Here is a 57,671-nt window from a genome sequence, read left to right on the forward strand (position 1 = left end):
CACCACCTACGAGAACATCCGGATCACCTGGACCGAGGCCACACCCGCCCCGAACACGATCACGTTCGAACGGCCGGGTCTGCCGGATCGGCAACTGCGGATCATCCCGGCCGACGCCCCGAACGAAGTCCTTATCGACCGCTGGAGCCTGGTCCCGAACGGCGATCCGGCGGCGGTGGGCCGCATCGTGGTGTCCGAGCCGATGGGTGACGAGGCCCGCTCGGCCGACTTCGATCGCTACATCCGATCGACTCCGAGTCCCAGCCTCGCCTTCACGGCGGACGGCGGACTCCGTTGGACGGTGCCGCCCGAGCCGGGGACGGACACCACCCCGAACGACCCGCTCGACGTCGACCAGCCACTGCGCTACGTGCCGGAGTTACTCCTCGACGAACTTCCACACACGGTGATGGACTGCGGCCAGATCAGGTTGCCGGCGACAACGATCCCGAGCGGGGTGATCGCCAACCGGAACAAGCCATACAGCATGATCCTGCGCACGGTCAACGAGTGGAATCCGGGCGGCCAGTACAACCCGGGAGCTGAGGTCGCCACCACGTCGATCACCTTGACCGCACCCGCCTCCACGCCGTATGGCGCGACGACCACATTGACCGGCACGGTGTCCAGCCGGTGGATCTACCAGTCGGGTCGGCCGCCGGCGTGTCAGGAGGTCGATGGGTGGCAGGGCGGTGGCGATCAGGTCATCCTGCAGGCGCGTAACTCCAGCGCCGGACCGTGGTACGTCGTCGGCCTCACGAAGACGATCGAAGGCGGCAAGTACACCTTCGCCGTCCGCAATCCAGGTGCGCGGGAGTACCGGACGGTCGTGCCTGCCTCTATTGGCGGCAACAGCGCCCGATACGGCAGCACCTCGACCGTGAAGCTGGTGAAGTCCACGACCCGCGTCGTGTCGGCCAAGTTCATCCAGCCGGTGATCCCGTATGGGACCAAGCCGCAGGCGTACCTCTGGGTCGACCCGGCCGGATCGCAGCGGGCCGCGTTGCAGTTCAAGAACGCGAGCGGCGCGTGGCAGGGGTTGACGTGGAAGTCCCTGTACGCCGGTCGCGGGCTGATCGCGTTCAACTGGTATCGCCGCGGCGCGACCCAGTTCCGCTGGTGGGTGCCAGGCAGTACGACGAGTACTGGGCTGAAGGTGGACCCGGTCTACAGCGGCACCTTCTCGGTCACGATCAGGTGATCTCGGAGTCCGGCTCCACCTTTTGAGTCTGCTCGGTCGTCCAACGGGTGCCTCGACTTCCGGGGTGATCGAGCAGACTGGGGGAACAGATGCTGAAGAAGTCATTGGCGGCGTTGGCCGTGGTGGGTGGGCTGACGGTGCCGGGGGTGGCGCACGCCGTACCGACGGGCTCGACCGCGTCGAACGTCCAACTGGCCTGGGTGGACGGGAAGATCCGGATCACCTGGACCGAGCCGGCCGGTATCCCGAACGGGATCGCCATGGAGGCGACCGGCCAGGAGATCAAAGGGCTCGGGACCACCACCGCGGCCGGTCCGAACGAGCTGGTGGTGCCGGCGTCCGCGCTGGACGGTCGGCGCCTCCACCGGCAGCACTGGGCGGCCGGTGGACGCGGCTTACACCTATCCGTTCACGCTGATCGTTCTCTAGTGCTCTGAGGACGACTGGCCGTCGTGGCGTAGCCAGACAGCGCCGAGAGGTGGGACCGAGATCTCGGCGCTGCTGGTGAGGCCGTGCCAGCCGAGGCCGTTCGCGTGGAAACCGCCGAAGTTGCCGACACCCGATCCGCCGTACAGGGTGGCGTCGGTGTTGATGACCTCCTGCCAGAAACCGCCGAACGGCAGGCCGACCCGGTACCCGTGGTGCGGGAGGGCGGAGAAGTTCACCACGCAGGCGAGGGTGGGTTCACCCTCCTCGCCGTACCGGATGAAACTGAAGACGTTGTTGCCGGCGTCGTTGGCGTCGATCCAGGAGAACCGCTCGGGGATGTGGTCCGCGCCCCACAGCGCCTTGGTCTCGCGGTACGTGTGGTTCAGGTCCTTGACCAGTTGCAGCAGGCCCTGGTGGTCGGCGTGGTCCAGCAGCCACCAGTCGAGCTCGCCCTTCTCGGACCACTCCGACTCCTGGCCGAACTCGCCGCCCATGAAGAGCAACTGCTTGCCCGGGTGCGCCCACATCGTCGCCAGGTACGCGCGCAGGTTGGCCAGCTGCTGCCAGCGGTCGCCCGGCATCTTGCGCAGCAGCGAACCCTTGCCGTGCACGACTTCATCGTGGGACAGCGGCAGGACGAAGTTCTCCGAGTACGCGTACATCATCGAGAACGTCATCTCGTGATGGTGGTACTGCCGGTGGATCGGCTCGTGCTCCAGATAGCGTAGCGAGTCGTTCATCCAGCCCATGTTCCACTTGAAGCCGAAGCCGAGACCGCCCAGATGCGTGGCCCGGGTGACGCCCGGCCAGGAGGTGGACTCCTCGGCCACGGTGATCACGCCCGGGACCCGCTTGTAGAGGGTCGCGTTCATCTCCTGCAGGAACGAGACGGCCTCCAGGTTCTCCCGGCCGCCGTACTGGTTCGGCACCCACTCGCCCTCGTTGCGGGAGTAGTCCAGGTAGAGCATCGAGGCGACCGCGTCCACCCGCAGGCCGTCGATGTGGAACTCCTCGGCCCAGTAGATCGCGTTCGCGACCAGGAAGTTGCGGACCTGGGGGCGGCCGAAGTCGAACACCAGCGTGCCCCAGTCCGGCTGCTCGCCGCGGCGCGGGTCCGGGTGCTCGTAGAGCGGGGTGCCGTCGAACCGGGCCAGCGCCCAGGCGTCCTTGGGGAAGTGGGCCGGCACCCAGTCGACGAGCACGCCGATGCCCGCCTGGTGCAGCCGATCGACCAGGTGGCGGAAGTCGTCGGGGTCGCCGAACCGGGACGTCGGGGCGAAGTACGAGGTGACCTGGTACCCCCACGATCCGCCGAACGGGTGCTCCATCACCGGCATCAGCTCGACATGGGTGAACCCGAGATCGGTGACGTAGGCAACCAACTCGTCGGCCAGCTCGCGATAGGTCCTGCCCTTCCGCCAGGAGCCGAGGTGGACCTCGTAGACGCTCATCGGTTCGCGGTACGCCTGGGCCGCGGCGCGCTGCTCGAGCCAGGCCGCGTCGTTCCACTCGTACTTCGACTCGTGCACGACCGACGCGTTCGCCGGCGGAGTCTCGGCCAGGTTCGCCATCGGGTCGGCCTTCTGCCGCCAGACCCCGTCGCGGCCGCAGATGTCGAACTTGTACCGCGTGCCCGGGCCGACACCGGGGACGAACAGCTCCCAGACGCCGCTGGAACCCATCGTCCGCATCGGGTGCGCGCGGCCGTCCCAGAAGTTGAAGTCCGCGGTCAGCCGGATCCCTTGCGCGTTCGGCGCCCAGACCGCGAACGAGGTGCCGGTGACGGTGCCGGTCGGGCCGTCGTACCGGCGTACGTGGGCGCCGAGGACGGTCCAGAGCTGCTCGTGCCGGCCCTCGCCGATCAGGTGCAGGTCCATCTCGCCGAGCGACGGGAGATAGCGGTACGGGTCGTCGACCTCGACCGCGGGCCCGTCGGTGTAGGTGACCTCGAGCCGGTAGTCGGGCACCTTGTCGACCTCGAGTACGCCGATCCAGATCCCGTCGAACTCGTGCTCCAGCCCGACCCGCTCACCGTCGTACACGGCCGTCACCGAACTCGCGAACGGCCGTAACACCCGCAACGTGACCGCGCCTTCCCCCAAATGCGGCCCAAGCACCTGATGCGGATCGTGGTACGTCCCCCCGACCAGGCGCTCCAGCACCCCCCGCTCCACCACCACAGCCTTCCCCACCAGCTGCTCGGCCGGATCCGCTTGCGCCACGGGATCCGCCTGCTCCACCGGGCTCTCCGCCGGCTGGTGTTCAGGCTCCGTCATCTCAGCGGAGATCGGCGTCTCCACCCGGTCACGCTCCGTCGAATCCATAAACCCCATCCTGCCCGATCCAGACGTCCACTTCTGCACCCCGTACCCGACGCTCTGCGAAGTACACAAGGACTTCATCAACGGCCGCTCCGGGGGATCGCATGCCGTCCGGGGACTGTGAACAACAACCCGGGACCTTGAACAGGAAAATTGCCTGTGCAAGGTCCCGGGTTATTGTTCAAGGTCCCGGTTTCTCGCGTCAGTCGCCGCTGAGCTGCGCGGCCGCGGCCAGTGGGATCGGCAACCAGCTCGGCCGGTTCCGGGCCTCGTAGAGCGTCTCGTAGATCACCTTGTCGGCCAGGAACGCGCTCAGCAGCACCTTCTGGTCGCGCGGATCCGCCCCGGCCACCTCGGCGTACCCGTCGCAGAAGGCATCCCGGTTCCGGTCCGCCCACTCGGTCGCCCGGTAGGCGATCTGCTGGTCGCCCTGGTGGTCGGCGAGCAGCGATCGCGCCGCGTAGTCGAAGGACCGCAGCATCCCCGCGACGTCCTTGATCGTGGTGTCCAGCGCCCGCCGCTCGACCAGCGACTTGGCCGGCTCGCCCTCGAAGTCGATCAGCTTCCAGCCGTCGATCGTCCGCAGCACCTGACCGAGGTGGAAGTCGCCGTGGATCCGCTGCACCGGCACGGCCTGGCCGTACTCCGCGAGCGCGGTGAAGGCCCGGCGAAGGCCGTCGGCGTACGGCGCCAGCTCCGGTATGGCAGCCGACGCCTTGTCCAGCCGGCGCTGCATGGCGGCGGCATGTTCGACCATCTGCTCCGGCTCCCAGACGTCGGTGCCGAGCGTCTTGGCCAGCTCGTTGTGCACCTGCGCGGTGCTCGCGCCGAGCCGGTGCGACTCGCCTGCGAAGTCGCCGCCGACCTCCTCGGCGTGCAGGTCCGCCTCGGCGTACAGGTCCCGGACCGAGGTGGTCGCGTACGCCCAGCCGTCGGTCGCGTTCTTCTGGAACGCCGTCATCATCGCCAGTTCGCCGGTATCGGTGCCGCCGCCGGCCCGCGGCCACGAACCGCGGGCCCAGCCGAGCACCTCCGGAACCAGCTCGGAGCCCGCCTCGGTGAGCGCCGACTCGATCTCGACGCCCGGATTGCTCCCGGGCTCGAGCCGGCGGAACACCTTCAGCAGGGCGATGTCGCCGAACACCAGCGACGTGTTGCTCTGCTCCACGGTGAGGACGAGCGACTGCGCGTCGTCCGGCACCACCACGGTGTGGTCCGGCGAGTGGACGGGGTGGAACTCCAGCCCGTCCAGCCGCCTGCCGTGCGTGAGCGCATCCAGCCAGTACGGCGTCGCGGCCTTGTCGTGCAGCGCGTCGTACACCCAGACCTGGGTATCACCGAGATCCGGATCCACCCAGTCACCCACCAGAGCGTGACCGAGGTTGTCGACCGGCTCGCGGTGATAGCTGAGCGGAAGCTGGTACACCCGGATTGCGTTCTCCGCGCCGGGCGGGCCGGCGCAGTAGACGAACCCGATCCGGACCGCGGGCCAGACGCCCCCGTCGGACAGCCACACCGAGGTGGCCATCGCATCGACGTGGACGTCATGTCCCTTCTCACCGAACCACCTCTGGTTCGCGCAGAAGGACTGGACCTGGTCCAGATGGGAAGTCACGAAGAGCTCTCCTCACGATCAGCCAGTTTGTTCACCGGCAGCCGGAACCAGTAGAAGCCGTGCGCGCCGAGGGTCAGCAGGTACGGCAGCTCGCCGATGGTCGGGAAATGCACCCCGCCGAGCAGCTCGATCGGCTCCACACCTTGCCACTGCCGCAGGTCCAGCTCGATCGGCTGCGGGAACCGGGACAGATTGTTCACGCACAGCACCACGTCGTCGCCGAACTCCCGGACGTACGACAGCACGCTCGGGTTGGAACCGCCGAGGTCAGTGAAAGTACCCATGCCGAAACATGGGTGCTGTTTACGGGTCTGGATCATCCGCCGGGTCCAGTGCAGCAGCGACGAGGCGTTCTCCATCTCCGCCTCGACGTTGACCGCCTGGTAACCGTAGACCGGATCCATGATCACCGGCAGGCTGAGCTTGCCCGGGGTGGCCGTGGAGAAGGACGCGTTCCGGTCGGGGGACCACTGCATCGGCGTACGGACCCCGTCGCGGTCACCGAGCCAGATGTTGTCGCCCATGCCGATCTCGTCGCCGTAGTACAGGATCGGCGAGCCGGGCAGCGACAGCAGCATCGCGGTGAACAGTTCCATCCGGTTCACGTCGTTGTCGAGCAACGGCGCGAGCCTTCTGCGGATGCCGATGTTGGCCTTCATCCGCGGGTCCTGGGCGTACTCGCCCCACATGTAGTCGCGCTCTTCGTCCGACACCATCTCGAGGGTCAGCTCGTCGTGGTTGCGCAGGAAGATGCCCCACTGGCAGGTGTCCGGGATCTGCGGGGTCTGGGCCAGGATCTCCGAGATCGGGAACCGCGACTCGCGCCGCACCCCCATGAATATCCGCGGCATCACCGGGAAGTGGAACGCCATCTGGCACTCGTCGCCGCCGGACTCGCGGTCGCCGAAGTACTCCACCACGTCGGCCGGCCACTGGTTCGCCTCGCAGAGCAGGACGCGGTCGGTGTAGTTCGCGTCGACCTCCTTGCGGACCCGGGTGAGGAACTCGTGCGTCCGCGGCAGGTTCTCGCAGTTGGTGCCCTCTTCCTCGAACAGGTACGGCACCGCGTCCAGCCGGAAGCCGTCCACGCCGAGGTCGAGCCAGAACTTCAGCGCCTCGATCATCGCGTCGCCCACGGCCGGGTTCTCGAAGTTCAGGTCCGGCTGGTTGGAGTAGAACCGGTGCCAGAAGTACTGGCCACGGACCGGGTCCCAGGTCCAGTTCGACGTCTCGGTGTCGACGAAGATGATCCGGGCGTCGGAGTACTGGTCGTCGGTGTCGGACCAGACGTAGAAGTCGCCGTACGGGCCGTCGGGGTCGCTGCGGGACGCCTGGAACCAGGGGTGCTGGTCCGAGGTGTGGTTCATCACGAAGTCGACGATGATCCGGATGCCGCGGGCGTGCGCGGCCTCCATGAACGCGGCGAAGTCGGCGATCGTGCCGACCTCGGGCATCACGTTGGTGTAGTCGGAGATGTCGTAGCCGCCGTCACGCAGAGGTGAGGGGTAGAACGGCGGTAACCAGAGACAGTCCACGCCGAGCCACTCGAGATAGTCGAGTTTCTCGGTCAGGCCTTGCAGATCGCCGATGCCGTCGGCGTTCGAATCCTTGAACGACCGCACGAGGACTTCATAGAAGACGGCCCGCTTGAACCACAGCGGGTCACTCTTCGTCAGTCCGTGGTGCTGCTCCGGCAGCATATCGGTCACGCTCACCTCCATCAGGTGCATCCCTCGATCCAAACCTAGCGGTACTGCGTGTTGCGTCCACCGGACCTACCGGCGACGCGCGGGTGGACTTCTCCGGAGGCCTGCTCAGGTGGTCCCTTACCCGTTCGGCGGGTGTTCAAAATGGGCACAGCGGAACAGCCGGAGGTATCCGGTGATAGGTGCTGAAAACGCCGGCGGGATGGGTGGTCCGGAGCGGCGTTCAGCACAGTGTGACGCCGGTTTGCCAGTACAAGCAAATAGGGGCCCGATCCCCGTATCCACCACCCGATTCGTTACCTGAACCCCGTTGCCCGGAGGGGCTCCCGACCGTTGAATACGCTCCGTTTACGTCACCGATTGCCGGACGCCATCAGGGCGTCTCGACGGTGATCGTGATCTGCCGGGGCACGCCGAAGGCCTCGACGAGGCCGGTCAGAGATTCGCGGAGATCCTCCACGGCTTCATCGGGCGTGTCACCGGACCCGTTCGCCCCGACACCCGGTCGCAGTTGCGCGTGCGCGTTCCAGATTCCGTCTTCGTCCTGCTCGACGGTGTAGGGGACGGTGACCTCCTGCTGCACAGTCACCCCTCCATCTACCGACCGTCGCGTCCCTGGCCGCGGCGACGGCCTGATTGGCGGCGGTTCCCGGACTGCTGTTCCGACGATTGCTGTGGCTTCCCGCCGGCCTTCGTGACACCTCGGTTGACCTCCTCTGGGGTCAACTCCCGGGCGCGGCCCTTCTGCTCGGTGCCGTAGAGGTCCTCAGGTGTCTTGCCGGCCTGCTTCGCGATGTTGCGCATGGTTCCGGCAGCGACTTCCTTGCTCCCGTGGTCCGGGACAACAATCGTCTTGCCGTTGCCCTTGAAGATCCGGTGGCTGCCCTTGCCCCTGCCCTTGGCTTCCTTGAACCCGGCGCGCTCGAGGTCCTTTACCACCTCGCTGGCCTTCTTCGGTTTCCAGCCGAACGGCATCAGCTCACCTCGACAGTCACGGTCAGCTCGTCCGGCACACCAACTTCCTCGGCCAGTACGACGATGGCCTCGCGCAGGTCCTCGATCGCGGCTTCTCGTGTATCGCCCTGGCCGTTGGCGAAGGCGTCCGGCAGCAGAGCGGCCTGGGCGGCCCAGACACCGTCTTCGTCCTGCTCGACGGTGTAGGGAACGTGGATCTCGCGCTTCATACCGCTGCCTCCTTCTCCGGGGGAGCGCCAGCGTAGTCGGCGGCGGGGCCAGCCAGGCTGGACCTGGATCGGAGTGTCAGTTGCGGGTGGCGGGGGAGCGGCGGGGTTTGCGGGCGTACTTGGTGAAGCCGGCGTTCTCGGCGTCGGCCTCGGTGCGGAACCAGACTTCGGGCTTGGTCCGGCCGTAGTACGGCGAGTCGGGGGTGTGGAAGAGCATCGACTGCGCGTTGCCCTTGATCGTGAACCCGTCCGGCGGCCCCTGATGCGCCACCGCATCCGCCGACCCCGGCCCAAACCGCCCAGCAGGCACCTCCCGTACGTCGACCGCGGCCACCGCCTGTACCTCGTCCGCGGGCTCGCCGTCGCCTTCGATCGCCGCCAGCTCAACCGTCTCGTCAAACAAAACCGGCGCCTCCATCCGCTGCGAGAACGCGGGTGTGGCCGGCGGCATGGGCGGCGTCGGCGGGTCCGGCTCGATGGGCGGCACTGGCTCGCCGGGCTCGATCGGGGGAACTGGGTCGCCGGGCTCGACTGGGGGTACTGGTTCGCCGGGTTCAACCGGCGGCATGGGCTCGGCTGGTGGTTCGGACCCGGCGGGTCGTTCGGGACGGGCGACCGGACTCGGCCGGGGCGCCGGCGCAGGTCGCGTGCGTGCTCGTGGGCTGAACTCTGTCGTCTGGTCTTCTGCCGGTGCCGAGGTGGCGCCGACGGTGACCAGGATTTTCTGCTCCGCCGGTTGCTCTTCGTGAGGAGCGGTTGCGGGTTGGGAGCGGCGGTTGAGGAGGAGCCAGGTGATGAGGGCGCCGAGGAGGAAGGCGAGGAGTTCCCAGGGCCAGTTGTTGCGGATCAGGCTGCTCATCAGCGGGTGCCCCTCGACGCGATGTTGCGATGCACCAGCCAGGCGGCGACGCTGCCGAGGGCGAACGCGACCAGTAACAGGAACCACATCTGGACGAACAGCCAACTCATCAGATCCCCTACGGCACTCGAATCTCGACCCGGCGGTTCGCGATCCGACCGGCGGTGGTCTTGTTGGACGCCAGCGGCTGCAGTTCGCCGTAGCCGCGGCTGATCATTCGTTCGGCGGGCAGCCCGAGTCGTACCAGCGCAGCCCTGATCGCATCGGCGCGCCGCTGTGACAGCGGCATGCTGGTGGCCGGGTCGCCGAGGTTGTCGGTGTGACCGGCGATCTCGACGCGCGCCTCCGGGCAGGTCCGCAGCAGTGCCGCCACCTTACCGACCGAGCCCCGGGTCGCCTCGTTCACGATGGCTGTCCCGGACAGGAAGATGATCTTCTGCCGGCTCATCAGCTCGGCCAGCCGCGCCTCGAACGTCTGGCACGCCTCGCTCACCGGCGGCTTCTCGGCGCCCGGCACCTTCAACTGGTTGGCGATCACCGCACCCGGCACGGCCTTCGCGGCCGCGCGGGCCGCTGTCGCCTTGGTCGCCTGATCCGCGACCTGACCGCTGAGCGTGATCGTCGTCCCGTCGTACTGGATCGCGGTGTCCTCGGTCCCGGCCGAGAGCGCGCGCAACAGAGCGGTGAACGCGGCCGGATCCAGCCGGCCGGTCGCACCGTCGACACTCACCTGGTCGTTGAACGTGCCGCCCTCGGGCAGCAGCTCGTGGATCCCGGCGGTGATCGCTTCCTTGCTGGCCTGATCCGGTACGGCGATCGTCACGGAGTACGCGTCGCCCGACCGCTCCACCGAGAACGGCCCGATCGCCGGCCCTTCAGCCGGCTGCTGGGTCGTCGGTTCACCACTCGGGGTCGGACTGGTCGCCGGCGACTGAGCGGCATCGCCGTCACGATCATCGGCAGTCGCGGACCGGAGTCCGTCACCCTTCACCCCGACCAGCAACGCGGTCAGCACCAACGGAACGATCAGCAACGCAAGCAGCCAGACGAGACCGGTCCGCCGCGCGAAACCACTGCTCGCGGCGGCCGGAGTGGAGTCGGACGGGCGGCCGTCCGGGGTTCCAGGCACTTGTTCCTCCGTCAAGTACGGCCAAAGGGGCCGTGCGCGAGGACCTTACTCTGTTCACCGCCCACTCCGCACGCACAACGCGCCCCTCTGGTCAGAACCCCTTAAAAGTCAGGCGTTGGGAGTCGACTCGGTGAGGCCGATTCGGGTGTGCAGAGCACGCAGTGGCGGCGGTGACCACCAAGCCCTGCTGCCGAGGAGACGAAGCGCGGTCGGTACCAGGACGCCGCGAATCAGAGTCGCGTCGATCAGGACGGCAAGCCCAGAACCGATCCCGAAGAGCTGAATGAAGCTGACCGAACTCGTACCGAAAGCGAAGAAACTCACCGACAAGATGACCGCCGCCATCGACACGATCCGCCCACTCCGCGCCAGACCCGTCGTCACCGAGTCCCGCAGCGCAACCCCCTCGTCGTGCTGCTCCTTGATCCGGCTCAGCACGAACACCTCGTAGTCCATCGACAGCCCGAAGGTGATGCAGAACAGCAGCACCAGCATGCTCGTGTCCAGCGGCAGCGGAGTGAACCCGAGCCAGCCCGACAACCATCCGTCCTGGAACACCAGCACCATCGCCCCGAGCGTCGCCGACAACCCGACCACGTTCAGCAACAACGCCCGCAACGGCTGCAACAGACTCCCGGTGAACAGGAACAGCAATACGAACGTGGTCAGCGCGATCAGCCCACCCGCCAGCGGCAGCCGCGACCCGATCGCCTCCTGGCTGTCCATGAATCGCGCCGTCGTCCCGCCGACCAGGAACTCACCCGGCCCCGGCAGCGCCCGCGCCGAGTCGACCAGCGCCCGCGCCTCGGCCGATCGCGTGTCCGCCTCCGTCACCACGGACAGTTGCTGGATCCCGTCGGCCGTCAGCCGCGGATTCGCCGGCCCCGCCTGCGCACCGGACACGAACGCCCCGGCGGCGGACTCGACCCGTACGACGTGCGGCAGCCGCGACAGGTTTTCCGCATAGGACCGGACGGCGCTGGTCTCCACCGCTCCGGTGCTGACGAGCTCGACCGCGTTCGTGTCGTCACTGCCGAAGTCGTCGCGCAGCGCGTCACCGACGACGCGACTGGTCGCCGTGGTCGGCAGTACCCGGTCGTCCGGCGTACCGAACTCGACATGCAGCAGGGGAGTTGCCAGCAGCAACAATCCGGCGACCACCGGCAGCGCGACCAGGGCCGGCCGCCGCATCGCGAGTCCGGCGAGCCGGCCCCAGAACGGTGCGACCGTCTTCGGCGCACCCTTGAGCCACGGCAGGCGGCCCGCGTTGACGCGCGGACCGAGCACGGTCAGCAGGGACGGCAGGACGACGAGGGCCCCGACCATCGCGATCACGATCACCCCGATCCCGGCGTACGCGAAGGACCGGAGGAAGAACAGCGGGAACACCAGCAGCGCGGCCAGTGCGACCGCGACGGTCAGGGCGCTGAAGACTATCGTGCGCCCGGCCGTCTCGACCGTCCGGATGACCGCGGCGTGGGATGCGGCGCGGGGGTCGGCCGCGGAGTCCGGGATCTTGGCCAGTTCCTCGCGATAGCGGCTGACCATCAACAGGGCGTAGTCGATCGCCAGCCCGAGTCCGAGGGCGGTGGTCAGGTTGATCGCGTAGATCGAGACGTCGGTGACCGAGCCGAGCACGGACAATTCTGCGAAGGTCCCGAAGATAGCGATCACGCCGACCGCGAGCGGCAGCAGCGCGGCGACCAGGCTGCCGAACGCGAGCACGAGCAGCGCCAGGATGATCGGTACGGCGATCGCCTCGGCCACCGCGAGGTCGCGGCCGACCTGCCCGCTGACGTCATGGTTCACCCCGGCCTCGCCACCGATGTCGACCTTGAGCCCGGCCTGCTCACCGCCGTAGGTGTTGATCAGCCGGTCGGTGATATCGGCGCGGGCGTCGTCGTCGCTGCTGCTGGTCGACGCCACGACCAGCGCCTTGGTCCCGTCCGCTGACTTCATCGCCGGCGCTTTGGTGGTCCAGTACGACGCGACGCCGGTGAGATCTGGTTCGGCGGCGATTCGGCGGGTCAGGTCCGTACCGGCTTGGGCGGCACCGGGATCGTCGACGGCCCGGCCGGCGTCGACCACGAAGACCAGGTCGGCCTGACCGTCGAAGCTGTCGGCGAGCTGGGTCGCGGCCCGGCTGGACTCGGAGCCGGGATCGTCGAATCCGCCGCCGGCGAGTTTGCCGAAGGCGCTGACGCCGAGCACGGCCGCGCCGGCCAGCAGCAGCACGGTGACCAGCAGAACGGCTCGGGCGTGACGGGTGGTGAAAATGCCGAGGCGATGCAACATGGCGGAGCTCCACAAGGGCAGGGGAAATGGGGGAGAACGGAAGTCCGGCCCGACTCGGCGCCGAGATGTTGGCGGGCGTAAACTTTACAGGTGTTAACTTGCCAGAGATGTTTGCGAGGGTCAACATCAAGGCCGTGACTGTCCGGACTGCGTACCACCACGGCGACCTGCGGAATGCGCTGGTCGCCGCGGCGGCCGAGCTCGCCGATCAGGGCGGGCCGGCGGCTGTCACGATCCGCGCGGCCGCCCGGGCGGTTGGGGTCACGCCGACCGCGGCGTACCGGCACTTCAAGAACCACCTGGAGTTGCTCGGGGCGGCCCGGGCCTATGCGCTCACCCAGATGGGCGATGCGATGCGAGCCCGGTTGGCGGCCGTGGAGCCGAGGGACGATCCGGCCGAGGCGGCGATTGCGCGGATGGATGCGATGGGGCGTGGGTACGTCGACTTCGCGTTGTCGCGGCCGGGGTTGTTCCGGTCCGTGTTCATCGACGTGGCGAAACCGGCCAACGCGGAAGAGATCGAGGGTCCGCACATGATGCTGGTGCGCGGTGTCGACGAGCTCATCGCGCTCGGCTTCGTCGGCGAGGAGTCCCGGGTCGGCGTCGAGGTCGCGTCGTGGTCGCTGGTCCACGGGCTCGCGCTGCTGATGCTGGACGGACCACTCTCGCGACTGCCCGAGGCCGAACGTCAGGCTGTCGTCGAGCAGACCCTCGACACCTTCGTGCGCACCTTCTGGGCGGCGCGCGCGAACTTCCGCCAGGGCACGTGAACGCTCCGGCATCCCGCTTCATACCCCCACCATTGCCCGGCCGCAGGCCAACAGTTGATCGCGCCGCAGACCATCGGCTGATCTGGCAGCCGATTCCCCGCGTCTGGTCCTCTGGTTCCGTCCGGCCGGAGGACCAGACGTCTGTCCGGTCTCGGACAGGTCGCATATGTGCCACCTGGCGGCGCGGGGTATCCCTTGACTTCGCCCTCGCGGTTGAGCGTACTTGTGGCTGCGCTCGGGTGAAACGTTGAACGGAGGGGGCTCCCATGGAGAAACTGCCGGATTCGTCGTTGATCGTCGGGGTCGCGACATCCACCGCGGAACGGGTCCAACTGGCCCGTCTGCTCAGCGAGGCGGACGCGCTGTTGCTCGTCTCCAGCGCCGACCAGGCCCGAGCATTCCTGGACCTGACCGCCACACCCGACACGGCACCCGTAGTACTAACCCCCGGCGTCCTGGCCCCCGGCGAACTGTCGCCCGTCGACCAGCCGGACCCGGATCTTCCGGGCCCTGCCCAGATCGAGGCAACCCCGCCCAGATCCGGCCCCAACCTAGTCACAACCCGAGCCATCCCCGCCACATCCACCACCCACCCCCACGCCGCCGCGCGTACGGCGCCCGTCGCCACCCGTACTCCGGCGGCCGGAACCCCTACTGCGCAAGGCGGCGCCGATGTGGTCGCGCTACCGACTGGTCTCCGGTTGGACCAGGATCGCCGTGTCGTCCGCTGGCAGGACCGCGAGGTCCCACTGACCCGGCTGGAACACGACTTCCTCCACTGCCTGGTCCAGAAACCCGGCCAGGTCTGGACCTACCAACGCCTCCACCACGCCGTCTGGGGCAACGAACACCTAGGCCATGGCTCCCACATCCACTCAGTAGTCAAACGTCTCCGCCAAAAACTCGCCGACCTGGGCGCCGCCGTCACCATCCACGCAGTCCGAGGCGTCGGCTTCCACCTACTCCCCGCCGCCTGAAACAACCCGTCAGCAGCACAGCCGGCCCCGCCCAAAGGTTCTGGGCGGGGCCGGCGTGGTGCTAGGTGACTACTACTTGATGGACTTCAGGGCGAAGTCCTCTACTACTGGTTCGCCCGCGACCAGGCGCGTGGTGCGCGTCTGGGGCTTGTAGCCGTCCTTGGCGGCGATCAGGGTGAGCGGGTTGTTGCGACGGTCCAGCCAGTGCGCGTACTTGCCGGCGTTGTCGGTGATGAAGGTGTACGACTGCGCCCAGGAGTCGACCTGGACGATGGCGCCCGGGAGTGGGGCCGTCGCGCCGGAGGTGGGTACTCCGGTGACGGTGCCCATCAGCTTGCTCCAGGTGGTCGGCGGGGTGACGGTCATGGTCACAGCCACCGGGGTGACGGAGTACGGGGTGTTCTCCCGGATCGTCACCTGGCCGGAGTACTTGCCCGGCTGGTCGACGGTCGCGCTGAGAGTCACCTTGACGATGGTGCTGGCGCCCGGGGCCAGGGTGGCCTCGGTCTTGTCGATGCCCAGCCAGCTGACATCCGCCGACGACTCGGCACAGTCCTCGAGACCCGGCAGGGCCTCACTGTCCGCGGTCGCGTTGAAGCCGCCGGACGAACCACCGACCTTGTAGAAACCGCACGCCGCCCCGCCGCGGTACTTCGGCATGTTGGCGTTCGGCAGCGCCGCCCAGGTCCCGGCAGCCGGGTCGTAGGCGAAGCCCGCGTTGGTGACGGCACCCGCCTGGACACCGCCGACGACGAGCAGCTTGCCACCGGCGACGGCGTACGACGCCGCCCAGTGGTCGGCCGGGGCGTTGGCGATCGGCGACCACGCGTTGGCGGACGGGTCGTACACGTACCCGTTCGTCAGTGACGCCGATCCGGTGTTACCACCGGCGCAGTACAGCGAGCCGTCGATCGCGCCGCAGGATGCGAACGCCACGTTCTGCGGGTAGTTGGCCAGCGTCTCCCAGGCGTTCGCCGCCGGGTCGTAGCGAACCACCGTGTTGGACATCGGCAAGCAGCTGGAGGTGGTGCACCCACCAACGGCGTACAGCCTGCCGTCCAGTACGGCCTGACCCGCCGCCGCGCGCGGAGCCGGGTTGTTCGCCAGTGCGGTCCAGGCGTTGGCCGCCGGATCGTAGGACCAGGTCGCCGCATCCGGACCGGACGCACCCCAGCCGGAGCTGGCGATGATCTTGCCGTCGACCACGCCGACCGTGATCGCGTTGCGCGCCGCCGGCAGCGGTGCGATCGCGGTCCATGCCAGCGAGGCCGGGTCGTACACGTAGCTGTTCGCGGTCGACGCACTACCGTTGCCACCGGCAATCGAGTAGATCTTGCCGTCCACGTTGACCACCCGGTTGTCCATCACGTTGGCCGGGTAGTCGGCGATGTCGGCCCACGGCGCCGCCTGCGGAAGCGCTGCGGCCGGCGTACCGGACGACTTGCCCGCGAGCAGGTTGGCGAACGAGGTCGGCACCTGCAGCCGCTGCAGCGGAGCACCTTCACCGAAGAGCACCTCGGCCTTGGTGGTGGTGCTGCCGTCCGCGTTCTGGATCTCGAAGCCGCCGTCCTTCTCGCCGAACTTCACGTCCACCGGTGCGCCACCGGTGTTCTTGACGGTGAAGGACTTGGTCACCTTGCCGGTCGGCAGCTTCGCCGTACCTGAGACCACACCCGGTGTGACCACCAGACGGCCGGCCGCGAGGGAGTGGTTCGACGCGGTGACCCAGTCGGCCTCGACGTCGACGGTCTGGGTCGAGCTGACGTAGTTGCCGGCCTTGGCGGTGAAGCCGTGCGAGCCGGACTCCGACGAGTACATCCAGTAGAAGCCGTCGCTCAGGCCCGTGTCGTCGGGCGTCGCGACGGTGGTCGCGGTCTCGGCCGGTGCGTCGTCACGGGTGACGACGGCGCCGTTCACGAAACCGCTGGTGTTGGCGTCCTTCACGTTGCCGACGACGAGACCGCCACCGACCGGGTCACAGCTGATCGCACTGCCGATCAGGACGGAGTCGACCTCCCACCACCACTCGTACGAGGCGTCGTAGTAGTGGAACCGGACCTGTACCGCTGACTGCCCGGCCGCCTGCGGGATGGCGATCTCCTTCACACCGCGGGCGTCGGCGACCTGGCTGACCAGAGTGGTCCAGGTGGTACCACCGTCGATCGACAGGTCGACATTGGCCTTCTCGCCGCCGAGCCAGTTGAGGTCCTGGTTGAACTTGACCACCGGAGCGGCCACGTTCGTCAGGTCAACCACCGGGCTGACGAGCGAGGTGTCCTGCGACTGCCCCGCGCCGTACCGGTCGCTGTCGACGATCGCGAAGCCGCCCGAGCCGCCGGACAGGTTGCCCCGGTTGCCGACGTCCTCGAACTTCCAGACCTGGCCGTTGCCCTTGTTGTCCACCACGGTCCAGCCGCTCGGCGCGACCTTCGCGTCGAACGTCTCGTAGACACCGTCGGAGCCGTACTTGTACCCCGGTGCGGTGGTGCAGGAATCGGCCCGGACCGGCACCGCGACGTTCTTGATCAGGTTGCCCGCACCGACCGTGATCGGCACGCTGACCGACTCGTACCCCGGGTACTGCGCCTCGACCTTCAGCGTGTACGTCGTGCTGGACGGCACCTGGAAGCTGTACCGGCCGTTGGTCGGGGTGGTGTAGTCGAACACGCCGCCAGGACCCTCGACGCTCACCTTCGCGTACAGCGGCCAGCCGTGGCCGGAGCCGTCCGAGATGGTGCCGCCCACGTTGACCGTCGGCGCGGCCTCGAGGCTGAAGTCCTTGGTGGTGGTCGTGTTCGCGGTGATCGTCGCCGTGGCGGTCTGGCTCTTGTAGCCGAACGCCGTGACGCTCAGGGAGTAGTCACCGGCGGGCAGCACGGCCGAGTAGCCGCCGTCCGAGGCGGTGGTCAGCGCGCGGTCCGGCTGGCCTGCGGCGGTGACGGTGACCGTCGCTCCCGGCAGAGCGGCGCCGGCAGTGGTGGTGACCTTTCCGGACAGCGTGCCGGTGTCGCCGATCGGAGCCGCGTTCAGCAGTGCGAGCGCGTCCAGCCGGCCTTCACCGAAGACGTTGTTGTCGTCCGTGGTGCCACCGCACTGGCTGTTCGCCACGTCGATCGCGGTGTTGTCGAACAGCGCACGGGTCGCCGCGACGTCGCCCTTCAGCGCCGGCGAGGCGGCCCACAGCAGCGCGACGGCGCCCGCGAAGTGCGGGGTGGCCATCGACGTGCCGTTGAAGCTCGCGTACGAGCTGCCCGGGATGCTCGACCGGACGTTGACGCCGGGTGCCGAGATGTTCGGCTTGATCACGCCGTTCTGGCCGACCCCGCGGCCGGAGAACGAGGCGATCGCGTTGTTGATGTCGTAGGCGCCGACGGAGTAGTTGCTCTCCAGGCTGCCCGGCGACCCGCTGGTGTTACAGCCGCCCGCCCCGCTGTTGCCGTTGGCGAACGCGCCGAAGATCCCGGACGCGGTCCAGGCCAGCGTGATGTCCTCCATGAACGGGTCGTTGGACGGCTGCTGGCTGCCCCACGAGTTGTTGATGATGTTCGGCCGCTTGCTCGCGTCCGGGTTCTGGCCCGCGAGATTGGTCGGCTCGAGCATCCACTCGCCGGAGGCGATCAGCGCGGCGTCGCTCGGGCAGCAGCCGTTCGCGGCGATCCACTTCACGCCCGGCGCGACCCCGATCTGGTTACCCGCACCGTCGTCACCGGCCATCGTGCCCATCGTGTGGGTGCCGTGGCCGTTGCCGTCGGCCGGCGCGCTCGGCGAGGTGCCGGCCGCGTCGTACCAGTTGTAGTTGTGGTCGAACTGGCCGTTGCCCAGGTTGCCGCGGTACGAGTTCACCAGCGCCGGGTGGTCGTACTGGACGCCGGTGTCGATGTTGGCGATGACGATGCCCTCGCCCTTGTCGCCGTACTGCGACCAGACGTCGTCGGCGTTGATGTTCGCGATGCCCCACTCGAGCGCGTTGATCTGGTGCTCGTCCGTGCCTGGAGTCACCTTCGGCACCTCGAGCACGGTCGGGTTGTAGATCCCCTCGACCTCGGTGTGCCCGGCCAGCTTCTGGGCCAGTGCCAGCGAACCGCTGGAGACGCGGATCGCGTTGGTGCCCCAGAACGCCTGGTACTTCACGTTCTGCGCGTCCAGTTCGGCGCGCACCTTGGCCTGGCTCTCAGCGGCGGTCTTGCGCAGCGCCGCGGCGACCGCGGTACCCCGCTGGTCCCAGTCCGTGATGGTGCTCGCCTTGGCCAGGTCCGCCTTGGCGCTGAACCGGACCCAGTAGTCGGTCGCCTCCTTGGCGTCCTTGCCCTCCAGCTTGGCCAGCAGTTCCGGCTTGATCTTGGACGCCGGTGCGGGCGTCGCTACAGGTTTGGTGGGCGGTGCGGCCTGGGCGGCCAGACCGCTCGCGGCCAGGCCGGTCGTCACGACCGCCAGCGCCGCCAGGGCACCCACCAGTGATCTGGTGAGTCCCCTTCTCCGTTGATGTGACATTGCAGCCCCTCACTTGACATCCCCGAGTCGGCCCCCGAGCCAACGTGCGAGGGTGCCGGGGTCCGCGGCTTTGAACCGGTTCCGCGAACACACCGTGCCCCCCAGGTCGCGGCGTGTGACGCCTGCGACCCGAATTGGACCCTATGTGTCAGATGTGAGGGCTCACAAGCACACTTCGTGAGCAAGTTGTCACTAGCGGTTCGGGCATTCTGGGCAAGTTTTGCCAGAATTTGTCAGTTCGTTGACGATTCGAGGCAGGGGTTGACATCGTGATCAGATGGTCACCGCCCGTGTCCCCGCCCCCGATCCGGCCTCGACCCAGCCGCCGTTCCCACTCCTCATCGCCGTCGCCGCATCCCTGGAGGAACGCGTCCGGCTGGCCGAACTCGTCGACGACGTCGCGCCGCTGCTGCTGGTCTCGTCGCTGGAGGAGTTGCGGAAGTTGATCACGCCTGTGCCTCTTCCGCCTGGTGGGTCTGAGGTCGATCACGAGCCGGTACGTCGTCCTGGGCCGGCCGCCGCGGATGGGGGAGAGGTGCTCACGATCGACTCGGTCCGTGGGGTCGCGCAGTGGCGTGGGGATGAGGTGCCGCTGACGGAACTGGAGCAGAACCTGCTGACCCGGTTGATGACGGAGCCGCTCCGGGTCTGGACGTACGAGGCACTGCATCAGGCCGTGTGGCGGAATGGGCATCTGCGGGGGACTGCGGATGTGCACTCGGTGGTGAAGCGACTGCGCCGAAAGCTCGACGAACTCGGCACAACCATCACAATCGACGCGGTCCGCGGCACAGGCTTCCGCCTCGCAGACCACCAACGCCCAGGCCTCCGCGCCGGTTAGCCCGCCTCCGGGTGACGACGGCCCGGCGTGACGACGGCCCGGCATGACGACGGCCCGGGGTGGCGACGGCCCGGCGTGACGACGGCCCGGCGTGACGACGGCCCGGGGCGGCCGCCGCGAGCGGTGACGGCGGCCCGGGGCGGACGGCCCTCCGCCCACCAGATACCCGGCGGCCCCACCCACCCGCGCCGTCGACTCCGCACCGCCCCGACCCGCCCACCCACCACATACTCGCCCCGCGCTGACCATCCGCCCGGACCGCCGTCATCCGCGCCGTCGTCACCCTCCCGCCCCAACCGCCCATATCTAGTGCGCGGGGTGACGGCGAGGGGCCTGACTTGACAGTAGGCTGTCAAGGTGACGCGGGCGGAGAGTTATCGGTTGCTGGTGGCTGATGTTTATGAGTTGGCTGGGTTGTCCCGGCGGACCAGCGAGGCCACGGCTTCGGCGTACGGGCAGTCGGTGGCGCGGTGGCATGTGATGAGCGTGGTGTCGGAGCAGCCGCTGACGGTGCCGGCGGTGGCGCGGCGGTTGGGGTTGGTGCGGCAGAGCGTCCAGCGGGTGGTCGACGAACTGGTTGCCGAGGGCATCCTCGAGCGGACCGACAACCCGGACCATCAACGGTCGCCGTTGCATCAGTTGTCCACCGCTGGTCGTCAGACGCTGAAACAGCTGGTCGCGGCGTCCGATGCCGACCGCACCCAACGCCTCACCCGTGCCGGTGTCACGGTCGCGGAGTTGGACGCCGCACGCGAGACCCTCCGCAAACTGCTGTCCGTGTTGTAGGCGGGATCGGCAGGGGCGAGTGCGGTCGGGGGGCGCGTGGCTTGTGGTCGCGTGGTTTCCGGGTCGCGTGGTTCGGGGCGTGGCTTGGTGTCGCGTGGTTCCGGGCCGCGTGGTCGGGGCGCGTGGTTTGAGGTCGCGTGGTTCGGGTCGGATGGTCGTGGTCGCGCTGTATGGCGAGCTTCGTTGTGCGCCGGCTCGCATCGGGGGCGCCTGGTCGGGGGCGAACAGTCGGCGGTGAACGGGATCGGGGCCGGGGCCCGGGGCGAACAGTCGGTGGTAACCGGGGATCTGGCCGGGTCGGGGCCGTCGTTGGGACCTCGGTCAGGACGTGGGGGGCTTGAACATGTAATAGCCAGTTCACGGTCCCGGGTTGTTGTTCAAGGTCCCAGGTTCTCGGGCGCGGGCGGACGGGATCCGGGCGCCGGGGTCGTCGACTTCGCTCGGTCTGAGCCACCCGCGGCCGCGACGGCAACCTGTCTCCGCTGTTGCTCGGTTCGGAGAGGTTGGGTCGGAGGACGGTGACAAATTGCCGCAGAGGGATGGCGACCAAAAGTTTCCGCGCTGTGGCAGGTGTCGCACTTTGGGCACCCGGTGGTCGCGATCGGCGTGACTTTGTGGCTGGCGGGTGCTCAAGGTCGGGGATTGGGGTGGGTGTGCGGGGTTGGGGAAGGGGGCGGCGGGTAGCGTCGGGGGCGTGCGATATTCGGGGTTGGGGTGGCTGGAGTGTCCTCGGTGTGGGCGGGCGCATGAGGCTGATCAGGTGATTGGGGTGTGTTCGTGCGGGTCGCCCTTGTTGGCTCGGTATGAGCTGGATGAGGTGCGGGCGGGGTTGAGCAAGGGGGAAGTGGCGGGGCGGGCGCCGGATTTGTGGCGGTATCACGAACTGTTGCCGGTGCGGGATGTGGCGAACGTGGTGAGTCTGGGGGAGGGGATGACGCCGTTGGTCGGCCTGCCGCGGTACGGGCGGGAGCTGGGGGTGGATCGGCTGCTGATGAAGGATGAAGGGCTGATCCCGACTGGGACGTTCAAGGCGCGTGGGGCTGCGGTGGGGGTGTCGCGGGCTCGGGAGGTCGGGGTACAGAAGATCGCGATGCCGACCAATGGGAATGCGGGGTCGGCGTGGGCGACGTACGCGGCTCGAGCTGGGATGGAGGCGTTGATCGCGATGCCGATCGCGGCGCCGGAGATCTGTCGGCGTGAGGTGTCGGTGGTCGGGGCGGAACTGCATCTGATCGACGGGCTGATCGGGGATGCGGGGGCGTTCGTGCGCGAGCAGTTGGCGACTCGGGGCGGGTATCAGGATGTGTCGACGTTGAAGGAGCCGTACCGGATCGAGGGCAAGAAGACGATGGGGCTGGAGATCGCGGAGCAGTTGGGGTGGAAGCTGCCGGATGTGATCCTGTACCCGACCGGTGGTGGGGTGGGGATCATCGGTATCTGGAAGGCGCTCAACGAACTGGCTGAGCTCGTCTGGGTCGACGGTCCGCTGCCGCGCCTGGTCGCTGTCCAGTCAACCGGGTGTGCGCCGATCGTGAAGGCATGGGAGAAGGGTGCGCCCGAGAGTGAGCCCTGGCCCGATGCGCAGACGGTTGCCTTCGGCATCACTGTGCCCAAGGCGCTCGGCGATTTCCTTGTCCTGCAAGCGATCGCGGAAACCGGCGGCTGCGCCGTCGCCGTCGATGACGCGGATATCCTCGCCGCCCAACGCCGTTGCGCCGAGCTCGAAGGCGCGTTCATCTGCCCCGAAGGCGCCGCCAACTTCGCCGCCATCGCCCAACTCCGCGAGTTCGGCTGGATCAAACAGTCGGACCAGGTAGTCGCCCTCAACACCGGCACCGGCCTGAAGTACCCCGAAACCGTCCCGCTCTAGTCAGGTCTGGTTGTGGAGCCAGGTGGTGGCGGCTTGTTGCATGACCTGGTCGAACTTGTGGGGACCGTCGTAGAACAAGCCGGTGTAGGAGCTGGGGGAGGTGGCGTAGTGGGCGGTGATTCGGGCGTGGGCTGCTTGGGCGCCGGCATGGGGGAAGAGTTCGTCGTGGCGGTTGTACTGGACGAGTAGTGGTGCGGGGGTGCGGCAGGCTGCCAGGTCGGGCCAGTCGGCGTGGCGGGCGAAGCCGGCGGGCATGAGCATCCAGGTGTGGTCGACGACGCTGTGGTCCAGCAGGGAGTCGTAGGTGCCCATCATGCCGACGATGACGGCGGCGGAGAGGTGGTCGCTGGAGGCTTGGAGCAGGGCTGAGCGGCAGCCGCCGCCGGATAGGCCGACGCTGCCGACGAAATCGGTGGTGTCGGGGCGGGAGCGCAAGTAGTTCAGGGCGATCCGGTCTTCGCGCGCGACGACAGCGGCGAACGTCGTACCTAGTAGGGAGCAGTATTTCTCGAGTAGGTGCTCGTGATGTGACGCGGCGGCGTTGTAGAGCTCGGCCTCGCCGGGATTGGGGCCGGCCGAGAGGTTGCCGAGGGCTTGGATTCGCGGCGGCATCTCGGGTAGTGGGAAGCGGCGGCTTCCCCAGGCGAAGGCGTCGGTGACGAGTACGGCGAATCCGTCGCGGGCGAGGTCGTTGGCGAAGGCCCGTCCCTCGTAGTAAGTGGAACGCCCAGCGGCGACAAAATCTGGGACGGGATCAGGACCGTCGGCAATCTTCTCCTTGCCGTAGTACTTGTTGCCGTCGTGACCGTGCAACGCAAGCACCCCGGGCAGGGGACGAGTCGCGCCAGCGGGTCGGAGCAACCAGGCGACGGTCCGGGGGCCGAAGCCGACCGAGTAGGACAGCTCCTCGCCGACAATGCCGTCCCTGGTCCACCGGCGTTCCACCCGCAGATCGGCCGGCAACTCAACTGCAACAGGCACAGCGAGGAGGTCCCGGACCAGGTCACGAACCGCAGAAGGCTGAGGCTTGCCGGCCCGGGCGCGCGGGCCGGCAGCAGCCTCTACCCAATCGCTGTAGACACCAAGATGTGCATATTCCGACAAAGCGCGTCAGGCCTGGCCGCGGCGTACGGCGAGGATGTGGGCCGGGTCGCCATTGGGATCCAGGCGGACGTAGTTCTGCTGGCCCCAACGCCAGGTGGCGCCGGTGATCTCGTCGTACACGGTGAAGGTGTCGTCCGGGCGCATGCCGAGCGCGGCCATGTCGAGGTGGACGAGCGACTCGCGGACCGAATGCGGGTCGGTGTTGACGACCACGATGACCGTGTCCGTGTGGCCGTCGGGACCGGTCGTGCGCTTGGAGTAGCACATGATCGCCTCGTCCTCGACCGAGTGCAGGCTGAGGTTGCGCAGTTGCTGCAGGGCCGGGTGCCGCCGCCGGATGTTGTTCAGCAGCGTCAGGTACGGCGCAAGGCTGCGGCCCTCACGTTCGGCGGCCTCCCAGTCGCGTGGGCGGAGCTGGAACTTCTCCGTGTCCAGGTACTCCTCGGACCCGGGCCGCAGCGCGACGTGTTCGAACAGTTCGTAGCCCGCGTAGACACCCCAGGCCGGCGACGAGGTGGACGCGATCGCCGCGCGGATCTTGAACGCCCCCGGACCGCCGTACTGCAGGTACGCGGTCAGGATGTCCGGGGTGTTGACGAAGAAGTTCGGCCGGAGGAAGTGCCCGGTCTGTTTGGTCAGCTCCTGCAGGTACTCCTCCAGCTCCCACTTCTCGTTGCGCCAGGTGAAGTACGTGTACGACTGGTGGAAGCCGACCTTGGCCAGCTCCTGCATCATCGGCCGCCGGGTGAACGCCTCGGACAGGAACACCACGTCCGGGTCGGTCTTGCGGATCTCCCCGAGCAGCCACTCCCAGAAGTTGACCGGCTTGGTGTGCGGGTTGTCCACCCGGAACACGGTGACGCCGTGCGCGATCCACAGCTTCACGATCCGCAGTACCTCGGCGTAGATGCCTTCGGGATCGTTGTCGAAGTTGATCGGGTAGATGTCCTGGTACTTCTTCGGCGGGTTCTCCGCGTACGCGATCGAGCCGTCGGCGCGGACCGAGAACCACTTCGGGTGCTCCTTCACCCACGGGTGGTCTGGCGACGCCTGCAGGGCCAGGTCGATCGCGACCTCCAGGCCGGCCTCACGAGCCCGGCCGACGAAGTAGTCGAAGTCCTCGAAGGTGCCGAGCTCGGGGTGGATCGCGTCGTGCCCGCCGTCCTCGGAACCGATCGCCCACGGCGACCCCGGATCGCCCGGCTTGGGGTCGAGGGTGTTGTTCGGGCCCTTGCGGAACGAGTGCCCGATCGGGTGCACCGGCGGTACGTAAAGGATGTCGAACCCCATCGCGGCGACCGCGTCCAGCCGCTTCGCCGCGGTACGGAGCGTGCCCGATGTCCACTGGCCGGTCGATTCGTCGTACTGCGCGCCTTCGGACCGCGGGAAGAACTCGTACCAGCTGCCGTACAACGCACGGGTCCGATCCACCCACACCGGATAGGTCTCGGACGACGTGATCAGCTCGCGCACCGGGTAGCGCCCGAGCGCGGCGCGGACCTGCGGCGAGATCCCCGCGGCGAGCCGGGCCTCGGGCGGCAACGCGCCGTTGGCCAGCGCCTGCGCGGCATCGGTCAGGGTGGCCCGGTCCAGCCGCACCGCGGGCGGTACGCCGGCCGCTGCGCGGTCGAAGAAGGCGGCCCCTTCGGCGAACATCAGGTCGACGTCCATCCCGGCCGGGATCTTGATCTCGGCGTTGTGCCGCCACGTCCCGTACGGGTCGCTCCAGCCTTCGACGGCGAACGTCCACGCGCCCCGCTCCTGCAGGGTGACCTCGACGGTCCAGCGGTCCGAGCCCTGGCCGACCGGGGTCATCAGCATCCGTCTGGTCTGCCCCGAAGGCGAGGTCAGGACGACGTTGGCGTTCACCGCGTCGTGGCCCTCACGGAAAACCGTGGCCGCGATGGTGAACGTCTCGCCGACTGACGCCTTCGCCGGATACGCTCCGGCGTCGACGGTCGGGGTGACGTCGGTGATCGGGATGCGCCCAGTCATGGTGGTCGATGAACTCGCTTTCCGGCTTATGGATCGGACAAGTCGGGTGACAGGTCTGACGTTATCGGTTCGGAGTGGCCAGACACGCCACGCAGCACTGATTCGATACCCACCCACCGCGAGGTCAGGCATCACGGTCCGGGTTCCGCTGCTGCAAAATCTTGCTCGTCCTGCAAGATTGACGCATCCCGAACGTGTTCCGTGCACCTGTGGCCGGTACGGTGTCCCGGTGCGAGCGATACGACGATTCTCCGTCCGCCCTGTCCTGCCCGAGCCGCTGACCGGTCTCGGCACCCTGGTGAACAACCTGCGCTGGGCCTGGCACCCCGAGACCCAAGATGTCTTCGAGGCTGTCGACCCCCAGCTGTGGCGCACCACCGGCGGTGACCCGGTCAAGCTTCTCGGTGAGGTCCCGGCGGCCCGGCTCGACGAGCTGGCGAACGACCAGGCCTTCCTGCGAAGGCTGGAACTGGCTGTGTCCGACCTGAACGCCTACGTCACCGGCGAGCGGTGGTTCCAGGCCGACGCGGGGACGCCGGTCAGCTCGGTGGCCTACTTCTCCCCGGAGTTCGGCATCACCCACGTGCTGCCGCAGTACTCCGGTGGTCTCGGCATCCTGGCCGGTGACCACCTGAAGGCGGCCAGTGACCTCGGTGTGCCGCTGATCGGCGTCGGCCTGCTGTACCGGCACGGCTATTTCGGTCAGTCGCTGAACCGTGAGGGCTGGCAGCAGGAGCGGTACCCGCTGGTCGATCCGGACGGGCTGCCGATCAGCCTGCTCCGCGACGGTGACGCACCGGCCACCGTCACCGTGACGCTGCCGGGCGGCCGGGAGTTGCACGCCCAGATCTTCATCGCCCAGGTCGGCCGCGTGCCGCTGCTGATGCTCGACTCCGACATGGAGGAGAACGAGCCGGCCGAGCGCGAGGTGACCGACCGGCTGTACGGCGGTACCACGGAGCACCGGTTGCTCCAGGAGTTGTTGCTCGGTGTCGGCGGTGTCCGCGCGGTCCGCACGTATTGCCGGATCACCAGTCACCCGGCGCCGGAGGCGTTCCACACCAACGAGGGCCACGCCGGCTTCCTCGGGGTCGAGCGGATCCGCGAGCTGGCCGAGAGCGGGCACGACTTCGACACCGCGCTCGAGGTCGCCCGCGGCGGCACCGTATTCACCACCCACACGCCGGTCCCGGCCGGTATCGACCGGTTCCCGGTGGAGCTGATCCAGCAGCACTTCTCGCCGGACGTGTTCGGCGACGGTGTCCCGATCGACCGGATCCTCGAGCTCGGCGCCGAGGACTTCGAGGGCGGCGACCCGGCCGTGTTCAACATGGCGATCATGGGCCTGCGACTGGCCCAGCGCGCCAACGGTGTGTCCAAGCTGCACGGTGTGGTCAGCCGGGGGATGTTCTCCGGACTGTGGCCGAGCTTCGACTCGTCCGACGTGCCGATCACCTCGATCACCAACGGCGTGCACGCGCCGACCTGGGTGGCCCGGGAGATCTCCCAGCTCACCTACGCGAACGCCGACCAGGGCGACTCCGAGGGCATGTTCGAGGGTCTGGACAAGACCACCGACGCGCAGCTCTGGGAGACCAAGCGGATCCTGCGGCAGCGCTTCATCGACGACACCCGGGCCCGGGTCCGCGCGTCCTGGATCAACCGGGGCGCCAGCGAGGCCGAACTGGGCTGGGTCGACTCGATCCTGGACCCGGACGTGCTGACCGTCGGATTCGCCCGCCGCGTCCCGTCGTACAAGCGGCTGACGCTGATGCTGCGCGACCCGGCCCGGCTGAAGGCGCTGCTGCTGCACCCGCAGCGGCCGATCCAGATCGTCATCGCGGGTAAGGCGCACCCGGCCGACGAGGGTGGCAAGAAGCTGATCCAGGAGATGGTCCGGTTCGCCGACGACCCGGAGGTTCGGCACCGGATCGTGTTCGTGCCCGACTACGACATCGCGCTGGCCCAGCCGATGTACCCGGGCTGCGACGTCTGGCTGAACAACCCGCTCCGGCCGTACGAGGCGTGCGGCACGTCGGGGATGAAGGCGGCGCTGAACGGTGCGCTCAACCTGTCCATCCGCGACGGCTGGTGGGACGAGTGGTACGACGACGAGTTCGGCTGGGCGATCCCGTCGGCCGAGGGGATCGAGGACACCGACCGGCGCGACGATCTCGAAGCGCACGCGCTGTACGACCTGATCGAGAAGCAGGTCGCGCCCCGGTTCTACGACGGCGAGGTGCCGGGCCGCTGGATCGAGATGCTCCGGCACACGATCAAGGAGCTCGGCCCGAAGGTGCTCGCCACCCGGATGGTCCGCGACTACGTCCAGCGGCTGTACGTCCCGGCAGCCCAGTCGTCCCGGCAGCTCAACTCGACGTACGACGGTGCGCGCGAACTGGCCGACTGGAAGAAGAAGGTCCGGTCCGCCTGGTCTGCTGTTCGCGTGGATCACGTGGAGCTGCAGGGTCTCGGCGACGTACCGCAGCTCGGTACGACGGTCGGCATCCGCGCGTTCGTCACGCTCGGCGAGCTGACCCCGGCCGACATCGACGTGGAGGCCCTGCACGGCCGGGTCGACACCAACGACGAGATCACCGACGCGGTCCGCGAGTCGCTGTCGCTGGCGGAGACCTACGAGGGCAACCGGCACCGGTTCGAGGGTGAGCTGAAGCTGGACCGGACCGGCCCGTTCGGCTACACCGTCCGGGTGGTGCCGAAGCACCCGATGCTGGCCAGCCCGGCCGAACTCGGCCTCGCCGCCGGCCCCTCCGACCCCGAGGACCCCAACACCCCGGACCTCCCCGTCGGCTCGGAGTTCTGAGCACCCTCGGAGTTCTGAGCACCCGTAGTCCGAGCACCCGTAGTCCGAGCGGCTCCCCGTCGCATCTCAGAGGCTAGCCTCCGAGGTGAATGGTTACCCCCCGAGAATCTGAGGGGGCAACCATTACCTGAAGGGCTAGCCTCTGAGATTTCACCCGGGCGGAGCAGGTCTGCGGCGGGGAGGCGGGGTCAGGTCGCTGGGGTCTGCTCGCGCGTTGTGACGTTGACGTAGTACGGCGGGGTGCCGGTGGGGGAGTGGACCTCTAGGCGGTCGGCCGGGTGCCATTCGGGGTCCTCGCGGTAGAGGTCGCGGAGTTTCGTGGTCGCGGCCTCGTCGCCGGCATCGGAGGCGACCAGGAGCGCGGCGACCTCGTCGGTCGGGCCGAGGTCCATCTCCAGGTCGTCGGCCATCCCGCCGAACCCGTCCCAGAGCAGTACCTCGTCGCACTGCAGATGCGCCAGCTGCAGGAACACGTAGTCCCGGATGAACCAGCCACCCTTCAACGGCAGCGACGGATCCACCCCGAACAGGTCCCCGTCCAGCTCACCCGACCGGTACCCGAGCCACACCTCCGCGGCCGACCGGAACTTCCCAGCCGGCATGTCCTGTACGTCGAATCCCCAGTGCTCACCTGGTTCGAGCTGCGCGTCGACCATCACCCATCGGTCGCCGTTCCAGTACTCAGCGACGACGTGATCGCAGTTGAACCCGGGCACGAAGTACGGCGCGAACCCGATCCTGCTGCGAGCCGGAATCCCCTTGTGCCGAAGGGCGGAGACGGTCAGCAGGGTGTAGTCCCGGCAGCAACCGGCGACCCGATCGGCCGGCTCGCGCGGAGTCGCCAACGGGGTGCCGTTGCGCCGCTGGTCGGTCGCGAGCAGGTCGTCGATCCAGCGATGGTTGATCTCCTCCAGCCGCTCGCCGGTGAACTCGATCCCGCCACCGCGATAGTGGATCAGCACATTGCGGACCACGTCGGTGATCCCGGCGACGTCCGACGGCAAGACGTCGAGCAGCGCGGCGTACTCACCGGGGTTGCTGTAGGCGGACTGGGCGGCAAAGCTCATTGGTCGTTCCCCTCAGATCGATGCTGCGATGCGATTCAGGTCGGTCATGGGACTCAGATCGGTGCTGGGATTCAGATCGGTACTGCGATGTCGACGGCCGGCGCTGAACCGGGCAGGTCCTGGAAGCTGGGGTCGTACACCTCGCGGGCGGCGCCGGTCCGGGGCGAACCTGTGCCGCGGACCCAGTCCTGGACCAGGTCGTAGGCGAGCATGATCCGCGGATACGCGCACTCGTCCTTGGTGATCGTGCAGTAGGCCTCGGTATGGGCCGGCTCGACCCGGATCCCGATCGGCCCGGCCGGATCGACGGTCCCGGTGAACGGCACGCAGACCTCGACGGTCGCCTCGTTCTCCGGCGTGACCTGACCGTGGTAGATCACCATCGATCCTCCGGGCAGCGTGGCGCCGGAAGCCACCAAATGGGAGCGCAACATCATCGTCGAGGACACGATCGCCCCGACCAGCGCCTGCTGGTCCGTGTCGTGCCGGATCGAGGCGATCTTGGTCTCCGGTACCTCCCGCACCAGCACCGGCCGCGGACTCAACCCTGGCGACCCAGACCGGATCAACCGGTCCCGCAGGTACTCCAGGGTCGCCTTCCGCGCCTCGCTGGTCGCCTCCGAGGCAGCCCACCAACGGTCCAACCGGATGAGCGCCTCCTCATCGGTCCCGGCCAGCACCTCCGCGATCGTGGTCAACGGCATGTCGAGCTGACGCAGCACACTGATCCGCCGGGCCCGCTCCAGCTGCGCCTCGTCGTACCGCCGGTAGCCGTTGACCGGATCCACCCGGGCCGGCGGCAGCAACCCCGACACGTCGTACAGCCGCAGGGCCTTGTGCGAGAGCCCCGCGCGCCGCCCGAACTCACTGATCGTCAGCTCGACAACCTCGTCCATGCGGGCAAGTCTTCACCTTGCCCCAGGGGCAGAGTGAAGCGGCAAACCGGATCAGTGCTGTGGAACCACTGCGGGCAGCGCGGCGAGAAGGGCGTCCGCGTGGTGGCGGTAGCCGGCGTCGTTGGGGTGGAAGCGGTCGGCGGCGAGCTTGTCGCGCCAGGGTGGGCGGACGTGGCGGGACAGCTCGGCGACCGGGAGACCCCGGTTGGACGCGGCGGCGCGGATCAGGCGGTTGATGCCGGCGACGTACGGGCTGCAGACGCCGCCAATGGTCCAGAACCGGTCCGGAACCGGGAGGTCCATCACCACCGACGACGAGGGCAGTCGCCGGATCAACTCCTGGAGGTTGTTGCGGAACCGTCCGGGCGGCGTACCGAGGATGTCGTTGCTGCCGATGCCGCAGGTCACCAGGTCCGGCTCCACGCCGAGCTGCTGGACGAGGGGGAGTTGGTCGTCGAGCACGTGGCCTGTTTGGGCGCCGGAGCGGGACAGGTTGACCACGCGCCACGGACGATCGGAACGGTCCAGCTTGGTCAGCACCTGGCCGACATAGCCGTGCCATGGGGACGACGCGCCGAGGCCCTGAGCCGTCGAATCGCCGAGCACCACCCACAGGGGACCCTCGGCCGCGAGTGCGGTCTCGTTCTGCTGCCGCCAGAAATCGGCGTAGGTCCGGGCCTGGATGTCGATGGACGCGACGCCGTCACACCACCGCTGGACGGTATGACGTGGGGTCGTTCTCTCGGCATCACCCCAGCGCACCACGACCTGGTGGAGTACGCCGATCGGCGTGGTGTTGTCGGGACGTGTCCGCCGTCGCGGCTCTCGTCCTGATCGCAGGAATAACATCCGGGCCCCCCTCCGGATATCAGCGGCCGCGCAGGTGGCCCGCAAGTGAACAGTTGGTGATCATCGACCGTACAACACGGAGCCAAATCTCACCATCGATTCAGAGCGCGCGGAGCAGGACCAGACATCGGGGAGCAAGCGGTACGACGGCACCCGCCTCGACCTCGGTGACGCCCGAATGCGACGTGTCCAGCACGACCTCGTACGCCGGCGCCCAGGACGCGTCCGGTACGACGACCTCGCGCGCCTCGGCGGTCGCGTTCAGCGCGAGCAGGAACGAGTTGTCGGTCAGCATGTTGCCCTCGGCATCGGTACCGCGGAGCGCGTCGCCGGCCAGGAACATCCCGATCGTGCGCAGGTTCCCGTCGTGCCAGTCCGCCTCGGTCATCTCACCACCGTGCGGCGCGATCCAGGACATGTCCTTGCGGCCGCCGGGCACCACCGGCTGGCCGGAGAACCAGTGCCACTGCCGCAACGTCGGATGCGCCGCCCGCAACGTGATCAGCTTCTTGGTCAGCTCCAGATGACTCGACCATTTGGCCGGCAGCGACCAGTCGAACCAGGAGAGCTCGTTGTCCTGGCAGTAGGGGTTGTTGTTCCCGTACTGCGTCCGCCCGCACTCGTCCCCGGCGGTGATCATCGGGACCCCGGTGGACAGCACCAACGTGGACATCAGGTTCGCCATCTGCCGTTTGCGCAGCGCGAGCACCCGTCGGTCGGTGGTCTCGCCTTCGACACCGCAGTTCCAGGACCGGTTGTCGTCCGTACCGTCCCGGTTGTCCTCGTGGTTCGCATCGTTGTGCTTGTGGTCGTAGGAGACCAGGTCGCGCAGGGTGAACCCGTCGTGGGCGGTGACGAAGTTGATCGACGCGTACGGGTAGCGCCCGTCGTCGCCGTACAGGTCGCTGGAGCCGGACAGCCGGTAGGCGAGGTCCTTGACCCCGTCGGAGGAGGTCCGCCAGATGTCCCGGACGCTGTCGCGAAACTTGCCGTTCCACTCCGACCACGGGGTGCCGAAGTTGCCGACCTGATAGCCGAACTGGCCGACGTCCCACGGTTCGGAGATCAGCTTGACCCGGCCGAGTACCGGGTCGGCGGCCACCTCGGCGAGGAATGGGTGGTTGACGGTGTCGACCTCGTGCCGCTCGTTCCGGATCAGCGTGACGGCCAGGTCGAACCGGAACCCGTCGACGCCCATCTCCTCCACCCAGTACCGCAGCGAGTCCATCACCAGGCGGCGGACCTGCAGGTGCGAGGTGTCGATGGAGTTCCCGGTCCCGGTCACGTCGTAGGTGACGCCGCCGTGGGTGAGCCGGTAGTAGGCGCGGTTGTCGATCCCGCGGAAGCTCAGCGTCGGGCCGTCGAACCCGCCCTCGGCGGTGTGGTTGTAGACCACGTCCAGGATCACTTCGATGCCGGCGGCATGGAACGCGGCGACCATCGCCTTGAACTCGGCGACCTGTTCCCCGGTCGAGCCCGACGACGAGTACTGCGCGTGCGGGCTGAAGAAGTTCAGCGAGTTGTAGCCCCAGTAGTTGGGCAGTCCGCGGGCGGCGATGGCCGGCTCGGTGAGGAACTGGTGGATCGGCAGCAGTTCGACCGAGGTGACGCCGAGATCGGTCAGATAGTTGATCACGGACGGGTGCGCGAGCCCGGCGTACGTGCCGCGCTGGTGCTCGGGGACTCCCGGGTGGAGCTTGGTGAAGCCCTTGGTGTGAAGCTCGTAGATCACCGTTTCGCTCCAGGTCACCGGGCGGCTGATCGGCGGTGGCGGCTCGGAGCCGGCGACCACCACGCCGACCGGGACGTACCCGGCGGAGTCGCCGTCGGAGGAGTCGTAGATCAGCGGGCTGGCGTGGTCCAGGGATCCGTCGACGGCTCGCGCGTACGGGTCGAGCAGCAGCTTGGCCGGGTTGAACCGGAGTCCGTGTGACGGGTCGAACGGTCCGTGCACGCGGTAGCCGTAGCGCTGGCCGTGGCCGACGCCGCCGACGAAACCGGTCCAGTACTCGCCGGTGTGGTTCAGGTCGAGGTTCCGCTGGCTGCCGTCCGGGGCGATCAGGACCAGTTCGACCCGCTCGGCTGCCGGTGCCCACAGCGTGAAAGTGGTGCCGTCGTGATGGACCACGGCCCCCAACCGGTGCTCCGGATCGAGGGGCGGGCCGAGCGCGTTCGGGGCGGCGGTGGCTTCGGTCACCGGCACATTCTGCCTGCGAACCGCCGGAACCGGTTCAGCCAAGGCTTGAGATATCGCTAACCATGTCGGAAGTGCTCGTGAGAGGCTCCTTGCGAACACACACGCGCAATGATACAAACGCACGAGCCGTTATTTACTTACCGATGGCCACTCAGTTTGGTAAGGAGCTGGCCCGGCCGAGGGAGACATGCCGATGCGAATTCCATCCTTCGTGGCCGGGGTGGTCCTGGCCGCCCTGGCGCTGACCGCCCGCGGTAGCAACTCCGATTCGGGGAGCGAGGCGAAGGTCCCCGACAACCCCGCCGATGTGAAGGGCGACATCACCTACGCGATCTGGGATGTGAACCAGCAGCCCGCGATGCAGGAGATCGTCAAGGCCTTCAACACCAAGTATCCGAACGTCAAGGTGTCGATCTCACTGGCCGTCTTCGACCAGTACTTCACCAAGCTGAAGACCCAGGCCTCGTCGGACAACCTGCCCGACGTGTTCTGGATGAACGGACCGAACTTCCAGCTGTTCGCCGCGAACAAGCAGCTGGGCACCCTCGACGGGCTGCTCGAGGCCAAGCAGGTCGACCCGGCCAACTACCCGAAGGCGCTGAACGAGCTCTACTCGCTGGACGGCAAGCAGTACGGCGTACCGAAGGACTACGACACGATCGCCCTTTGGTACAACAAGAAGTTGTTCGCGGACGCCAAGGTGGAACCGCCGACGGCCGAGTGGACCTGGGACGACTACAAGGCCGCGGCCGGGAAGCTCAAGGCGGCGCTCGGCTCGAAGGGGATCTTCGCCACCGCCGACACCCTCGGCAACCAGGCCGACTACTACCCGGCGATGCTGAGCAACGGCGGCTTCGTGATCAAGGACGGCAAGTCCGGGTACAGCGACCCGAAGTCGATCGAGGCACTGCAGTTCTGGTCCGACATGGTGAAGGCCGGCTACACCCCGACCGCCGCGCAGAACGCCGAGTCGCCGAGCCAGGACCGGTTCTTCGCCGGCAAGGCCGCGATGATGTGGAACGGCAACTGGGTCGTCTCGGCCGCGCTGAAGTCGCAGTACAAGGACGACTTCACCGTCGTGCCGTTGCCGAAGGCCCCCAGTGGTGACCGGAAGACCGTGATCCACGGCATCGGCAACGTGATGCGCGCCAAGTCGAAGAACCCGGCCGCGGCCGCCGCGTTCCTGGCCTTCCTCGGCAGCAAGGACGCCGCGCTGATCCAGGCCAAGGCGGGTGCCGCGAACCCGGCGTTCACCGGGACCCAGACCGACTTCGTCAACTCGGCGCCGGCGTACAACCTGAAGACCTACATCGACGCGGCCGAGCAGTACGCCGAGCCGTACCCGGCCTCCAAGGACACCGCGGTGTGGAACAAGCTGGAGACCGACCTGATCGCCCCGGCGTTCGGCGGCGACAAGCCGATGTCGGAGGTGGCGCCCGAGGTCGCCACCAAGATGGACGAGGCACTGGGCAAGGAGAAGTGAGCGGTAAGTCCCGGTCGGCCGATGGCGGGTGGCCGTGGTTGTTCGTGCTGCCGACCTTCCTCGGCGTACTGGTGTTCTACCTGTGGCCGCTGGTCAAGACGCTGTACGACAGCTTCACCGAGACCGGGCCGTTCGGCGGCAGCACCTGGGTCGGCGCGGCCAACTACAGCCAGCTGGTCGGCGACACCGAGGTCTACCGGGCGATCCTGAACACGGTCGTCTACACGGCGATCGTGCTGCTCGGGATCCCACTCGCGGTGCTGTTCGCCAGCCTGCTGAACCGGCCGAACCTGCGGTTCGCGATGCTCTACCGGACGCTCTTCTTCCTCCCGTACGTCGCGATGCCGACCGCCATCTCCCTGGTCTGGCGGATCATCTACAACGGCGATTACGGCGTTCTCAACCAGGCGCTCGGCGTGATCGGCATCGACGGGCCGTCCTGGATCACGCAGGAGTGGTTCGCCCTGGTCGCGGTCGCGCTGCTCGGGCTGTGGCTCTCGATCGGCTTCAACATGGTCGTGTTGTCGGCCGGCTTGAAGAGCATCCCGGGCGAGCTGTACGAGGCGGCGTCGCTGGACGGAGCCGGTGCGGTGCAGCAGTTCCGGGCGATCACCGTCCCGCTGCTGACGCCGTCGATCTTCTTCCTGTCGGTGATCACCACGATCGCCGGATTCCAGTTGTTCGACCAGTTGTTCGCGCTTCTCGGGCCGGTCAACCCGGTGATGCCGAAGACGCAGTCGCTGGTCTTCCTCTTCTACGAGGCGGCCTTCGTCTCCAACGAGCGCGGGTACGCCGCGGCGGTCGCCGTACTGATCCTGCTCGTCGTCGGGCTGCTGACCTTGTTCCAGTTCCGGTTCCAGCGGAGGTGGGTGAACTATGGCCAGTAAGCCGGATCGGCGGCTGGGCAGCAACCGGATCGCGCATGTGGTGCTGATCCTGGGCAGCCTGGTGATGATGTTCCCGTTCCTGTGGCAGGTGAAGATGGCGTTCTCCAGCCAGGCCGAGATCCAGTCGATCCCACCCGATCTGCTGCCGTCGAAACTGCAGTGGAGCAACTTCTCCGAGGTGTTCCAGCGGTTGCCGTTCCTGGACCAGTTCTGGGTGTCGGTGGCGGTCACCGCCGGCCGGACCGTCGGTCAGCTGGTGCTCTGCTCGATGGCCGGTTACGCCTTCGCCCGGATGTCGTTCCGGTTCAAGGGCGTCATGCTGGCGTTGATCCTGTCCATCCTGATGGTGCCGAGCCAGGTGTACCTGATCCCGCAGTACCAGATCATCCAGCAGCTCGGCTGGCTGAACTCGATCCAGGGCATCGTTGCTCCCGGCATCTTCAGCGCGTTCGGCACGTTCCTGATGATGCAGTTCTTCCGGTCGATCCCGGTGGAACTGGAGGAGGCGGCCAAGCTGGACGGCTGCAACCCGTGGCAGGCGTTCTGGCGGGTCGTGCTGCCGGTGGCGAAGCCGGGGCTGATCTCGCTGGCGATCATCACCGTGCTGGCGTCCTGGGCGGACCTGCTCTGGCCGCTGGTGGTCACCTCGGCGCCGGAGGAGATGCCGTTGGCTGTCGGGATGGCCACGCTGAGCGGATACCAGGGCCAGATCTCGCCCGGGGTGATGATGGCTGCGGCGCTGATGGCGATGGCGCCGGTACTGATCCTCTTCGTGATCCTGCAGCGCCGGGTCGTCGAAGGCATCGCATTCTCCGGACTCAAGTAGAGGACTAATGAGCGAAACAGACCTGACCGGGCTGACGGTCGGACTGATCGGCGCGGGCAACATCGCGCATGTGCACGTGGCGGCCTGGAAGGCGCTCGGCGCGCGGGTGCTGGTGCACTCGCACGCGGGCGCGGCCGAGTTGGCCGCGCGGTACGGGCTGGAGGCGGTGGACTCGCTCGATGCGGTCTTCGCGGGCGTGGACTTCGTCGACATCGTGACGCCGTCGGCGACACACAAGGAGCTCGCGCTGGCCGCGATCAAGGCCGGCCGGGACGTGATCTGCGAGAAGCCGCTGACGCTGACCGCCACCGAATCGCACGAGCTGTCGGCGGCTGCCGAGGCCGCGGGCGTGCAGATCTACCCGGCGCACGTCGTCCGGTTCTTCCCGGCCTACAAGGCGGCGTACGACGCGGTCCGGGCGGGCCGGATCGGCGAGGTCGCGGTGGCCCGGTTCTTCCGGCAGGCGAGTTCACCCGCGGGGTCCGGCTGGTACCGCGATGTCGCGCGCTCGGGTGGCGTGATCATGGACCTGATGGTGCACGACCTCGACCAGGCGCGGTGGATCTGCGGCGAGGTGACCAGCGTGTACGCCGTACAGAGCCCGCCGACCGTGGACGGCATCTCCCCGGTCAACGTGGCGGCGCATGTGACGTTGACTCATGCGTCGGGTGCGATCAGCCATTTGCGGGCGACGTGGGGTGCGACCGGGACGCAGTTCAAGTCGGGCTTCGCGATCGCGGGGTCGACCGGGGTACTGGAGTACTCGTCGGCCGAGGACACCGGGTACGCCGAGGAGCTGATGGACGGCGGCTCCGGAGGCGACCTGCTGATCCCTTCGTCGACGCTTGGTGAGAGTCCTTATCTCACCCAGCTGCGGGAGCTCGCGGCCGCGCTTCGCGGTGGGCCTGCACCTCGGGTGGTCGCCGCCGATGGGGCCGCCGCGGTGTATCTGGCCGAGGCGGCCCGCGAGTCGATGGCTTCCGGCCTTGCGATCGACATGACTGCTCTGATTCCTTCGTTGTCCCACCGCCCCGACCCGGCAGGAGTTACCCGATGAGCTTGAAGGTCGCGATCGCCTCGTTCGCGCACACCCACGCGGCATCGTACGTGTCGCTGTTGGCATCGTTGCCTGAGGTGTCTGTGCTCGCGGCCGACCCGGATGGTGCCTCTGCGCCGGATGCGGGTCCGCGGGGTGCCGCGTTTGCTGCTTCTGCCGGTGTGGACTACGTCGACTCGTACGACGAGCTGTTCGGCTGGGGACCGGATGCGGTCGTGGTGACGAGTGAGAACGCGTTGCACCGATCGCTGGTGGAGCGGGCGGCTGCCGTCGGGGCACACGTGCTCTGCGAGAAGCCGTTGGCCACCGAGGTTGCCGACGGGGAGGCGATGCTGGCGGCGTGTGAGGCGGCCGGCGTGATCCTGATGACGGCGTACCCGGTGCGCTTCGCGCCGTCGTACGGGCGGTTGAAGGCGTCGGTCGAGGCCGGGCGGCTGGGTGAGGTCTTCGCCGTGCTGGGGACGAACAACGGAAAGATCCCGTATGCGCAGCGGCAGTGGTTCACCGACGCGAAGCTGGCCGGTGGGGGAGCGCTGGTGGATCACACCGTGCACTGCGCCGACCTGATCGACGGCCTCACCGGCGGGGTCGAGGCAGCCCGCGTTCACGCCGTGGCGAACCACGTCCTCCATCAGGACAAGGGGGTAGCGGTCGAGACGGGCGGGCTGGTCACCATCACCTACCGGAACGGGCTGCTGGCGACCATCGACTGTTCGTGGAGCGTCCCCGACAACGCTCCGACCTGGGGTGGGGTGACGTTGCAGGTGACCGGTACGAACGGGTCCGTCGAGATTGCTCCGTTCCAGACTCACGTGGGCGGCACGGATTCCTCCGGCGAGGTGTATCTCGGGGTGGGCGACAACCTCGACGCCATGATGCTGGCCGAATTCCTGTCCGCAGTCCGTGCCTCGGGTCCCGCCGTACCTGGCCAACCCCCTGCGGTGATCCCCCAACCAGACGGCGCAGTCGGCCTCCGCACCCTTCGCATAGTCGACGCCGCCCGCCGCTCAGCAACCACCGGCCAACCCATAAACCTCTGACCCCCACACACCCCACGCCGGGCGATGCGCCGCCGCCCCACGCGTCCGCCCGGCTGGGGGGGAGGCGGGGCGGTGGGACGGGCGAGGTGGGGTGGGGCGGGATGGGGTGGGCTCCCCGTGGTACCAGGTGGGCTGGGGGTCGGGTAGCGTGCGCGCTGATATGTGACCCACGGGTAGGGCGAAGGAGCGAGGTTATGGGCGAGTTCGTCAATCTGACGGTGGCCGACGGGGTCGGGACGATCCGGCTGGACCGGCCGAAGATGAACGCTCTCAACGTCCAGGTGCAGGAGGAGATCCGCGCCGCGGCGGTCGAGGCCGCCGCCGACGACGCAGTACGCGCGGTGGTGATCTACGGCGGTGAGCGGGTGTTCGCGGCCGGCGCGGACATCAAGGAGATGGCCGACATGTCCTACGCGGACATGGTCAAGCGCTCCGGTCCGCTGCAGGCCTCGCTGTCCGCGGTCGCCGCGATCCCGAAGCCGACCGTTGCCGCGATCACCGGTTACGCGCTCGGCGGCGGCTGCGAGCTCGCGCTCTGCGCCGACTACCGGATCGCCGCCGACGACGCCAAGCTCGGCCAGCCCGAGATCCTGCTCGGCATCATCCCCGGCGCCGGCGGCACCCAGCGGCTGTCCCGGCTGATCGGTCCGTCCAAGGCGAAGGACCTGATCTACACCGGCCGGTTCGTCGACGCCGCGGAGTCCCTCCAGCTCGGCCTGGTCGACAAGGTCGTCCCGGCCGCCGAGGTGTACGACGCGGCCGTTGCCTGGGCCACCCAGTTCTCCCGCGGTGCCGCCCTCGCGCTGCGGGCCGCCAAGGAAGCGATCGACAACGGTCTCGGCGTGGATCTGCAGACCGGGCTGGAGATCGAGCGGCAGCAGTTCGCCGGGCTGTTCGCCACCGAGGACCGCACGATCGGGATGAAGTCCTTCGTCGAGAACGGCCCGGGTAAGGCCGAGTTCAAGGGAATTTGATGACCACCTCCGCTGAGAAGCCCGCCGCCACCGCCGAACAGGTCGAGGCGGCCTGGAACGACAACAAGCTCGCCCAGGTGCTGTACCACGACTGGGAGGCGTCCACGTACGACGAGAAGTGGTCGATCTCGTACGACGAACGCTGCGTCACCTACGCCAAGGACCGGTTCACCGCGATCGCCGGTTCGGACGGCTGGCCGTACGGCAGGTCCCTGGAGATCGGCGCCGGCACCGGCTTCTTCACCCTGAACCTCAAGCTGGCCGGCGTTCTCGCCGAGGCGCACGTCACCGACCTCTCGCCCGGCATGGTCGAGGCCGCGAAGCGCAATGCCGCGACCCTCGGGTTCGCGGTCGAGGGCAAGGTCGCCGATGCGGAGAAGCTCCCGTACGACGACGACACCTTCGACCTGGTGATCGGTCACGCGGTGATCCATCACATCCCGGACGTCGAGCTAGCCTTCCGCGAGATGCTCCGCGTACTCAAGCCGGGCGGCCGGTTCGTCATCTGCGGCGAACCCACCCGGTACGGCGACCTCGTGGCCCGGCGGCTGTCCCGGTTCACCTGGTGGGCGACCACGAACGTGACCAGGATCCCGGCGCTGACCGACTGGCGGCGTCCGCAGGAGGAGCTCGACGAGTCGTCCCGGGCGGCCGCGTTGGAGGCGGTCGTCGACCTGCACACCTTCGACCCGGACACGCTGGCCCGGATGGCGGAGCGGGCCGGCGCGACCGGCGTACGGACGGTGACCGAGGAACTACTGGCCGCTTGGGTGGGCTGGCCGGTCCGGACGTTCGAGGCGGCGGTGCCGGACCGGAAACTCGGCTTCGGCTGGCGGATGTTCGCCTACAGGTCCTGGCTGCAGCTCTCGAAGGTAGACAGGGTGCTCTCGCACATCGTGCCTGACGAGCTCTACTACAACGTGTCGATCACGGGAGTAGCTCGCTGATCGCTGTACATACTGGTTGGATGCGGTTGCTGACGGCGGCGAATCTGCGCTGGGTGGTGCGCCACCGGGCGTGGACGCCGTACTACCTGAAGCGCTACTGGCGGTTCGCCTGGTTCAAGCTCCGGCATCGCCACGTCGTCACCGAGGGATTCGTCTTCCTCGGCAAGAAGCTGGAGATCGTCGCCCGGCCGGGACACGGCCGGATCATCCTCGGCAAGTGGGTGCATCTCGGCGACGAGACCCGGCTGCGCGCGCACGAGGGAACGCTGCGGATCGGCGACAAGGTGGTGTTCGCCCGCGACGTCACGGTGAACTGCTACCTGGACGTCGAGATCGGCGCGTCCACGCTGATCGCCGACTGGACCTACATCTGCGACTTCGACCACAAGACCGAGGATCTGGACCTGCCGATCAAGGACCAGGGCCTGGTGAAGTCCCCGGTCCGGATCGGCCCGAACTGCTGGCTGGCCACCAAGGTCACCGTGACGCGGGGAACCGATATCGGTCGCGGCGCGGTGATCGGCGCGAACAGCGTTGCCCGTGGCAACATTCCTGAGTACGCCGTGGCGGCCGGGGTGCCGGCCGTCGTGGTGGGCGACCGGGCCGCCCGGTACGCCGCGGACGCGGAGCGCCGGGCCTACCTGGCCGGTCTCGCGAACGCGAACGAGCAGGCGGCCGCCAGACTCCGCGCGGGAGCGCGCGCAGTACCGGCGGTGGAGGACGCAGTACCGGCCTTGGAAGACGAAGTGCAGGCGGTGGAAGACGCGGTACCGGCGGTGGGTAGCGAAGCTCCTACTGGCGGTGATAAGCCAGATGCGGTCGAGGACTTCTCAAGTTACTCGCCAGTCGGGCAGTATGTCCCGGAAGTCGTCGGAGAGGAGACCAAGCGTGGCTGACCAGGCGCGGCTGCCCTCCAGGGCCGCGGATGTTGTGTCCGCGCTCGACCAGGCAGCCACCGACGGCTCGATCACGCAGGCGCGCCACCGGGTGATCGATCCGGTGCCGACCGTGACGGACACCCCGGAGCTGGATAGGTTGGACGGTACCGGCCCTGCACCGGGGGGCTTCGCCGGCGTACGGCGCAGGTTGTCGCCCCGGCCGGTTCCGGGCAGCAGACGCAAGCGGTCGCCGGCACCCGGTCAGGTGATTGAGGACAATGCCGCCGAAGTACGGGCGACTGAAGACGGGCATGTGGCGGACGAGGAACCGACCCCGGCTGAGGAGATGGACGACGTGGGTACTCACGACGACAAGGCGGCGAAGGCCACCGATGCCGAGCAGACACCGGTCGGCGCCGAGGAGACGCCGGCCGGCGGCCGCAGTACGACGGCCACCAAGCCGCGGACCGCGGCCGAGATCGTCGCCGAGCAGAAGGCCCGGGAGAAGGCGGCAGCCGAGAAGGCCGCTACCGACAAAGCTGGGGCCGGCAAGGTGGGCGACGAGACCGCGGTGACCAAATCCGTGGTCCGCGAGCCGGCCGCGACAGGTGCTGCGGGCAACAACCCGCCGTCGGGCAATCCGCTGGCGGCGGCCAAGGCGGCGCGGGCCGGCGGCAACAGTCCGGGCGGCAAGGGTGCCGCGGGCAAGGGGTCAGGCAAGGGTCAGGCCGCGCTGTCGCGGGTCGGGTCCGGTGTGAAGCGCTTCCGGAACCTGATCGCCTCGCTGGTCTGGCTGCTCGCCGTTGTCGCGGCCGCGGTGCTCGCGCTGGGCGCGCTGTTCACCGCGCTGGACCAGACCAACCAGAGCAACGAGATCGTCGAGTGGGTGCTTGCCCGCGGCCACGACCTGGTGGGGCCGTTCAAGGACCTGTTCCGGTTGGAGACCGCGAAGAACACCCTGCTGGTGAACTGGGGCATCGCGGCCCTGGTCTACCTGATCGCAGGCAAGATCGTGGAGCGCTTCGTCCGGCCCTGATCGGCCGGCTGCCTACGGCAACGGCAGGAAGGCAAGCCGCTCGTGTACCTCACCACCGATGTGGGTGGTGTCGGAGCCGACCCAGAGACCGGTTGAGGTGAGCAGCAGGTCGTACCCACCGATGCCGCGGTCCTTGGTCGGGTTCCACGAGTAGGCGAGGCCGCTGTGCGGGTTGAGGGCGGCGATCCCTGGCCGGCTGACCGCGCCGGGCCCGGGGGAGTTGTTACCGCCCGGGTTGTTCATCCAGCGCTGATGCCCCTGCACGTAGACGGCCGCGCGGGTGACCTGCACCGACAGCAAGGTGTCGCCGCCGGTGTAGTTCGCCCAGACCGGGTACGTCGTGCGCGAGTCGTTGGTGTTCCAGCGGCTCGCGGAGTCGCAGAGCAGGTTCCTGTTGTTCGGGGAGGTGCCGCCGGTGGTGACGATGACGAAGTACGTGCCGTCGTGGGAGAAGTCGATGTCGCGGGTGTACGTCGGCGTCGCGCTCCAGCAGGCGTTGTCGAACAGCGTCGAGTACCAGCCGCTCGTCCATGTCCCACTCGTGCCGAGGTGGATCATCGCCGCCTGCCGCCGGGGCTGGCCGCCGACCGAGGTGAAGGTGCCGACGATCGCTAGCCGGGTGCCGGCCGGGTTCACCGCGAACCGGAACACCTTGGTCTGGCCGGCGGTCGAGCCGCCGGGCGCCCCGGTGATCGCAAGTTTGAGGTAGCCGGTGTCGCCACCGGTCGCCGGGTTCACGGCGATCAGCTTCTTGCTGAACGTGCCGCCGAGGATGAGCCGGCCCTTCACCAGCGCCATGTCCGTGACCGAGCCGGTCAGCCGGGCGTTGAAGGCCGGGTCGACGGCGCCGGTGTACGGGTTCAGCTTGACCACGCCGGTCCGGGCGAAGCCGTTGACGGAGTTGAATTTGCCACCGACCCACAGCGACCTGCCGTCCGTGGCCAGCGCCCAGACTTCGGAGTTGAAGGTGGCCTTGAACCCGGTCAGGCCACCGGTCAGCGGGTTGAAGCCGAACAACCGGTTGCGGGCGATGGTGCCGGAGTTGTTGTACGGCTTCACCGAGCTGAACTGGCCGCCGGCGAACATGATGCCGCCCAACTGCAGCATCTTGTAGACCGCGCCGTCCTGGACCCGCGGCGTCAGGTCCGACGGGTTCGGCGAGACGACGACGTTGTGCGAGATCGGCGAGCCCGCTGCCGGGCGGGTGAGGAATCCGGCCACTCCCACCCCGGCGGTGGTGACGACGGCTGCCAGTGCCACGACAAGCTTTTTCATGATGAACGTCCCCCCAGCACGGTCATTCCCGGCTGTGACGTGGCGGCCGAGCGGCCGCCAGATGTGGCGAGGACTCTGGCACAATTTCGTGGGGAGGAGAAGACACAGAGCGTGGAATTCCGCAGGTTTTTCTGGAAGGTTATCTCCCCTGCGCGCACATCCGGTCACGTTCCGTGATAAGGAGCCTTCCGTCCGACGAGGAGCAGGTCCAGCGAGTCGGCGGTCCCGGCCGGGTCCGAGTCCTCGATGGTGAAGTCGGCGGCGGTCACCGAGCGGACCAGGTCGGCCAGCGCCGGATCCCAGTGCTCGTGGTCGGTCGCGAGCTGGGCGTCGACGCAGTCGCCGTACTCCTGCTCCCAGGCGGTCAGGCGCGGACCGTGCCGAAGGCCCGCAGTACGGACGATCGTCAGTTCGGCGCCGACCAGGTCGGCCAGTTCGGGGCCGGTCAGCTCGCGGGTGTGGTACCAGTTGCCGGGCGGAAAGGTCAGCCGGTTCGGGGTGGTCAGGATCAGCACGCCGTCCGGTTTGAGGATCCGGCGGCACTCGGCGACGAACCGCGGTTGCTCCCAGAGGTGCTCGATCGTCTGCAACGACGTGACCAGCTCGAAGGTGTCGTCGGCGAATCCGGTCTGGACGAGATTGCCCTGCACCACATTGACCTGTGGATAAACCTTGGCGAGCCGCCGAATCGTCGTACCTTCATAGTCGAGACCGACCACGGAGTCCGCCCCGGCCAGGCGGAGCAGTTCCGCGCCGTAGCCCTCGCCGCAGCCGGCGTCGAGGACCCGGCCGGTCGGCTTCCGGGTGGCCGTGATCCAGTGATAGGCAGCCTCGTGGCGGGCGAACCAATAGTTCTCGTGCCAGATCCCGGGCGCTGTTCTCTCGCCTGTTAGCTCCATGACCTGCGGAAACGCGGCCTCGTGGCTCTCCATCACGGATAGCATAAAGGATGCTCGCGGGATAACCTAGGCCTCGTGGCAGAACATCTGGACGACCTCGCCGCCTCCTGGGTGCGAGACCTGAAGGCCGCCGACAGGTCGCCGAAGACGATCAAGCAGTACATGCTGGCCGTGAACCAGTTCCGGGACTGGCTCGTCGCGCACGACCGCCCGGCGACCGCCGAGTCGATGACGAAGTACGCCATCGCGACCTGGCTCGGCGACCTGGCCGACCTCGGCCGTGAGCCTGCGACCCTGCAGATCCGCTTCAAGGGGCTGCACCGGTTCATCCTCTGGCTCGTCGCCGAGGAGGAGCTCGGCCGCGACCCGATGGCAGGCCTGCAGCCCGCCACGGTGAAGCCCAAGCCGGTGCCGATCATCGACGACGCCGACGTGGCGAAGCTGTTCCGCACCTGCGAGGGCAAGGAGTTCACCGAACGGCGCGACCAGGCGATCCTGCGGGTGCTGTTCGACTGCGGGATCCGGATCAGCGAGTGCGCCGGCCTCGAGATCGGAGACGTGGACCTGAAGCACCACGACGTCGTGCACGTCCACGGGAAAGGCGACATCGACCGCGCGGTGCCGTTCGGCGCCAAGACCGGCCGCGCGCTGGACCGCTACCTGAGGGCGCGCCGGGACCACCGGCTCGCCAACACCACGGACGCTCTGTGGCTGGGTATCCGCGGCGGCCTCACCGACGACGGTGTCGAGTACGCCCTGAAGAAGCGAGCCCGCGAAGCTGGACTTGAGCACATCCACGCACACCAATTCCGGCACGGCTTCGCCCACAGATGGCTGCTGGCCGGTGGGCAGGAACGCGACCTGAAGAGGCTTGCGGGGTGGCGCTCCGACGCGATGCTCGAGCGCTACGGCAACTCCGCGGCCGACGAGCGAGCCCGTGAGGCATTCAAGCGGATGCGGTTGGGGGACAGGCTGTGAAGCCGTACTACTGCGCGCGGAACAAGCACCTGCTCGTTCAGATGGTCGCGGTGGACGGCGAGCCCGCTGTTGAAGCGCGGACCGTGGCGCTGACCCCAGCCGGGATCGTCATCAACACCACCACGTTCACGGCCGCCGACCTCGATGACTACTCGGGGCTGACCACGGTGGTCAGCTGCCCGTGCGGACAGCCGGAGTCCGTCGATCTCGTGGCGTTCCGGCGCGGTGAGCCAGTACAGCGCCGGCGGCCGCTCAGACGGGGGTCGCACGGCGTGTCACACGACCGCCGTCGTAAAGCCTTGTAGCATAAAGGAACGGCCTCGCCGGCAATGGCGGAAGTCCGCTCACCTGGGCAAAGAGCGACGACCCGAACAGGGGTACGTCGCCATGCCAGCAAGAACACCCGAGGAACGCTCGCTAGTCGCGCGCATCGCGTCCGCCGAACGCTGGGGCAGGACGCCCGACCGGACTGCAGCCACCGCACCCGCCCGCGCCGGTCTCCGGGCCAAATTCGCCCGCGAGGTCGACCCTGACGGCACCCTCGACCCCGCCGAGGTGGATCGCCGCGTCGATCAACTGCACCGCGCGCACATGCTGCGCATGACCTTGAAGGCGAAGGCTGCTCGCCGGCAGGCCCGCGAGCTCACCGCCCAGGCTGAAGCCGCAGAGACCGAGCTCGAGGCGGCGGGTGGACCCGATGCTGCCTGACACACGAGAAAGCCGCCCGGACGGGGACCAGGCGGCTTCCAGGAGCGACGGCGAGAAGCTCAAGTCCACTCTAACCCCACTCGGTGGACTAGATGCCGTAGCAGCCGCCGTTGATGGCGCGTTCGTCGTCGTGGTCGAGACGACCGGAGGCAAGTACCGGCGCCGCTGCTTCCTGACCGCGGCATCCGCCGAACGCGCGGCCGGTAGAGCCACTGAGCGTGGCGAGAACGCAACGGTGTACCTCGCCGAGCTGAAGCCCCTGTGGAAGCTCCGCGGCGGTGTCGGGTGAGCGCATACGACAACATCACTGACGCGCTCCGTACCGCGGGAATGAAGGTTACCGAGTCATCGAACGGTGCGCGGTCCCAGTGCCCGTCGCACGGTTCCCGCGGCCTGAGCCTTGCTGTACGTGAGAACCCGCGGAACCCAGACGGACCGCTGCACGTGACGTGCTTCGCCGGCTGCGAGACCGAGGCTGTCCTGGCCGAGCTCGGGTTGGGCTTGCGCGATCTGTACGACAGTTCGCGAACTGTCCACCGCCGTGGACAATCTCGACCCCGGCGGAAGCCGTCGCCATGGGACGCGCTCGGTGACCCCGACCACTTCGCCAGTCGATGCCTGCAGCAAGAAAAGCTCGAGGCGTCGCCTGAGTATCAGCAGCACCTGCGGGATCTCGCCGAGTGGGCGAAGCCTCGACCCGGTGACTACATCGGCCGATCGGGGGTGGCGTGATGGATCCCCAGAACCAGGAAGAGTTCGACGCGTACGTTGCCGAACTGCTGGCAACCGAAGCGACCGGTGCACAGCTGCTCGACGAGCTGCACGCGACGCTCACGCGGTACGTCGTCTTCCCATCAGCCGAGGCGGCCGACGCGGTGACCCTGTACGTGGCCGCCACCCACGCACAGCCCGCGTGGGAGCACGCGACCCGGCTCGTGATCAAGTCGCCGATCAAGCGGTGTGGCAAGAGCCGTCTCCAAGAGATCATCGCCGAGACCTGCCACCGGCCACTGAGAACCGCGAACTGCTCCACCGCTGCTCTGGTCCGGTCGATCGGTGGTGACGACCCGCCAACGATCCTGCTCGACGAGGCGGACACCATCTTCGGCGGGAAGAAGTCCAGCAAGGACGGCGTCGCCGAGGATCTGCGCGGGTTCATCAACGCTGGCCACTCCCGCGGTGTCCCGTACCTGCGCTGGGACATGACCGCACGCCAACTCGAGGAGTGCCCGACCTTCGGCATGGCCGTGCTCGGCGGCATCGGCGACATGCCGGACACGATCGAGGACCGCGCAGTCATCGTGTCCATGCGGCGGCGTGGACCCACCGAGACGGTGGCGCAGTTCCGGCGCCGCAACGTACCGGCGTTGCATGACCTGCAGAAGCGGCTGCACGAGTGGATCCGTCCATGCGTAGAGAAGTTGGCCGCCACCGAACCGACCATGCCGGTACAGGACCGCGCAGCCGACACGTGGGAACCACTGGTCATCGTCGCCGAGCACGCCCGCGGAGACTGGCCGGACCGCGCGCGCCGAGCCTGCCTGACCATGACCGGCGAACGGAACGCGGAGGATGACACCGCCGGAGAACGACTGCTCGCCGACCTGTACGACGTATGGGGTGACGAGGAATACCTGTTCACCACCACGGTTCTCGACCGGCTACAGAACATCGACGAAGCGCCCTGGGCCGACTGGTACGGCAAGCCGTTGACCAACCGGGGGCTTGCTCATCTGCTGAAGCCGTACGGCATCCGCTCCCGAACGGTGCGAGAGCCGGCCGCGGTATCGACGGCCAAGGGGTACGCGCGCGCCGACCTGACCGATCCGTGGGGGCGGTACGTCACAAGCGTCACAGCGTCACAGACCGACGAATCCGCAGGTCAGCCCTGTGACGGACGTGTGACGGATGACGAATCCGCAAGCGTCACAAGCCCTGACCTGCGCAAACACCCCGATCGTGACGCTGTGACGGACGTGACGGACGAGCAAGTAGAACCCGCCATCGACTGCCCAGCCTGCGCGCGCTGGGGTATCGCCTGCTACGAGCACGCCGGGGCGGCATCATGACCCCGGTTCTTTGTGGGGCGGACAGCGGCGAAGCCTCCCGATCCTTCCTCGCTCTATCTATCAAGGAAAGGCGGAACGGTTCTCGTGAAGGTGAGTAAGAACTGCGCGATCTGTGGTGATCCGTTCGAGGCCGCGCGTTCCGATAGGCGCTACTGCTCGGCGGCCTGCCGTAAGTCCGCGTGGCGTGGTGCGCCCGCGATCGAGCAGCCCGCAGAGCTTCCTGGTCCGGTCGCTCGCGAGACGCGGGTGATTCTCGGCCGGCTCGACGTCGATCTCGACCGCGACCACGTCGGCCGCGCTGCACTGAGGTGCGCGGCGGCGCTGGATGATCCGAACACACCGCCAGGCGCCCTGGTCGGGTTGAGTCGTGCGCTACCGGAGGCGCTGGAGTACCTGCGCGAGGTGCGCAGAACGGAGCTGTCGTGAAGAACCTGCTCGACTACGACGATGACGAGTCGATCCTGACAGCGCTCCGGTTGACGCCGGACACCAAGCTGCAGAGCCACATCGTGACCTTGCTGGACCTCCGAAACCACGCGTCCGGCTGGATGGCGGAGCAGTGGCAGTCAGTCCTGTTGCTGGCTGTGCGGGTCCGCGACGAGCGCCGCCAGTTGTCCCGCGCGGTCGACGATGCCACCTGTCCGGTCACGGTCCGGCCGCTGACCGATGCCGAACTGGCTGACGGCGATACCCCAAGTTCAAGTAAGGATGAGATATCGTGATGAGTGTCAGCGGGAAGTTGACCGGGCGCGTGGATTCGCCCCCGGTCAGGGTGGACGCCCCGAGCTGATGGGTCGCCCGTTCGGCGTGGATTCGCCGAGGGCGTGCGGTTGCGGCGTGGATTCGCCGGCCGCTTTGCGGTAGCCCGCCGCGCCTCCCATCCGTTCTGCGACGCCCCTGTGTGCGTCCGCGTCCACCAAAGGAATGACCCTCCCATGGGCGAATCCATGATCATCACGAAGTTGCGCGAGCGCCGCGCTGAGCTCATCAAGAACGCCGAGACGGTCAGTGCGACCGCGGACGCGTACAACCGCAACCTGTCGAGCGGTGAGCAGCGTGTTTTCGACGAGGCGATGGGTGAGATCGACCAGATCGACCAGCGGATGACCTCTCTGGCTGAGGGCGAGCAGCGCGTCAAGGACATCGAGAGCTCGTTCGCTGGCATCGCCGGTAGGCCGGCCGAGCGTGGCGCGCCGGGCCCGCAGGATGCCGAGCTGGACAAGGCGTTCCGGTCGGCGCTCCTGGCGAAGAACCCGGCGCCGATCGACATCGCCCCGACTCGTCGCGGCTACTCGTGGCCCGGCATCGAGCGTCGTGATCTGCTCAAGACGACCGCGACGCAGGCGCTCCCGACGAGCGTCTACGACCGGATCTTCACGCACATGGTCGAGCACTCCGCGGTCCTGCGTGCCGGCGCCACCGTGGTGAACACCGACACCGGCGAGACGCTTGCCGTGCCGAAGTCCACCGCGTTCAGCACCGCCGCACTCACTGCCGAGGCCGGTTCGATCACCGAGTCGGACCCGACGCTTGCTGTGGTGAACCTGGGTGCGTACAAGTACGCGGCGTTCTTCCAGGTCTCCTCGGAGCTCGCGACGGACGGGCACGCCGACCTGCTCGGGTTCCTGTCCCGGCAGGCGGGCGAGGCGTTGGCCTTGGCGTACGGCGCGCACTTGATGACCGGCACCGGCTCGGGTCAGCCGACCGGCGCGGTGACCACCGCGACGGCTGGTATCACCGGTCCGACCGGCACTGCGTCGAGCTTCGGCACCCAGGCCACCGCGGGGCAGGGCACCGACCTGCTGAACTCGCTGTACGGGTCGGTGGCCGAGCCGTACACGTTGTCTCCGGCAACGGCGTTCCTGCTCCGCAACGCGACCAAGACCGCGATCGCGAACCTGAAGACGAGCGCGGGCGAGATCGTCGGCACTCAGTACCTGGCGCAGTCTCCGGCGCCGTTCCTGGTGGATCCGAACGTCGCCGCGATGGGTGCGAGCGCCGAGTCCGTCGTCTTCGGCGACTGGTCTCGGTATGTCGTCCGGATCGCTGGCGGTCTGCGGTTCGAGCGGTCGGACGACTTCGCCTTCCAGAACGATCTGGTGTCGTTTCGCGCGATCATCCGGCTTGACGGTGCGCTGGTCGACGCGAACGCGCTGAAGACCTTCACCCACTCGGCGTCGTGATGAAGGTCCGGATGCTGGAGCAGGTCACGGGCACCCGCAACGGTGTCGCGTGGCCTGCTCCGGGTGGCGTGGTCGACCTGCCGGATGGTGAGGCGCGGAAGCTGCTCGAGCAGGGCCGCGCCGAACCCGTCGATACTGCGAAGAAGCGTGGGCGCGACTGATGGGCTCTCGCCGCGTCGTCATCGAGTTCCTCGGCCAGGACAAGTCCGCCTCGAAGACCGCCGATGACGTTGAGAAGAAGACATCGAAGCTCGGCTCCACTCTCGCCGGAGTGGGCAAGACGGCGGCAGTCGGTTTGGCCGGCGGGATTGTTATCGGCACCGTCGCCCTGGCGAAGATGACGAAGGGCGCGGCGGAGGACCAGGCGGCGCAGGACCGGCTGGCGAAGACCCTGCGGAACACTACCGGCGCGAATGCGGCGCAGGTCGCGTCGATCGAGGATTACATCTCGAAGACCGGCGTCGCGACCGGCATCACCGACGACCAGATGCGGCCGGCGTTCGAGAACCTCGTTCGCGCGACGAAGGACACAGGCAAGGCGCAGGGCCTGATGAACCTGGCGATGGACGTGTCGGCGGGCACTGGAAAGAGCCTGGAGTCCGTGACGATGGCGCTGGCGAAGGCGCAGAACGGGTCGACGGGTGCTCTGGGCAAGCTGGGCATCGCCACCAAGGACGCGTCTGGCAAGGCCCTGTCGTTCGACCAGATCCAGAAGAACCTCGCCGGCACCTTCAAGGGTCAGGCGGCCACGGCCGCGAACACCTTCGAGGGCAAGATGTCCCGGCTCAAGCTGATCTTCGGGGAGACGCAGGAGACCATCGGCGCGAAACTGCTGCCGATCGCGACCCGGCTCGGGGACTGGCTCCTGAATGTCGGCGTTCCCGCGATCGGAAAGCTCGGCGCCTGGCTGAAGCAGAACCTGATGCCGCCGCTCCAGCGGTTCGGCGACTACCTCGCCAAGACCGTGGCCCCGATGCTGCAGAACCTGGCTGCGAAGTGGCTGGCCGGCGCTCGGTCGGCGTTCGACTCCGTGCGGAAATCCGTCCAGGACAACGAGCCGCAATTACGGAAGCTGGTCTCCGCGATCGGGTCCGCGGTGAAGTGGATCGCGGAGAAGCTCGGCCCGGTCCTCGGCTGGCTGGCCGGCACGCAGATGAAGAATGTCGGGAAGCAGATCAGCCTCGTGATCACCGCCATCAGCAAAATGGTGTCCGCGGTCCAGTGGATCGCCAGGGTGGTCGGCGACGCCGCGGGCTGGATCGGCAAGAAGTGGACCGAGATCAAGAATGGTGCGGGCTCGCTGCTCACCTACTTCCGGAACCTCCCCGGCAACATCGCCCGGGCGATGGGCGATACGACCCGGACGTTGGTGTCGAAGGGCTCGGGGTTCCTCACCGGCCTGTGGTCCGGGCTGATGAGCAAGTGGCGCGAGGTCACCAAGTGGATCGGCGGGTTGAAGGCCAGCGTGTCGGCGTGGCTCGGTGACACCAGCAAGTTCCTTGTGCAAAAGGGCAGAAACGTGCTCTGGGGCTTCCTGGACGGACTCAAGGGTGTGTGGACCGAGGTCACCAAGTGGATCGGCGGCATCGCCACGTGGATCAAGGACCACAAGGGTCCGATCTCCCTCGACGCGAGGCTGTTGACGCCGGCCGGCAAGGCGATCATGGCCGGCTTCCTGAAGGGCCTGAAGTCCGGTGCCGGCCCGGCCTGGAACTTCGTCAAGTCCGTCGGCGGCAAGAGCGTCGACATGCTGAGCTCGGTGTTCGGCAGCGGAGGCCAGCAGCTCGGCGGCCGGCGCATCCGCTACCAGGGCCAGCAGCTTGACCTGTCGACCTTCCAGAAGATCCGGCAGGCCGAGAACCAGATCGGCTCGATGCTCCGCGTCACACAAGGCTCGTACGAAGGTGCCAGCTCGTATTCGGGCAGCACCCACACCGGCGGCGGCGTGTTCGACGTCGTCGGCGGCAACCTCGAGCGCATCAACTCGACGCTGCGCTCTCTCGGGTTCGCCTCGTGGGTCCGCGAGCCTTGGCAGGGCCCCTGGCCGCGTCACATCCACGCGGTTGAGATCGGCAACCAGCGCGCGCACCCGAGCGCGCAGCGGCAGGCACAGGACTATCTGCGCGGCGGTGACGGGCTAGCGGGCTACAAGCAGGGCACGCCCTGGGTTCCGAACGACCAACTGGCGTTCCTGCACAAGGGTGAGGCTGTGCTGCCGGCTGAGGTGAACCGGCGCCGGATCACCGGTGGCGGTGACGTGATCATCAACCTCACCGTCAACGGAGCGCTCGACCCGACCGCCGTGGCGAAGCAGGTCCAGACGATGCTGATCAGGTTGAAGAAACTCAACGGCGGGCTTGAACTAGGCTTGACCTGATGCACATTCCTGACGTCCACATCACCGACCTCCAGGTCATCACGCAGGAGGTCCCCGATCCGCACGCCGCACAGCTGAGCGTCTATGTGTTCGTGGAGATGGGGTTGGGCTCGGCGAGCCTCACCATCGACCCCTCGGCCGATGATGACCAGCGGGAGCAACTCCTGGACTGGGCACTGGAACGACTCAAGCGACTGGCCGTACACGGCCCGGACCCTGACGAGTGGGGCGGTCGGGAGACGCCGGACGGCATGCTCCTGCAGCTGCACGCACCCTGAACGCGAGTGCCCCCACCGGCTGCTAACGGTTGGGGGAACTCGCTTTCGAGGAGGCTAGTCCTGCGGCTCGTCGGGCAGCTCGACGACTCCGTTGCCACGCTCCCGGAGCAACTTGTCCACCCTGCGCGCCGTCTCGTCGTCGGCCTGCCGCATCTCGGTCACGAGGTCGCCCCGCAGCCTGTGCAGCCGCCGCAGGGTCGCGTCGATGCGCTCGACCGCCTGACTCGCCGCTGCCCGCTCGGCTGCTGTCGGCTGCTCGCCACGGTTCGCCCACATCGCTGCGTACACGCCGATATCGGCGACAGCTTCGGTGATGAATGTCATGGGGTCGGGGGTGCTCACTGCTCGGCCCCCGCTTCCTCGTGGTCGCGGGAGTGGACGCAGGCGAGCACGTCGGCGATCGCCTGCTCGTACCCGGCGTCATAGCCGCTGTCGTAGCCGGTCCGGTACAGCTCGAGCTCGGTCAGGATCTCGCGTACGCCCTCGCGGATCCGCTCGGGTGAGCGGCGCCGCTGGAGGGAGCGGGCGCGGAACACGACGGCCTCCTCCGAGAGCCGATGCGGTTCGGCGGTCAGGTCGTCCAACTCGACGACATCGCCGAGTATCAGGCGAATGAGATCCTCGGCGGTGCCGGTAGCGACGGGCTCGGGGGATACTTCGTTCACGGTCGGAACCTCTGTTTCCGGTCGAGGTCCCGGCCGGCGGTGGAGTCGTCGAGCCGGGACCGCTGATTTCGTCCGATAACCTGAGGCGAGTAGGTTCCGTGAGTCAGGCGTGACAAGCGAGATAGCACATAGGGTTGGCGGTCGAGACCCAATAGTTCTCGTGCCAGATCCCGGGCGCTGTTCTCTCACCGGTGAGCGGTAACGTCTCGGTCACCCGGCGACTGTAGTGCTTGGTGACTGTGATGGGACTCGCACGCGACATATGTTTCTCGCGGGTAACATCCGTGGCAGGCTGGGAGTGACCGTTGACCAGAAGGGGTCCCACAAGACATGAAGATCGTCGTCTGCGCGAAGTTCGTGCCGGATGCCACGGCGGACCGCCGCTTCCGCCCCGAGGACAACACGGTGGACCGCGCCGGTGTCGACGGGCTGCTGTCCGAGCTGGACGAGTACGCCGTCGAGACCGCGTTGACCGTGAAGGAGGCCGGCGATGCCGAGGTCACGATTTTGACCGTCGGGCCGGAGCAGGCCGCGGACGCGGTGAAGAAGGGTCTGCAGATGGGCGCCGACGCGGGTGTCCACGTGCTCGACGACGCGATCCACGGATCGGACGCGGTCGCCACCTCGCTGGTCCTGGCCAAGGCGCTGGGCAAGCTCGAGGCCGACCTGGTCGTGTTCGGGATGGGGTCGACCGACGGCTCGATGGGTGTCGTCCCGGCGATGGTGTCGGAGCGGCTCGGTCTGCCGGCCGTGACGCTGGGCTCGGAGGTGACCGTCGACGGTTCGACCGTGCGGATCCGCCGCGACGGCGACACCGCCAGCGAGACGATCGAGGGCACGCTGCCGCTGGTGCTGAGCGTCTCCGACCAGGCGAACGAGCCGCGGTACCCGTCGTTCAAGGGCATCATGGCCGCGAAGAAGAAGCCGGTGCAGACGTGGTCGCTGGCCGACCTGGAGATCGCGCCGGACCAGGTCGGTGGCGCCGCCGCGTGGACCGAGGTGGTCGAGGTGACCGCCCGGCCGCCGCGCAGCGCGGGCACGATCGTCACCGACGAGGACGGTAGCGGTGCCGGCCGGCTCGTCGAGTTCCTGTCCACCAACAAGTTCCTCTGAGGGGCGATCAGTTCATGTCGAACGTTCTGGTTCTCGTTGACCACACCGGCGGCAAGGTCCGCAAGACCACCGCTGAGCTCCTCACCATCGCCCGCCGCCTCGGCGACCCGATCGCGGTCTACATCGGCGACGGTGTGCAGGACGCGCTGCCGGCCCTGGGGCAGTACGGCGCGACCAAGGTGATCGCGCTGACCAGCCCCGAGCTGACGCAGTACCTGGTGGCTCCGAAGGCCGAGGCGCTGCAGCAGGTCGCGGCCAAGGTCGAGCCGTCCACGATCCTGATCTCCTCGTCGGCTGAGGGCAAGGAGATCGCGGCCCGGCTGGCGGTCAAGCTCGACTCCGGGCTGATCACGGACGCTGTGGACGTGCAGGCGGGTCCGGTCACCACGCAGTCGGTGTTCGCCGGCAACTACTCGGTCCAGGCCAAGGTCACACACGGCACGCCGATCATCACGGTCAAGCCGAACGCGGCCACCCCCGAGGCGGCGCAGACCTCGCCGGAGGTGGAGGAGTTCGACGTATCGATCTCCGACACCGCGAAGACCGCGAAGATTGTGGAGTCGAAGCCGCGGGAGGCGACCGGTCGTCCGGAGCTGACCGAGGCGGCGATCATCGTGTCCGGCGGTCGCGGCACCGGCGGCGACTTCGGCCCAGTGGAGGCGTTCGCCGACTCCCTCGGCGCGGCGGTCGGCGCATCCCGTGCCGCCGTCGACTCGGGCTGGTACCCGCACGCCTACCAGGTCGGCCAGACCGGCAAGACGGTCAGCCCGCAGCTGTACGTCGCGGCCGGCATCTCCGGCGCGATCCAGCACCGGGCCGGCATGCAGACCTCGAAGACCATCGTCGCCATCAACAAGGACGAGGAAGCCCCGATCTTCGAACTCGTCGACTTCGGCGTCGTCGGCGACCTCCACAAGGTCCTCCCGGCCGCCACCGAAGAGGTCACCAAGCGCAAGTCCTGACAGACCCTGGCCCGCTTCCCCCCGCGGGCCAGCCGGCTGCCCGCCATCCCCCCGGCGGCGCGGCCACTCCCGCGGCCCGGCTCGTAACCCCTCACGAGCCGGGCCGCTGTCTGTCCAGGCCCCAGCGATCCGCCCGCCGCGTCTGCTCGCTCAGGCGGACCGCTGGGCCAGCACATTTCGGGCTTTGCGTTCCCGTCCCGGCGTGGTGGGGGCAGGGAGGCGGCGATTGTGATGGGGTGGCGGTCCGGTGACCACGGGTCAGGAGATGTGGGATGGGTGCGGACGAGCGGGTTTGGTACGCCGATGGGTTGGACGCGGAGGAGCTGGCGTTCCAGCGGTTGTACGGGCCGTGGCGGCCGGCTTCGCGTGACCAGGCGCGGGAGTTGTTCGCGGACTTCCCGGGGGAGTGGTGGATCGCCGGCGGGTGGTCGATCGAGGTGTTCACCGGGGTCGAGCGGCCGCACGAGGACATCGACGTATCCCTGTGGCGCAAGGATGTCGGCAAGCTCCGGTCCACGCTCGACGGCCGGTATCACCTGTGGTCCAACGCCGGCGGGCGGTTGCTCCCGTTGACGGCCGAGCGCCCGGATCTGCCGGACGACGCCGAGCAGATCTGGTTGCGCCGGCATGCGTTGGCACCGTGGGAGTACGACCTCGTGATCAACCCCGACCGCGACGGCCGCTGGGTCTTCCGGCGGGATCCGTCGATGGACTTCGCCCTCGACGAGATCACCTGGGTCGCCCCCGACGGCCTGCGCTACATCACCCCGGAGATGACACTCGCCTACAAGGCCCGGCACAGCCGCCCGAAGGACGAACAGGATCTCGCCGCAACCCTTCCACTGCTGAGTCCCACCCGCCGCACCTGGCTGGCCGACCTGATCCACCACCTCCACCCCGACCACCCCTGGGTCAGCCGCATCCGCGAAACCTGAACCGAGTGTGGGCTAGTGGGGACGGGGTGGGTGACCGGGAGGGGTGGGCTAGTGGGGACGGGATGGGTGGTGGGGCTGGGGTGTTGGGGCTAGGACCAGATGGGGAGGCGGGAGTCGGTGCCGGTGCCGTATTCGGGGTCGCGGCCTCGGATCAGGATCCAGTGGGCGGTGGCGCGGGCGCGGTAGAGGCGGAAGATGCCGTCGCCGCGGAGTTCGTCGGGGGTGAAGGCCTTGAGTTCGGGGTAGCGGGACGCGTAGAACGCCGCGGATCGCTCGAGTTCGTCGTCGGGGACCAGGCCGGCGTCGGCGGTCAGGTAGACGGCCTCCGCGTGGCCGATCGCGACACTCGAGTCGAAGATGACGATGCTGACCGCGGGGTGTTCGGCGACGTTCACCGAGTGCTTGGTGGCCGGTGAGGAGACCCAGTAGAAGTCGGTATGGCCGTCCGGGGTGAAGTAGACCGGCGTCGCCCAGGCCAGTCCATCACCGTCCACGGTCGCCAGCGTCATGTACTTGTTCGCCGCGATCACCGCCGCCGCACGCGTTTCCAACACCTTGTCACCCATCAAGCCTCCTAGATCCAAGTAGCCAACCGCACGAGCCGTCCAGCCTCCACTCTCCGACGGAATTTGCCGGACCGCCAGGCCATCACAATCGCGGTCCGGTCGGCTCGGCACGCGGGGAGGTGGGCCGGG

At 68.0% G+C, this 57,671-nt stretch carries 53 protein-coding genes (1 of these 53 only partly in view); 31 read left to right on the forward strand and 22 right to left on the reverse strand.

The window, feature by feature from the left end:
- Both EV643_RS06205 and EV643_RS06210 read left to right on the forward strand, forming a co-directional pair.
- On the forward strand, positions 1 to 1,201 hold the 3' portion of the coding sequence (locus tag EV643_RS06205; RefSeq protein ID WP_133798986.1) for a hypothetical protein. It extends 107 nt beyond the left edge of the window; the window shows 1,201 of its 1,308 coding nt (coding positions 108-1,308); its start codon lies off the left edge, out of view; the stop codon is at positions 1,199 to 1,201.
- A gap of 89 nt (positions 1,202 to 1,290) precedes the next feature.
- Positions 1,291 to 1,638, forward strand: coding sequence for a hypothetical protein (locus EV643_RS06210; protein WP_133798987.1), 348 nt, complete (start codon positions 1,291 to 1,293; stop codon positions 1,636 to 1,638).
- On the opposite strand, the gene glgB is transcribed toward EV643_RS06210, so the two are convergent.
- From glgB to EV643_RS06255, 10 genes are all read right to left on the reverse strand, one after another.
- On the reverse strand, positions 1,627 to 3,954 hold the full coding sequence (glgB, locus tag EV643_RS06215; RefSeq protein ID WP_133798988.1) for a 1,4-alpha-glucan branching protein GlgB: 2,328 nt from the start codon (positions 3,952 to 3,954) through the stop codon (positions 1,627 to 1,629). The two genes, EV643_RS06210 and glgB, sit on opposite strands and share 12 nt — an antisense overlap.
- 199 nt (positions 3,955 to 4,153) lie before the next feature.
- Complete coding sequence (locus EV643_RS06220; protein ID WP_133798989.1) at positions 4,154 to 5,566, reverse strand: maltokinase N-terminal cap-like domain-containing protein; 1,413 nt, start codon at positions 5,564 to 5,566, stop codon at positions 4,154 to 4,156.
- Positions 5,563 to 7,287 (reverse strand): maltose alpha-D-glucosyltransferase, encoded by a 1,725-nt coding sequence (gene treS, locus EV643_RS06225; RefSeq protein ID WP_133798990.1) that lies wholly within the window; start codon positions 7,285 to 7,287, stop codon positions 5,563 to 5,565. The genes EV643_RS06220 and treS overlap by 4 nt, the downstream gene beginning before the upstream one ends.
- Positions 7,288 to 7,645: 358 nt before the next feature.
- A complete protein-coding gene (locus tag EV643_RS06230; RefSeq protein WP_133798991.1) occupies positions 7,646 to 7,861 on the reverse strand; it encodes a hypothetical protein in 216 nt (71 codons plus the stop codon).
- 8 nt (positions 7,862 to 7,869) lie between these two features.
- Positions 7,870 to 8,247: a type II toxin-antitoxin system HicA family toxin gene (locus tag EV643_RS06235; RefSeq protein ID WP_133798992.1), complete on the reverse strand. Its 378-nt coding sequence runs from the start codon at positions 8,245 to 8,247 to the stop codon at positions 7,870 to 7,872.
- Positions 8,247 to 8,456, reverse strand: a complete 210-nt coding sequence (locus EV643_RS06240) for a type II toxin-antitoxin system HicB family antitoxin (RefSeq protein ID WP_133798993.1) — start codon at positions 8,454 to 8,456, stop codon at positions 8,247 to 8,249. Before EV643_RS06240 ends, EV643_RS06235 begins: the two co-directional genes overlap by 1 nt.
- A 76-nt stretch (positions 8,457 to 8,532) precedes the next feature.
- On the reverse strand, positions 8,533 to 9,315 hold the full coding sequence (locus tag EV643_RS06245; RefSeq protein ID WP_133798994.1) for a sunset domain-containing protein: 783 nt from the start codon (positions 9,313 to 9,315) through the stop codon (positions 8,533 to 8,535).
- Entirely contained in the window at positions 9,315 to 9,425 is a 111-nt protein-coding gene (locus EV643_RS47210; protein ID WP_502255078.1) for a hypothetical protein, read from the reverse strand. Before EV643_RS47210 ends, EV643_RS06245 begins: the two co-directional genes overlap by 1 nt.
- Positions 9,426 to 9,433: 8 nt before the next feature.
- The gene (gene arfA, locus EV643_RS06250; RefSeq protein WP_133798995.1) at positions 9,434 to 10,444 is read right to left on the reverse strand and encodes a channel-forming protein ArfA/OmpATb; all 1,011 of its coding nucleotides are present in this window, start codon (positions 10,442 to 10,444) and stop codon (positions 9,434 to 9,436) included.
- A gap of 108 nt (positions 10,445 to 10,552) precedes the next feature.
- Positions 10,553 to 12,739 carry an MMPL family transporter gene (locus EV643_RS06255; RefSeq protein WP_133798996.1) on the reverse strand — a complete coding sequence of 729 codons (2,187 nt, stop codon included), beginning with the start codon at positions 12,737 to 12,739 and terminating at the stop codon, positions 10,553 to 10,555.
- Positions 12,740 to 12,873: 134 nt separating this feature from the next.
- Here EV643_RS06255 and EV643_RS06260 point away from each other — a divergent pair, with 134 nt between their 5' ends.
- A complete protein-coding gene (locus tag EV643_RS06260; protein ID WP_202869410.1) occupies positions 12,874 to 13,509 on the forward strand; it encodes a TetR/AcrR family transcriptional regulator in 636 nt (211 codons plus the stop codon).
- 266 nt (positions 13,510 to 13,775) lie between these two features.
- Positions 13,776 to 14,486 (forward strand): winged helix-turn-helix domain-containing protein, encoded by a 711-nt coding sequence (locus tag EV643_RS45400; protein ID WP_238165388.1) that lies wholly within the window; start codon positions 13,776 to 13,778, stop codon positions 14,484 to 14,486.
- Between the two features lie 72 nt (positions 14,487 to 14,558).
- Here EV643_RS45400 and EV643_RS06275 read toward each other — a convergent pair whose 3' ends face one another.
- Entirely contained in the window at positions 14,559 to 18,938 is a 4,380-nt protein-coding gene (locus EV643_RS06275; RefSeq protein WP_238165389.1) for a S8 family serine peptidase, read from the reverse strand.
- Positions 18,939 to 19,254: 316 nt separating this feature from the next.
- Between EV643_RS06275 and EV643_RS06280 the strand changes: the two genes are divergently transcribed.
- The 3 genes from EV643_RS06280 to EV643_RS06290 all read left to right on the forward strand — a co-directional run bounded on the left by EV643_RS06280 (position 19,255) and on the right by EV643_RS06290 (position 22,474).
- Entirely contained in the window at positions 19,255 to 19,818 is a 564-nt protein-coding gene (locus EV643_RS06280) for a winged helix-turn-helix domain-containing protein (protein WP_133798999.1), read from the forward strand.
- A gap of 357 nt (positions 19,819 to 20,175) precedes the next feature.
- Positions 20,176 to 20,604, forward strand: a complete 429-nt coding sequence (locus EV643_RS06285) for a MarR family winged helix-turn-helix transcriptional regulator (protein ID WP_238165390.1) — start codon at positions 20,176 to 20,178, stop codon at positions 20,602 to 20,604.
- Between the two features lie 694 nt (positions 20,605 to 21,298).
- Complete coding sequence (locus tag EV643_RS06290) at positions 21,299 to 22,474, forward strand: threonine synthase (protein WP_133799000.1); 1,176 nt, start codon at positions 21,299 to 21,301, stop codon at positions 22,472 to 22,474.
- On the opposite strand, the gene EV643_RS06295 is transcribed toward EV643_RS06290, so the two are convergent.
- Positions 22,475 to 23,455: a dienelactone hydrolase family protein gene (locus EV643_RS06295; protein ID WP_133799001.1), complete on the reverse strand. Its 981-nt coding sequence runs from the start codon at positions 23,453 to 23,455 to the stop codon at positions 22,475 to 22,477.
- A gap of 129 nt (positions 23,456 to 23,584) precedes the next feature.
- Positions 23,585 to 25,573, reverse strand: coding sequence for an alpha-1,4-glucan--maltose-1-phosphate maltosyltransferase (locus tag EV643_RS06300; protein WP_133799002.1), 1,989 nt, complete (start codon positions 25,571 to 25,573; stop codon positions 23,585 to 23,587).
- Between the two features lie 229 nt (positions 25,574 to 25,802).
- On the opposite strand from EV643_RS06300, the gene glgP reads away from it, so the two are divergent.
- Positions 25,803 to 28,397 carry an alpha-glucan family phosphorylase gene (glgP, locus tag EV643_RS06305; protein ID WP_133799003.1) on the forward strand — a complete coding sequence of 865 codons (2,595 nt, stop codon included), beginning with the start codon at positions 25,803 to 25,805 and terminating at the stop codon, positions 28,395 to 28,397.
- Positions 28,398 to 28,585: 188 nt separating this feature from the next.
- Here glgP and EV643_RS06310 read toward each other — a convergent pair whose 3' ends face one another.
- From EV643_RS06310 to glgX, 4 genes are all read right to left on the reverse strand, one after another.
- Positions 28,586 to 29,464, reverse strand: a complete 879-nt coding sequence (locus EV643_RS06310; RefSeq protein ID WP_133799004.1) for a transglutaminase-like domain-containing protein — start codon at positions 29,462 to 29,464, stop codon at positions 28,586 to 28,588.
- Positions 29,465 to 29,535: 71 nt separating this feature from the next.
- Positions 29,536 to 30,360, reverse strand: a complete 825-nt coding sequence (locus tag EV643_RS06315; RefSeq protein WP_133799005.1) for a MerR family transcriptional regulator — start codon at positions 30,358 to 30,360, stop codon at positions 29,536 to 29,538.
- 51 nt (positions 30,361 to 30,411) lie between these two features.
- The gene (locus EV643_RS06320) at positions 30,412 to 31,209 is read right to left on the reverse strand and encodes an SGNH/GDSL hydrolase family protein (RefSeq protein WP_133799006.1); all 798 of its coding nucleotides are present in this window, start codon (positions 31,207 to 31,209) and stop codon (positions 30,412 to 30,414) included.
- Positions 31,210 to 31,309: 100 nt separating this feature from the next.
- Complete coding sequence (glgX, locus tag EV643_RS06325; protein WP_238165392.1) at positions 31,310 to 33,406, reverse strand: glycogen debranching protein GlgX; 2,097 nt, start codon at positions 33,404 to 33,406, stop codon at positions 31,310 to 31,312.
- A gap of 193 nt (positions 33,407 to 33,599) precedes the next feature.
- Between glgX and EV643_RS06330 the strand changes: the two genes are divergently transcribed.
- The 9 genes from EV643_RS06330 to EV643_RS06370 all read left to right on the forward strand — a co-directional run bounded on the left by EV643_RS06330 (position 33,600) and on the right by EV643_RS06370 (position 42,534).
- Positions 33,600 to 34,889, forward strand: a complete 1,290-nt coding sequence (locus EV643_RS06330) for an ABC transporter substrate-binding protein (protein ID WP_133799008.1) — start codon at positions 33,600 to 33,602, stop codon at positions 34,887 to 34,889.
- The gene (locus EV643_RS06335; RefSeq protein ID WP_133799009.1) at positions 34,886 to 35,776 is read left to right on the forward strand and encodes a carbohydrate ABC transporter permease; all 891 of its coding nucleotides are present in this window, start codon (positions 34,886 to 34,888) and stop codon (positions 35,774 to 35,776) included. The genes EV643_RS06330 and EV643_RS06335 overlap by 4 nt, the downstream gene beginning before the upstream one ends.
- Positions 35,766 to 36,602 carry a carbohydrate ABC transporter permease gene (locus EV643_RS06340; protein WP_133799010.1) on the forward strand — a complete coding sequence of 279 codons (837 nt, stop codon included), beginning with the start codon at positions 35,766 to 35,768 and terminating at the stop codon, positions 36,600 to 36,602. Before EV643_RS06335 ends, EV643_RS06340 begins: the two co-directional genes overlap by 11 nt.
- A gap of 7 nt (positions 36,603 to 36,609) precedes the next feature.
- Positions 36,610 to 37,659 (forward strand): Gfo/Idh/MocA family protein, encoded by a 1,050-nt coding sequence (locus EV643_RS06345; protein WP_133799011.1) that lies wholly within the window; start codon positions 36,610 to 36,612, stop codon positions 37,657 to 37,659.
- The gene (locus EV643_RS06350; RefSeq protein ID WP_133799012.1) at positions 37,656 to 38,699 is read left to right on the forward strand and encodes a Gfo/Idh/MocA family protein; all 1,044 of its coding nucleotides are present in this window, start codon (positions 37,656 to 37,658) and stop codon (positions 38,697 to 38,699) included. Before EV643_RS06345 ends, EV643_RS06350 begins: the two co-directional genes overlap by 4 nt.
- Positions 38,700 to 38,893: 194 nt before the next feature.
- Complete coding sequence (locus EV643_RS06355; RefSeq protein ID WP_133799013.1) at positions 38,894 to 39,673, forward strand: enoyl-CoA hydratase/isomerase family protein; 780 nt, start codon at positions 38,894 to 38,896, stop codon at positions 39,671 to 39,673.
- On the forward strand, positions 39,673 to 40,620 hold the full coding sequence (locus EV643_RS06360; protein ID WP_133799014.1) for a class I SAM-dependent methyltransferase: 948 nt from the start codon (positions 39,673 to 39,675) through the stop codon (positions 40,618 to 40,620). Before EV643_RS06355 ends, EV643_RS06360 begins: the two co-directional genes overlap by 1 nt.
- Before the next feature lie 20 nt (positions 40,621 to 40,640).
- The gene (locus tag EV643_RS06365; RefSeq protein ID WP_133799015.1) at positions 40,641 to 41,516 is read left to right on the forward strand and encodes an acyltransferase; all 876 of its coding nucleotides are present in this window, start codon (positions 40,641 to 40,643) and stop codon (positions 41,514 to 41,516) included.
- Positions 41,509 to 42,534, forward strand: coding sequence for a hypothetical protein (locus EV643_RS06370; protein WP_133799016.1), 1,026 nt, complete (start codon positions 41,509 to 41,511; stop codon positions 42,532 to 42,534). The genes EV643_RS06365 and EV643_RS06370 overlap by 8 nt, the downstream gene beginning before the upstream one ends.
- A gap of 12 nt (positions 42,535 to 42,546) precedes the next feature.
- Here the strand turns inward: EV643_RS06370 and EV643_RS06375 are convergent, their stop codons facing one another.
- Positions 42,547 to 43,809 (reverse strand): hypothetical protein, encoded by a 1,263-nt coding sequence (locus tag EV643_RS06375; RefSeq protein ID WP_133799017.1) that lies wholly within the window; start codon positions 43,807 to 43,809, stop codon positions 42,547 to 42,549.
- A gap of 164 nt (positions 43,810 to 43,973) precedes the next feature.
- Positions 43,974 to 44,741, reverse strand: a complete 768-nt coding sequence (locus tag EV643_RS06380) for a class I SAM-dependent methyltransferase (protein WP_133799018.1) — start codon at positions 44,739 to 44,741, stop codon at positions 43,974 to 43,976.
- A gap of 42 nt (positions 44,742 to 44,783) precedes the next feature.
- Here EV643_RS06380 and EV643_RS06385 point away from each other — a divergent pair, with 42 nt between their 5' ends.
- The 11 genes from EV643_RS06385 (at position 44,784) to EV643_RS06430 (ending at position 53,301) form a co-directional block, all read left to right on the forward strand.
- Positions 44,784 to 45,686 (forward strand): tyrosine-type recombinase/integrase, encoded by a 903-nt coding sequence (locus EV643_RS06385; RefSeq protein WP_133799019.1) that lies wholly within the window; start codon positions 44,784 to 44,786, stop codon positions 45,684 to 45,686.
- Entirely contained in the window at positions 45,683 to 45,991 is a 309-nt protein-coding gene (locus tag EV643_RS06390; protein WP_133799020.1) for a hypothetical protein, read from the forward strand. The genes EV643_RS06385 and EV643_RS06390 overlap by 4 nt, the downstream gene beginning before the upstream one ends.
- Before the next feature lie 82 nt (positions 45,992 to 46,073).
- Positions 46,074 to 46,394 (forward strand): hypothetical protein, encoded by a 321-nt coding sequence (locus EV643_RS06395; RefSeq protein ID WP_202869411.1) that lies wholly within the window; start codon positions 46,074 to 46,076, stop codon positions 46,392 to 46,394.
- A complete protein-coding gene (locus EV643_RS06400) occupies positions 46,384 to 46,683 on the forward strand; it encodes a hypothetical protein (RefSeq protein ID WP_133799021.1) in 300 nt (99 codons plus the stop codon). Before EV643_RS06395 ends, EV643_RS06400 begins: the two co-directional genes overlap by 11 nt.
- A 442-nt stretch (positions 46,684 to 47,125) precedes the next feature.
- Complete coding sequence (locus EV643_RS06405; RefSeq protein WP_133799022.1) at positions 47,126 to 48,463, forward strand: DUF3631 domain-containing protein; 1,338 nt, start codon at positions 47,126 to 47,128, stop codon at positions 48,461 to 48,463.
- Between the two features lie 90 nt (positions 48,464 to 48,553).
- Positions 48,554 to 48,889: a hypothetical protein gene (locus EV643_RS06410; RefSeq protein ID WP_238165393.1), complete on the forward strand. Its 336-nt coding sequence runs from the start codon at positions 48,554 to 48,556 to the stop codon at positions 48,887 to 48,889.
- Positions 48,886 to 49,185 (forward strand): hypothetical protein, encoded by a 300-nt coding sequence (locus EV643_RS06415; protein WP_133799024.1) that lies wholly within the window; start codon positions 48,886 to 48,888, stop codon positions 49,183 to 49,185. The genes EV643_RS06410 and EV643_RS06415 overlap by 4 nt, the downstream gene beginning before the upstream one ends.
- A 213-nt stretch (positions 49,186 to 49,398) precedes the next feature.
- A complete protein-coding gene (locus EV643_RS06420; RefSeq protein ID WP_133799025.1) occupies positions 49,399 to 50,646 on the forward strand; it encodes a phage major capsid protein in 1,248 nt (415 codons plus the stop codon).
- Positions 50,643 to 50,807, forward strand: coding sequence for a hypothetical protein (locus EV643_RS44030; RefSeq protein ID WP_166665332.1), 165 nt, complete (start codon positions 50,643 to 50,645; stop codon positions 50,805 to 50,807). The genes EV643_RS06420 and EV643_RS44030 overlap by 4 nt, the downstream gene beginning before the upstream one ends.
- Positions 50,807 to 53,023, forward strand: a complete 2,217-nt coding sequence (locus tag EV643_RS06425) for a phage tail protein (RefSeq protein ID WP_133799026.1) — start codon at positions 50,807 to 50,809, stop codon at positions 53,021 to 53,023. Before EV643_RS44030 ends, EV643_RS06425 begins: the two co-directional genes overlap by 1 nt.
- The gene (locus EV643_RS06430; protein ID WP_133799027.1) at positions 53,023 to 53,301 is read left to right on the forward strand and encodes a hypothetical protein; all 279 of its coding nucleotides are present in this window, start codon (positions 53,023 to 53,025) and stop codon (positions 53,299 to 53,301) included. Before EV643_RS06425 ends, EV643_RS06430 begins: the two co-directional genes overlap by 1 nt.
- A gap of 54 nt (positions 53,302 to 53,355) precedes the next feature.
- Here EV643_RS06430 and EV643_RS06435 read toward each other — a convergent pair whose 3' ends face one another.
- Together EV643_RS06435 and EV643_RS06440 are read right to left on the reverse strand one after the other, a co-directional pair.
- Positions 53,356 to 53,625 carry a hypothetical protein gene (locus tag EV643_RS06435; protein ID WP_133799028.1) on the reverse strand — a complete coding sequence of 90 codons (270 nt, stop codon included), beginning with the start codon at positions 53,623 to 53,625 and terminating at the stop codon, positions 53,356 to 53,358.
- Between the two features lie 14 nt (positions 53,626 to 53,639).
- Positions 53,640 to 53,966: a hypothetical protein gene (locus tag EV643_RS06440; RefSeq protein ID WP_133799029.1), complete on the reverse strand. Its 327-nt coding sequence runs from the start codon at positions 53,964 to 53,966 to the stop codon at positions 53,640 to 53,642.
- 330 nt (positions 53,967 to 54,296) lie between these two features.
- Between EV643_RS06440 and EV643_RS06445 the strand changes: the two genes are divergently transcribed.
- The 3 genes from EV643_RS06445 (at position 54,297) to EV643_RS06455 (ending at position 56,976) form a co-directional block, all read left to right on the forward strand.
- Complete coding sequence (locus EV643_RS06445) at positions 54,297 to 55,079, forward strand: electron transfer flavoprotein subunit beta/FixA family protein (RefSeq protein WP_133799030.1); 783 nt, start codon at positions 54,297 to 54,299, stop codon at positions 55,077 to 55,079.
- 14 nt (positions 55,080 to 55,093) lie between these two features.
- Entirely contained in the window at positions 55,094 to 56,041 is a 948-nt protein-coding gene (locus EV643_RS06450) for an electron transfer flavoprotein subunit alpha/FixB family protein (protein ID WP_133799031.1), read from the forward strand.
- A 272-nt stretch (positions 56,042 to 56,313) separates the two neighbouring features.
- Entirely contained in the window at positions 56,314 to 56,976 is a 663-nt protein-coding gene (locus EV643_RS06455; RefSeq protein ID WP_133799032.1) for a nucleotidyltransferase domain-containing protein, read from the forward strand.
- An 89-nt stretch (positions 56,977 to 57,065) separates the two neighbouring features.
- On the opposite strand, the gene EV643_RS06460 is transcribed toward EV643_RS06455, so the two are convergent.
- A complete protein-coding gene (locus EV643_RS06460; protein WP_133799033.1) occupies positions 57,066 to 57,542 on the reverse strand; it encodes a pyridoxamine 5'-phosphate oxidase family protein in 477 nt (158 codons plus the stop codon).
- Between the last annotated feature and the right edge of the window lie 129 nt (positions 57,543 to 57,671).

Source organism: Kribbella caucasensis (assembly GCF_004361855.1).
Classification (GTDB): Bacteria; Actinomycetota; Actinomycetes; order Propionibacteriales; family Kribbellaceae; genus Kribbella; species Kribbella caucasensis.

Coding starts and splice junctions, on each gene's coding strand:
- EV643_RS45400 (WP_238165388.1), top strand. CDS start 13,776: ATGGAGAAACTGCCGGATTCGTCGTTGATCGTCGGGGTCGCGACATCC.
- EV643_RS47210 (WP_502255078.1), bottom strand. CDS start 9,425: ATGAGTTGGCTGTTCGTCCAGATGTGGTTCCTGTTACTGGTCGCGTTC.
- EV643_RS06375 (WP_133799017.1), bottom strand. CDS start 43,809: ATGAAAAAGCTTGTCGTGGCACTGGCAGCCGTCGTCACCACCGCCGGG.
- EV643_RS06330 (WP_133799008.1), top strand. CDS start 33,600: ATGCGAATTCCATCCTTCGTGGCCGGGGTGGTCCTGGCCGCCCTGGCG.
- EV643_RS06360 (WP_133799014.1), top strand. CDS start 39,673: ATGACCACCTCCGCTGAGAAGCCCGCCGCCACCGCCGAACAGGTCGAG.
- EV643_RS06340 (WP_133799010.1), top strand. CDS start 35,766: ATGGCCAGTAAGCCGGATCGGCGGCTGGGCAGCAACCGGATCGCGCAT.
- EV643_RS06435 (WP_133799028.1), bottom strand. CDS start 53,625: ATGACATTCATCACCGAAGCTGTCGCCGATATCGGCGTGTACGCAGCG.
- EV643_RS06445 (WP_133799030.1), top strand. CDS start 54,297: ATGAAGATCGTCGTCTGCGCGAAGTTCGTGCCGGATGCCACGGCGGAC.
- EV643_RS06255 (WP_133798996.1), bottom strand. CDS start 12,739: ATGTTGCATCGCCTCGGCATTTTCACCACCCGTCACGCCCGAGCCGTT.
- EV643_RS06345 (WP_133799011.1), top strand. CDS start 36,610: ATGAGCGAAACAGACCTGACCGGGCTGACGGTCGGACTGATCGGCGCG.
- EV643_RS06210 (WP_133798987.1), top strand. CDS start 1,291: ATGCTGAAGAAGTCATTGGCGGCGTTGGCCGTGGTGGGTGGGCTGACG.
- EV643_RS06315 (WP_133799005.1), bottom strand. CDS start 30,360: ATGGACGAGGTTGTCGAGCTGACGATCAGTGAGTTCGGGCGGCGCGCG.
- EV643_RS06425 (WP_133799026.1), top strand. CDS start 50,807: ATGGGCTCTCGCCGCGTCGTCATCGAGTTCCTCGGCCAGGACAAGTCC.
- EV643_RS06405 (WP_133799022.1), top strand. CDS start 47,126: ATGGATCCCCAGAACCAGGAAGAGTTCGACGCGTACGTTGCCGAACTG.
- EV643_RS06430 (WP_133799027.1), top strand. CDS start 53,023: ATGCACATTCCTGACGTCCACATCACCGACCTCCAGGTCATCACGCAG.
- EV643_RS06355 (WP_133799013.1), top strand. CDS start 38,894: ATGGGCGAGTTCGTCAATCTGACGGTGGCCGACGGGGTCGGGACGATC.
- EV643_RS06240 (WP_133798993.1), bottom strand. CDS start 8,456: ATGAAGCGCGAGATCCACGTTCCCTACACCGTCGAGCAGGACGAAGAC.
- treS (WP_133798990.1), bottom strand. CDS start 7,287: ATGGAGGTGAGCGTGACCGATATGCTGCCGGAGCAGCACCACGGACTG.
- EV643_RS06450 (WP_133799031.1), top strand. CDS start 55,094: ATGTCGAACGTTCTGGTTCTCGTTGACCACACCGGCGGCAAGGTCCGC.
- EV643_RS06350 (WP_133799012.1), top strand. CDS start 37,656: ATGAGCTTGAAGGTCGCGATCGCCTCGTTCGCGCACACCCACGCGGCA.
- EV643_RS06365 (WP_133799015.1), top strand. CDS start 40,641: ATGCGGTTGCTGACGGCGGCGAATCTGCGCTGGGTGGTGCGCCACCGG.
- EV643_RS06245 (WP_133798994.1), bottom strand. CDS start 9,315: ATGAGCAGCCTGATCCGCAACAACTGGCCCTGGGAACTCCTCGCCTTC.
- EV643_RS06400 (WP_133799021.1), top strand. CDS start 46,384: ATGCTGCCTGACACACGAGAAAGCCGCCCGGACGGGGACCAGGCGGCT.
- EV643_RS06460 (WP_133799033.1), bottom strand. CDS start 57,542: ATGGGTGACAAGGTGTTGGAAACGCGTGCGGCGGCGGTGATCGCGGCG.
- EV643_RS06420 (WP_133799025.1), top strand. CDS start 49,399: ATGGGCGAATCCATGATCATCACGAAGTTGCGCGAGCGCCGCGCTGAG.
- glgB (WP_133798988.1), bottom strand. CDS start 3,954: ATGGATTCGACGGAGCGTGACCGGGTGGAGACGCCGATCTCCGCTGAG.
- EV643_RS06300 (WP_133799002.1), bottom strand. CDS start 25,573: ATGACTGGGCGCATCCCGATCACCGACGTCACCCCGACCGTCGACGCC.
- EV643_RS06280 (WP_133798999.1), top strand. CDS start 19,255: ATGGTCACCGCCCGTGTCCCCGCCCCCGATCCGGCCTCGACCCAGCCG.
- EV643_RS06310 (WP_133799004.1), bottom strand. CDS start 29,464: ATGAGCTTTGCCGCCCAGTCCGCCTACAGCAACCCCGGTGAGTACGCC.
- EV643_RS06320 (WP_133799006.1), bottom strand. CDS start 31,209: ATGTTATTCCTGCGATCAGGACGAGAGCCGCGACGGCGGACACGTCCC.
- EV643_RS06380 (WP_133799018.1), bottom strand. CDS start 44,741: ATGGAGAGCCACGAGGCCGCGTTTCCGCAGGTCATGGAGCTAACAGGC.
- EV643_RS06235 (WP_133798992.1), bottom strand. CDS start 8,247: ATGCCGTTCGGCTGGAAACCGAAGAAGGCCAGCGAGGTGGTAAAGGAC.
- EV643_RS06395 (WP_202869411.1), top strand. CDS start 46,074: ATGCCAGCAAGAACACCCGAGGAACGCTCGCTAGTCGCGCGCATCGCG.
- EV643_RS06455 (WP_133799032.1), top strand. CDS start 56,314: ATGGGTGCGGACGAGCGGGTTTGGTACGCCGATGGGTTGGACGCGGAG.